General features: G+C 50.9%; 48 protein-coding genes (2 of these 48 only partly in view). 20 read left to right on the forward strand and 28 right to left on the reverse strand.

From position 1 onward, the window contains the following. The 6 genes from J2Y43_RS18685 to J2Y43_RS18710 form a co-directional block, all read right to left on the reverse strand. On the reverse strand, positions 1-202 hold the 5' portion of the coding sequence (locus J2Y43_RS18685; RefSeq protein WP_309985473.1) for a hypothetical protein. 110 nt of this gene lie to the left of the window's left edge; 202 of the gene's 312 nt are visible here — the first part of the coding sequence; the start codon lies at positions 200-202; the stop codon falls past the left edge of the window. A 93-nt stretch (positions 203-295) separates the two neighbouring features. Further along, on the reverse strand, positions 296-1324 hold the full coding sequence (locus J2Y43_RS18690; RefSeq protein ID WP_309985475.1) for a serine hydrolase domain-containing protein: 1029 nt from the start codon (positions 1322-1324) through the stop codon (positions 296-298). 142 nt (positions 1325-1466) lie between these two features. Beyond that, entirely contained in the window at positions 1467-1868 is a 402-nt protein-coding gene (locus J2Y43_RS18695; RefSeq protein WP_309985477.1) for an antibiotic biosynthesis monooxygenase, read from the reverse strand. Positions 1869-1884: 16 nt separating this feature from the next. After that, positions 1885-2280 (reverse strand): cupin domain-containing protein, encoded by a 396-nt coding sequence (locus J2Y43_RS18700; RefSeq protein ID WP_309985479.1) that lies wholly within the window; start codon positions 2278-2280, stop codon positions 1885-1887. Positions 2281-2448: 168 nt separating this feature from the next. Next, complete coding sequence (locus J2Y43_RS18705; protein WP_309985481.1) at positions 2449-2982, reverse strand: hypothetical protein; 534 nt, start codon at positions 2980-2982, stop codon at positions 2449-2451. 110 nt (positions 2983-3092) lie between these two features. Further along, the gene (locus J2Y43_RS18710; RefSeq protein ID WP_309985483.1) at positions 3093-3575 is read right to left on the reverse strand and encodes a CinA family protein; all 483 of its coding nucleotides are present in this window, start codon (positions 3573-3575) and stop codon (positions 3093-3095) included. Between the two features lie 106 nt (positions 3576-3681). Here J2Y43_RS18710 and J2Y43_RS18715 point away from each other — a divergent pair, with 106 nt between their 5' ends. After that, on the forward strand, positions 3682-4452 hold the full coding sequence (locus J2Y43_RS18715; RefSeq protein ID WP_309985485.1) for an SDR family oxidoreductase: 771 nt from the start codon (positions 3682-3684) through the stop codon (positions 4450-4452). Between the two features lie 8 nt (positions 4453-4460). Here J2Y43_RS18715 and J2Y43_RS18720 read toward each other — a convergent pair whose 3' ends face one another. The 3 genes from J2Y43_RS18720 to J2Y43_RS18730 form a co-directional block, all read right to left on the reverse strand. Beyond that, positions 4461-6560: an HRDC domain-containing protein gene (locus tag J2Y43_RS18720; protein ID WP_309985487.1), complete on the reverse strand. Its 2100-nt coding sequence runs from the start codon at positions 6558-6560 to the stop codon at positions 4461-4463. 88 nt (positions 6561-6648) lie between these two features. Continuing rightward, positions 6649-7218, reverse strand: a complete 570-nt coding sequence (locus J2Y43_RS18725) for a dihydrofolate reductase family protein (RefSeq protein ID WP_309985489.1) — start codon at positions 7216-7218, stop codon at positions 6649-6651. A gap of 113 nt (positions 7219-7331) precedes the next feature. Further along, the gene (locus J2Y43_RS18730) at positions 7332-7796 is read right to left on the reverse strand and encodes a hypothetical protein (protein ID WP_309985491.1); all 465 of its coding nucleotides are present in this window, start codon (positions 7794-7796) and stop codon (positions 7332-7334) included. A 439-nt stretch (positions 7797-8235) separates the two neighbouring features. Between J2Y43_RS18730 and J2Y43_RS18735 the strand changes: the two genes are divergently transcribed. Beyond that, complete coding sequence (locus J2Y43_RS18735) at positions 8236-8601, forward strand: hypothetical protein (RefSeq protein WP_309985492.1); 366 nt, start codon at positions 8236-8238, stop codon at positions 8599-8601. Positions 8602-8686: 85 nt separating this feature from the next. On the opposite strand, the gene J2Y43_RS18740 is transcribed toward J2Y43_RS18735, so the two are convergent. The 3 genes from J2Y43_RS18740 to J2Y43_RS18750 form a co-directional block, all read right to left on the reverse strand. Beyond that, positions 8687-10972 carry a multicopper oxidase domain-containing protein gene (locus tag J2Y43_RS18740; protein ID WP_309985495.1) on the reverse strand — a complete coding sequence of 762 codons (2286 nt, stop codon included), beginning with the start codon at positions 10970-10972 and terminating at the stop codon, positions 8687-8689. Between the two features lie 74 nt (positions 10973-11046). After that, positions 11047-11901, reverse strand: a complete 855-nt coding sequence (locus tag J2Y43_RS18745; protein WP_309985497.1) for a DUF3347 domain-containing protein — start codon at positions 11899-11901, stop codon at positions 11047-11049. Positions 11902-11990: 89 nt separating this feature from the next. After that, positions 11991-12353, reverse strand: coding sequence for a hypothetical protein (locus J2Y43_RS18750; RefSeq protein WP_309985499.1), 363 nt, complete (start codon positions 12351-12353; stop codon positions 11991-11993). Positions 12354-12706: 353 nt separating this feature from the next. On the opposite strand from J2Y43_RS18750, the gene J2Y43_RS18755 reads away from it, so the two are divergent. Next, positions 12707-13765, forward strand: coding sequence for a DUF6625 family protein (locus J2Y43_RS18755; protein ID WP_309985501.1), 1059 nt, complete (start codon positions 12707-12709; stop codon positions 13763-13765). A gap of 79 nt (positions 13766-13844) precedes the next feature. On the opposite strand, the gene J2Y43_RS18760 is transcribed toward J2Y43_RS18755, so the two are convergent. Continuing rightward, complete coding sequence (locus tag J2Y43_RS18760) at positions 13845-14636, reverse strand: FkbM family methyltransferase (protein ID WP_309985503.1); 792 nt, start codon at positions 14634-14636, stop codon at positions 13845-13847. Between the two features lie 344 nt (positions 14637-14980). On the opposite strand from J2Y43_RS18760, the gene J2Y43_RS18765 reads away from it, so the two are divergent. Genes J2Y43_RS18765 through J2Y43_RS18775 form a run of 3 tightly spaced genes read left to right on the forward strand, consistent with a single transcriptional unit; the run spans position 14981 to position 18556 of the window. Further along, on the forward strand, positions 14981-15334 hold the full coding sequence (locus J2Y43_RS18765) for an aegerolysin family protein (RefSeq protein WP_309985505.1): 354 nt from the start codon (positions 14981-14983) through the stop codon (positions 15332-15334). A gap of 11 nt (positions 15335-15345) precedes the next feature. Further along, positions 15346-16293, forward strand: coding sequence for a hypothetical protein (locus J2Y43_RS18770; RefSeq protein ID WP_309985507.1), 948 nt, complete (start codon positions 15346-15348; stop codon positions 16291-16293). Between the two features lie 22 nt (positions 16294-16315). Beyond that, complete coding sequence (locus J2Y43_RS18775) at positions 16316-18556, forward strand: hypothetical protein (RefSeq protein ID WP_309985508.1); 2241 nt, start codon at positions 16316-16318, stop codon at positions 18554-18556. Positions 18557-18886: 330 nt separating this feature from the next. On the opposite strand, the gene J2Y43_RS18780 is transcribed toward J2Y43_RS18775, so the two are convergent. Beyond that, positions 18887-22849, reverse strand: coding sequence for a two-component regulator propeller domain-containing protein (locus tag J2Y43_RS18780; protein ID WP_309985510.1), 3963 nt, complete (start codon positions 22847-22849; stop codon positions 18887-18889). A 236-nt stretch (positions 22850-23085) separates the two neighbouring features. Between J2Y43_RS18780 and J2Y43_RS18785 the strand changes: the two genes are divergently transcribed. The 3 genes from J2Y43_RS18785 to J2Y43_RS18795 all read left to right on the forward strand — a co-directional run bounded on the left by J2Y43_RS18785 (position 23086) and on the right by J2Y43_RS18795 (position 30235). After that, positions 23086-26097 (forward strand): SusC/RagA family TonB-linked outer membrane protein, encoded by a 3012-nt coding sequence (locus J2Y43_RS18785; protein WP_309985513.1) that lies wholly within the window; start codon positions 23086-23088, stop codon positions 26095-26097. A gap of 14 nt (positions 26098-26111) precedes the next feature. Beyond that, entirely contained in the window at positions 26112-27839 is a 1728-nt protein-coding gene (locus tag J2Y43_RS18790) for a RagB/SusD family nutrient uptake outer membrane protein (RefSeq protein WP_309985515.1), read from the forward strand. Between the two features lie 542 nt (positions 27840-28381). Continuing rightward, complete coding sequence (locus J2Y43_RS18795; RefSeq protein WP_309985519.1) at positions 28382-30235, forward strand: tetratricopeptide repeat-containing sensor histidine kinase; 1854 nt, start codon at positions 28382-28384, stop codon at positions 30233-30235. A 13-nt stretch (positions 30236-30248) separates the two neighbouring features. On the opposite strand, the gene bla is transcribed toward J2Y43_RS18795, so the two are convergent. Continuing rightward, entirely contained in the window at positions 30249-31133 is an 885-nt protein-coding gene (gene bla / locus J2Y43_RS18800) for a subclass B3 metallo-beta-lactamase (protein WP_309985521.1), read from the reverse strand. A gap of 307 nt (positions 31134-31440) precedes the next feature. On the opposite strand from bla, the gene J2Y43_RS18805 reads away from it, so the two are divergent. From J2Y43_RS18805 to J2Y43_RS18815, 3 genes are all read left to right on the forward strand, one after another. Then, the gene (locus J2Y43_RS18805; protein WP_309985523.1) at positions 31441-32910 is read left to right on the forward strand and encodes a hypothetical protein; all 1470 of its coding nucleotides are present in this window, start codon (positions 31441-31443) and stop codon (positions 32908-32910) included. A 77-nt stretch (positions 32911-32987) separates the two neighbouring features. Continuing rightward, positions 32988-34817: a cytochrome c peroxidase gene (locus tag J2Y43_RS18810; protein WP_309985526.1), complete on the forward strand. Its 1830-nt coding sequence runs from the start codon at positions 32988-32990 to the stop codon at positions 34815-34817. A gap of 335 nt (positions 34818-35152) precedes the next feature. Next, positions 35153-35962 (forward strand): alpha/beta hydrolase, encoded by an 810-nt coding sequence (locus J2Y43_RS18815; RefSeq protein ID WP_309985528.1) that lies wholly within the window; start codon positions 35153-35155, stop codon positions 35960-35962. Here the strand turns inward: J2Y43_RS18815 and J2Y43_RS18820 are convergent. The 11 genes from J2Y43_RS18820 to J2Y43_RS18870 form a co-directional block, all read right to left on the reverse strand. Further along, positions 35952-37190, reverse strand: coding sequence for a DUF6596 domain-containing protein (locus tag J2Y43_RS18820; RefSeq protein ID WP_309985530.1), 1239 nt, complete (start codon positions 37188-37190; stop codon positions 35952-35954). The two genes, J2Y43_RS18815 and J2Y43_RS18820, sit on opposite strands and share 11 nt — an antisense overlap. Positions 37191-37199: 9 nt before the next feature. Beyond that, positions 37200-37535, reverse strand: a complete 336-nt coding sequence (locus J2Y43_RS18825) for a YciI family protein (protein WP_309985532.1) — start codon at positions 37533-37535, stop codon at positions 37200-37202. After that, entirely contained in the window at positions 37474-38292 is an 819-nt protein-coding gene (locus J2Y43_RS18830; protein WP_309985534.1) for a hypothetical protein, read from the reverse strand. Before J2Y43_RS18830 ends, J2Y43_RS18825 begins: the two co-directional genes overlap by 62 nt. A 20-nt stretch (positions 38293-38312) precedes the next feature. Then, on the reverse strand, positions 38313-39566 hold the full coding sequence (locus tag J2Y43_RS18835; protein WP_309985537.1) for a caspase family protein: 1254 nt from the start codon (positions 39564-39566) through the stop codon (positions 38313-38315). Positions 39567-39598: 32 nt separating this feature from the next. Beyond that, positions 39599-40393 (reverse strand): hypothetical protein, encoded by a 795-nt coding sequence (locus tag J2Y43_RS18840; protein WP_309985539.1) that lies wholly within the window; start codon positions 40391-40393, stop codon positions 39599-39601. 51 nt (positions 40394-40444) lie between these two features. Beyond that, positions 40445-41920: a DUF4384 domain-containing protein gene (locus J2Y43_RS18845; RefSeq protein ID WP_309985541.1), complete on the reverse strand. Its 1476-nt coding sequence runs from the start codon at positions 41918-41920 to the stop codon at positions 40445-40447. Between the two features lie 40 nt (positions 41921-41960). Further along, positions 41961-42551, reverse strand: a complete 591-nt coding sequence (locus tag J2Y43_RS18850) for a hypothetical protein (protein ID WP_309985543.1) — start codon at positions 42549-42551, stop codon at positions 41961-41963. An 83-nt stretch (positions 42552-42634) separates the two neighbouring features. Further along, entirely contained in the window at positions 42635-43471 is an 837-nt protein-coding gene (locus J2Y43_RS18855; protein WP_309985547.1) for a hypothetical protein, read from the reverse strand. Then, positions 43471-44076, reverse strand: a complete 606-nt coding sequence (locus tag J2Y43_RS18860) for a hypothetical protein (protein WP_309985551.1) — start codon at positions 44074-44076, stop codon at positions 43471-43473. Before J2Y43_RS18860 ends, J2Y43_RS18855 begins: the two co-directional genes overlap by 1 nt. Positions 44077-44097: 21 nt before the next feature. Next, entirely contained in the window at positions 44098-45222 is a 1125-nt protein-coding gene (locus J2Y43_RS18865) for a caspase family protein (protein ID WP_309985553.1), read from the reverse strand. Positions 45223-45441: 219 nt separating this feature from the next. After that, a complete protein-coding gene (locus J2Y43_RS18870; RefSeq protein WP_309985556.1) occupies positions 45442-46335 on the reverse strand; it encodes a GNAT family N-acetyltransferase in 894 nt (297 codons plus the stop codon). 220 nt (positions 46336-46555) lie between these two features. Here J2Y43_RS18870 and J2Y43_RS18875 point away from each other — a divergent pair, with 220 nt between their 5' ends. From J2Y43_RS18875 to J2Y43_RS18895, 5 genes are all read left to right on the forward strand, one after another. Beyond that, positions 46556-47251, forward strand: a complete 696-nt coding sequence (locus tag J2Y43_RS18875; RefSeq protein ID WP_409014448.1) for a response regulator transcription factor — start codon at positions 46556-46558, stop codon at positions 47249-47251. Positions 47252-47403: 152 nt separating this feature from the next. Next, complete coding sequence (locus tag J2Y43_RS18880; protein WP_309985560.1) at positions 47404-48654, forward strand: TolC family protein; 1251 nt, start codon at positions 47404-47406, stop codon at positions 48652-48654. A 15-nt stretch (positions 48655-48669) separates the two neighbouring features. Further along, complete coding sequence (locus J2Y43_RS18885) at positions 48670-49758, forward strand: efflux RND transporter periplasmic adaptor subunit (RefSeq protein ID WP_309985563.1); 1089 nt, start codon at positions 48670-48672, stop codon at positions 49756-49758. A gap of 141 nt (positions 49759-49899) precedes the next feature. Then, positions 49900-53019, forward strand: a complete 3120-nt coding sequence (locus tag J2Y43_RS18890; RefSeq protein WP_309985566.1) for a CusA/CzcA family heavy metal efflux RND transporter — start codon at positions 49900-49902, stop codon at positions 53017-53019. Between the two features lie 158 nt (positions 53020-53177). Beyond that, positions 53178-53885, forward strand: coding sequence for a hypothetical protein (locus J2Y43_RS18895; protein ID WP_309985569.1), 708 nt, complete (start codon positions 53178-53180; stop codon positions 53883-53885). Between the two features lie 72 nt (positions 53886-53957). On the opposite strand, the gene J2Y43_RS18900 is transcribed toward J2Y43_RS18895, so the two are convergent. After that, positions 53958-54374 carry an FKBP-type peptidyl-prolyl cis-trans isomerase gene (locus J2Y43_RS18900; RefSeq protein ID WP_309985572.1) on the reverse strand — a complete coding sequence of 139 codons (417 nt, stop codon included), beginning with the start codon at positions 54372-54374 and terminating at the stop codon, positions 53958-53960. 140 nt (positions 54375-54514) lie between these two features. Here J2Y43_RS18900 and J2Y43_RS18905 point away from each other — a divergent pair, with 140 nt between their 5' ends. Further along, entirely contained in the window at positions 54515-55429 is a 915-nt protein-coding gene (locus tag J2Y43_RS18905) for a hypothetical protein (protein WP_309985576.1), read from the forward strand. 69 nt (positions 55430-55498) lie between these two features. Here the strand turns inward: J2Y43_RS18905 and J2Y43_RS18910 are convergent, their stop codons facing one another. Then, positions 55499-56431, reverse strand: coding sequence for an alpha/beta hydrolase (locus J2Y43_RS18910; protein ID WP_309985579.1), 933 nt, complete (start codon positions 56429-56431; stop codon positions 55499-55501). Positions 56432-56642: 211 nt separating this feature from the next. On the opposite strand from J2Y43_RS18910, the gene J2Y43_RS18915 reads away from it, so the two are divergent. Together J2Y43_RS18915 and J2Y43_RS18920 are read left to right on the forward strand one after the other, a co-directional pair. Continuing rightward, on the forward strand, positions 56643-57026 hold the full coding sequence (locus tag J2Y43_RS18915) for an S-adenosylmethionine decarboxylase (RefSeq protein ID WP_309985582.1): 384 nt from the start codon (positions 56643-56645) through the stop codon (positions 57024-57026). Positions 57027-57028: 2 nt separating this feature from the next. Further along, positions 57029-57671: the 5' portion of a DUF4178 domain-containing protein gene (locus J2Y43_RS18920; RefSeq protein ID WP_309985585.1), read on the forward strand. Its footprint extends 1235 nt past the window's final position; the window shows 643 of its 1878 coding nt (coding positions 1-643); it begins with the start codon at positions 57029-57031; the stop codon falls past the right edge of the window.

Here is a 57671-nt window from a genome sequence, read left to right on the forward strand (position 1 = left end):
CTTTTGCGGTTCTTTTACGATCCCCCTTATATTGCTTGTCGACAGTTTGAAGGAAAGCGCTGTCGGCCTGGATCTGCTCAGGACACTTCACCGCGTTTCCAAACATGGGTAACAGGTTGATCTTTTCAGGACAATCCGCCGTCTGGCCAGAAGCAGTCAGGGTGATGAAGAGAATTGACAAAACGGATATTTTTACGGACATAAAGTTGATTGGCATTGGCAAAAGTCAACAAATTGAAATATCGTGGTCCCAAATTTTTTACATTAGATGGTCAACATTCTCCACTCGTGACGGTTATTTCGCACGCTCAATTATTTCGTCACCCAGATCAAGTGATCGGCTCAGAATGTTTCTAATCAAAGACATGCCGGCATCGCCGTTGGTGAATATTACGATCCCTCGCTGCGACTTTGGTAATAGGATGATGATAGTCCGCACACCGGGATCGGCCCCGGAATGCATTATCACAAATTCATCGTTACTCAGACCTTTAAAAAGCTGCCATCCTAATCCGTATGTATGCTCTTTGTCCTGAAATGTGATCATTTCGCTGTATACCTGATCGCTTAATTCTTTTTTATTCAATACGTTGGATCCAAATAGGGTATAGTCGGCAATGGTGGTCATCAGCAAATCTGCGGCAGACGGTTGTGTGTACTTTTTAACCGGAAGCGGTTCTCCATTACGGTCGTGTGCTAACGCAAACCGGCCTTCATCCATACCTTTATCCCAGTAGAATCGGGTATCGATCATTTTGTCGGGTTTGAGAAGATATTTTCCGACGATTTCTTCAAACGGTAATTTGAACTTCTTTACAAGAGCCTGTTTCAAATATTCAAGTCCTTCCCCGGAATAGTGCGTTTGCGTTCCGGGTTCAAAATCAAAAGTCAGCTTGCCGCTTTTATGTAACCATCTCCAATTCACAAATCCCGTTTGATGTGAAATAACATGCCTGGTTGTTAATCGCCGGTGGCGTGCGTCATCAGCTACCTGAGGATCTGTCCAATAATGGAAGAGCGGTTCATCCAGATCCCATAGCCCCTTGCTGACCAGCCGTAAAGTCGTCATTTCGGTAATAGGCTTGGTCAGTGAAGCCACCTGAAAAATGGCATTGGGGGGCGCTGGTACTCCCTTTTTCAGTTCACCTAACACTTTTGTTTGGGAAACCTGGCCATTCTCAATCACTCCGATCGCCAATGCCGGGACCTTGTACTCATGCATAAGCCTTTTCAGTGTAGAGTCTGCCGGAATGTCGATTTTCTGATGTTGTGAAAAAGCCTTTTGTGAGAATAGAAATACAAGAATAAAAGCAATCTTTTTCATGGCTGGCCGGAATAAAAGGTTAAGTTGAGCGCTTAGCGGTGCTGCTCCTGGAACTCTTTCGGGAAGCTGTTAGTGAGTTTTTTGAATACCCGGTAATAGCTTACTTCGGAATTAAAGCAGCTGGCCGGGAACTCTATTTGAGCTAGTCTCTTTTTTTATCCAGAATTTCCGGTTTTGCGCCAAATGCAATCGGATCGACATCAATAAGTTGCAGTGACTTTACCATTTTGAGCGTCCCTGTCTTGTATTTTTGAAAATGAGCTGTTTTTAAATGGGCCTCATAAGCCTGTTTGCTGGCATAAACTTCAAAAACGGTTACGTGAGTGGGGTGCACTTTGTCGTGCATGGCGTATAAAGCGAGCACACCGGGCTCAGAAGCAACAGCAGCCCGGGTATGTTCGCGGATTGCTGCCTTATAAGGTTCGAGATATGCACTATCAATCTCGATTTTGGCGATCCGTACCATCCAGTCCTTGTTTTGAGCTAACGCAGGTTGCAGCGCTGCACCGAATACGGCCAACGCTATTGTTGTGATGAGTTTCATGCGGATACTTGCCGGGTTAGATGCCATACTGTTCCTCTGTAACTTTCTCCATCCATTCAACCACCTTACCATTCAAATTCTCCTGAATGGCGATGTGGCTCATGCCTGTTGTTGCAGTTGCTCCGTGCCAGTGCTTTTCATTGGCTTCAAACCAAATTACGTCGCCCGGGAAAATTTGCTCTACCGGTCCGCCCTCGCGCTGAACCCAGCCGCTGCCTGCCGTGACGATCAGCGTTTGGCCCAGCGGGTGGGTGTGCCAGGCCGTTCTTGCACCGGGCTCAAAAGTAACCAGGGCTGATGCGGCACGCCGCGCGTCGTTGGGTTCAAAAAGCGGATCGATCCTGACTGCGCCTGTGAACCAGTCTTCCGGGCCCTTGCCGGATGGTCTGCTGCCTATTCTTGTAATCTCCATAATTTCTTTTTCGGTTGTTGAATATATTACCAATGTACGAAGCAGTAAATTGCTCATTTCATCCTATCGAGCCGTTTATGAACTATTGCACCCGGTTCTTGAATTTATCCTGATCGGTAACAAAGTAGATTTCATCTCCTTCCAATGCCGACATTGATTCAGCAGTCCTTAGGGGATCGGTTCCCAGTCGCCTTTCTCAAAAAATACGTTGCCGAATTCCGATGAATGGAAGACCAGGTAAAAACTCCATATTCCGCGATATGTGGTCGGATTTTCCATCACAATATGATGGGTAGGCATTTGCATGGTAATGTTCAGTCGTTTGGAGCGATACGTACTGGGCATTTCGACTACGCCACGATATGTCTTTGTGATTTTCGCTCCATCGGTGATGTGGAAGTAAATAGAATCGTTGCTTTTTAGTTCAAATCGGAAGCTATTGTATTGCCAATCAGTTTGCTTCCCGGGGAAATAGTCGCGTTTGATGACATAATTGCCGTAATAGTCATCTTTGGTTAATATCACCTTTGAAGTAAGTGCCCGGGCAAGGGTGGAAAGTAGCACCAGGCCCAACAAGCCGGCCCAGGCTATCGCAACTGACTTAATAAAAGGTTTTTTGTTTGTTGACAACCAGATGATTAAGCATACGACAGTCAATGGCAGAAAAACAAACACAACAAGCAGATTAAAGCCAAATCCCATTACGAGTGAAATGTTTCCGATTCGGCAATATCTGACATTTAGCTTGAATTTCAGCAAACGTTGCTTTGCGTGCGGCCTGAATGCATTACGATCTGAACCACCTCCAATCTTTACATCGTCTCTAACTCACCCATAATCGTCTTCGCGGCTAAATCAGCGGCCGATAACACGATTTGCTCCGGGGATCCTTCGAATACTTTTCGTATGGCGACCGACCGATCTTTGATGAGAATATGGATGAAGATGGTTCCCACGGGCTTTTGGGGTGTTTCGCTTCCGCCCGGGGTGGTAAGGCCCGTTACGGCCACCTGGATATCGGAGCTGATCAGGTCGCGCAGGCGGAAAGCCAGTTCTCTGGTCACCTCCTCGGACTCAGGGGTAAACTGCTGAATCAGGCCGGGATCTACCCCTAAAACGCATTCTTTTACCTGGGCGTCGTAGCAAACAAGCCCGCCTTTCAGCATGCCGCCCGAGTCGGGGCACAACGAAAACTCGGAGGCGAGACGTCCGGCAGTAGCACTTTCGGCGAAAGCAATGGTTAGCCCACGTTTTTTTAAGGTTTTACTGCAATCCAGTATCAGCTTTGAGGGCATAATCGGGGATGGTTAAGTTGGTTCAAATGTCTGGCGTGGTTTTAGTGCGGGCAATCCGCGAGTTGTCAAACCATAAAAAATGTGCCATCATCCGTAAAAGAACAACATGAGTAAAAAGCTTTCTGAAAACCTCAGTTTAAAAGGGAAAACCGCGCTGATTACAGGTTCCAGTCAGGGAATAGGCGAGGGGATAGCGCTTGCTTTCGCGGAGTACGGTGCGGATGTAATTCTGCATTACCGCGAAGATCGGGATCAGGTAGAGGACGTGCTGGCAGAGATTGGGCGCTTCGGCGTAAAAAGTTCGGTAGTCCGCGCTGATTTTTCCAAAACTGGCAGTGTCGCATCGGTCGAAAGGCAGCTGGGCAAAAATGTAAAACCCGATATCCTGGTTATCAACGCGTCCTTGCAAATCGCAAAGCCATGGGAGCAGATCACGCAGCGCGATTTTGATATTCAGATGAATGTAAATGTGAAGTCTACGATGCTCCTGATACAACGGTTCTCACCTTCGATGATCGAAAGGGGCTGGGGCCGCATCATTACGATCGGCAGCGTTCAGCAAATCAAACCGCATCCTGCTATGCTGGTGTATGCGGCCAGCAAAGCCGCTGTGCTCAATATGGTTCAGAACCTGGCCTTGCAACTGGCCGACAAAGGGGTGACGGTCAACAATCTCGCGCCCGGTGTGATAGACACGCCCCGCATCAAGGAGCCGGTGCCCGAGGTGGAAGAACGCATCACGAAAAGGCAGGAGACGCCGCTGGGAACGGTAGGCGAACCCATCGACTGTGCCGCGATGGCCGTGCTTTTGGCCTCGGACGCCGGGAAGTTTATCACCGGCCAGAATATTTTCGTAGACGGCGGAATGAGCCTGTGAACCAGCCGCTAGAAGAGCTGGGTAGCCCCACTATTGGCCAGAATAATCCGAATAATATCCTGTCCGAAATCGGAGGCTTTGGCTTGTCCGAAGTTTTTGATTTGCGATAACTGGGATAATGTGTGGGGCATTTTGTCGGCTACCTGTATCAGCACGGTATCCGACACGATGGAATATGGTTGTGTATTTCGCTCAGCGGCAATATCGGCCCGCCATTCAACGAGTTTATCGAAAAGTGCTACATTGGCCGGCTGCTTCCTGCGGCTTGTTTCTGATTTCGTTTCCCCTTTGTCGGATTGATAATGGCCTAGCGCTTTTTCGGCTGTTATAACAAGTTCATCCAGGCTTTTGGCTTCCGATAACTTTAAAAAAACGGCCGTTTTCAGTGCAAGGCAATATCTCAGCCGCGCTGCGGGTAAATGGAAGTCAGGATGCGGAGCACGCTGATCCCATTGAGAGAGCAGATGGCCCACTTCGGCCACGGCTTCCGTGAGTTTGGAGAAGAAATAGGTGGTAGCCTTGGTCAATCTTTCGGGCAGGGTGCCGGCATGTTGCTCGTCCGAGGAACCCAGGAGCGTCAGCAGTTCTTGCCTGCGAAAATTGATGGCAACCTTGATCAGGTCGGCATTGATGAGCCTGGAAATTGCATTGCTCCTGTGTTCGGCAGTCCCATAGGCGGGATCATTTTCCCTGATAAATCCTAATACCTGCTCCCAACATTCTGCCAGAATTGTGAAGTCGAACAGGTCCAGCACCGCTTCGCGCAGGCTGTCGCGCCGCAAGGCATCCAGGCCGGAATTGTCGCAGGCATTAATCGAGGCATTTTGCATGAAGGCTTTCACGGCAGGCGCCACCATCACGCTCGCCGCGTTGACGGGTTGGAGCAGTACCAGGCCTTCCAGCGAGCGGCACCGGCTCAGGGCTACATACACCTGCCCGGGCGCAAATGCAGTGCGTACGTCGACAACCAGTCTATCAAAAGTCAGGCCCTGACTTTTATGGATAGTTACCGCCCATGACAACCTCAAAGGCAACTGTGTGAATGTACCCGCCGTCGATTCACTGATTTTCCCTTCGGTTTCAGACAATGCATATTTCACATTTTGCCAGATTTCAGGAATCACGATAAAGTCGGAGCCGTCATCAAAGAAGGTCACGTGCACACGCCCGTTCTCGATCCGCGCGACCCGCGCCGCACGCCCGTTGTAATATTGTTTCTTTCCCGAACTGTCATTTTTGATAAACATCACATAGGCCCCTTCTTTGAGTACAAGCTCCTTTTCGGCCGGATATGCTTCGGAGGGAAAGTCCGCGGAGATCGTCGCGCTGAAAACGTGTTCCGGAGTTTGCAATGCGTCGAGGCGCTGCTGGTTGATCTCCCTGACTTTGTTGTTGTGGGTCGAAAGGGTTACGTAATCGGACAGATCAAAATCCGGTTGGGTAATATACCGTCCGTTCAGCGCGGTGAGCGTATTTTCGGTAACCTTGCCATCTCTGACGCTATTGAGGATTTCGATAAAGATGGGGTCGCTCTGGCGGTAAACGCGTGATAGTTCAAACGTGAGAAAGCCCGAAGTACTCCAAACCAGGCTATCGAAGAAATAGGGACTTTTATAAAAAGAACTTAACATCTCCCAGTCGTTGTTCGCGACGGGCGGTAGCTGGTAGGGATCGCCGATCATCAGCAGCTGTACCCCGCCGAACGGCCGTGCCGATGCCCTCACAAGCCGGAGCAGCGCGTCGAGGTAGTCGAGCGTGTCTGCACGTACCATACTGATCTCATCGATAATCAGCAGCTGCATCCGCCGGAGCATTTTTTCTTTCTCCGGGTTTACCGACCTGATAGCCGGCTGGGGATTGCGCTTTCCGCGAATACCCGGCATTAAAGGACCCAATGGAACCTGGAAAAAAGAATGTATCGTGACCCCGCCTGCATTGATGGCTGCTACGGCCGTCGGGGCGACGACGACCATTTCTTTGGCCAGGTTGAGGCGGATATGTTGCAGAAAGGTAGTTTTACCTGTGCCCGCTCTCCCGGTCAGGAAAATGGGTTTGTCGGTCTGCGTGAGGTAATTCAGGATAATTTGATGATGAAGATCGAGTTGCATGCTGGTTTTTTACCGCAAATTAAACCGGAATCCAAAATGCATTTGAATCGGCATCCGATTTTTATTAGCTGTCCTTACCGCAAGCAGCCTATCCATAGCTTTGCACCACAATTCCGCCTGGAAATGACTTTACGTCGATCAGTTTCAGGTAAAGCGGCATACCGAGGCCAGTAAAGATCGGGAATCCCGAGCCCAATGCGACCGGGTGCACGGCCAGGTGATATTCGTCAATAAGGCCGGTAGCGATAAGGTTCTGCATAAACTCCGCGCCGCCAATTGCGACGATCGGTTTTCCGGGTTCCGCTTTAAGCTGCATGATCCCTTCGGCAAGATCCCCGTCGAAAACCCGTGCCTGAGACCAGGAATCCGCATTGGACGCCTGCCCGGTGCCGATTCTTTTGAATCCGTTTCTGGTAAAAACGGCTTTGGGGATTTCGTTCATGGGCGCCGCAAACGGCCCGGTCGCGGTGGGCCAGTAGGGAGCCATGGTTTCGAACGACTTCCTGCCCATGATAATTAGCCCGGCTTCCTGGATTTTTCCGACACTCCACGCCAGGGATTCGGCGTCCCCCGTTTTGAAAAGCCAATCTTTACCACCATTGGCATCACTTACAAAACCGTCGATCGAAACCGACATCTTCATGATCAATTTTCGCATAGCTCAATGTTTTTTGAACAAATGTAGCCAGCTCACAAGCAAGCCGCGGTGGGTTAAAACGACAATCCTCAGGGGCGATTGCGACATAACAGGGTCGGGGGCTTTGGGCGGTCTCAAAACGAAGCATAGCCATGCTCCCTCGCTTCCGGATGCATTTTTTCGGCATGCATCAGCAGTTCATCGGTCATTTTGACCATTTGCTTCCGATGCTGATGTATGATGTTGGTGTTGATATTGGAATCTTCGACCAGGTCCAGCAGCACCCTGTATTCGTCGATGATCTGCCGGTGGGCAACCGCAATGCTTTCGAGGGTTGCGTGAATATCCCTTTCGGTAGCAGTGGTGATGCTCCCGGCACTGTCGGGCCGAAACATATCACCCATGCAACATCGCAGGCCGTCGTAGAAGTTGGCCATTTCCTTTTTCAGTAGTGAACAAATCATGTAATCCCGGCTTAACAACGTTCTGAGTTGAAACGGAATCTCCTCGCGCATTGCAGCTGTCAGTACCAGCTGCTGGGTTTTGTAAAGACGCCAGATCTTTACAACCTGTTTCACAATCGCTTTCACGTTTTCCATGATCAGTTGATGTTTACATGAATAAGTAATATCTGTCTGACTCACCACTGAGGGGGGCGGAATAGAATGGTTGATTGAATGTATCTACAATCCACGGGGATTCCAAGATACATTGCCCGATAATTACGCCATTATTAGAATTATGCAATTTGTAACCAAAATCCCTCGTACTCAATGAATTCCGGTAGCTACTCCATGAATCGCCTATTCTGCTCTATGAATGGCTATTTTTATGGTTAAGTGTCTTATTTTCTGCTGTTTAAAGTGCAATTGAACTGATCTGTCGTTGTTCTGTGTCTATCCGTCGAATCCATTTTGGGGGGCGAAACCGGGTGCTTAACATTGTATCGGAAGTCGGGCGTAACGATGCTCCCGACAGGTGATAAACTATCATATTTAAACATAAGCAACCACGAAAACGCTCATCGCATCCCTCTTTTTGACAGCTTCTCTTGCCTTCTCTTCCGCAGGCTACGCACAATCGGAAACAACGGCTTCCAGCCTCGCCGGCGAAGGAACTGAAACCCGGTTTTGGGTCGTAACCACAGCCAATGGAAAAATCGAAGTGAATGTTATTAAGGCAGAAAAAGAAGTGTCCGTAAACGTCGTCGACCAATTCGGACATACATTGGCGTCCAAGGTCATTGACAAAGAAGACGCTGCCACCCGTACCAAATTTGACCTGAGCCAGCTGCCGGACGGCTCTTACAAAGTTGTCCTGATTGACGGAAAACACAAAGCGGTGAAAAACATCGAGTTGAATACCCGCTCGGTGGAGGCTCAGCGTGTTGTTTCCGTGGGATAACGCGCCAGGTAAAAAGCCTCACATCCCGCCCTCCGGCAATACTCGCATTGTGGAGGGCGGGATGTGAGGCTTTTTGGCGGAAAGATCAATAATTTAGGGTAAGCCCAAGCCCGAATCCCATATCGCTGTCGTAATGCGCGGTGGCGCCGATGTTCCGGGTAAAAATGTAGCGGAGCGCCGCCATATATTCTTTGTCGGTATTGACCATGAGGTTCATCCGAAGCCGGCGCGAGACGGGTATATCCATTCTTTCCAGCTGAAAACGGACGTTGCCGTCCGTGAAAATCTCTGCCTGGGCCGTTACCAGCATCGGCAGCACATAGTTCACCCCGGCGCTGAACAACGCTCTGCGGTCTTTGGTATTCCGCTGTCCGAACAGGTTGCTCTCCGCCTCGTCCATCCCCATTCTCCGGTACCGCCAATCGAAGCCGATGAAGGGCATTAGCCACTGCATTCTGCCGATATACCGGCCCAGGTGTGTTTCCACCTCGTAGCCGTGGTGGTCGTTATAGCCCAGCCGCCATTCGGAACCAATGCTCCATCGGGTATTTTGCACCATCGCCTGGCCATCGTTTCCGTTGGTAGCGACGTCGTTTTCTGCCATGAAGTGGAACATCCGGTCGTCGGCGAACAGCTTGCGTTGCGCGAGTCGCGGGTTTGGTATTTCGGGGTTGGCAGGCGAGTTTTCGTAGGAAAAGATCCCGCCCATTCCGCTCATCATATGATAGAGAATGTGGCAGTGGAAAAACCAGTCCCCGCTTTCAGTGGCAGCGAATTCCAGGGTATCCGTTTCCATAGGCATAATGTCGATCACATTTTTCAATGGTGCATTGGCTCCCTGGCCGTTCAGCACCCTGAAATCGTGCCCGTGAAGGTGCATCGGATGCCGCATCATCGAATTGTTATAGATGATCATCCGCACATTCTCGCCTTTTTTGATCAGGATCTTGTCCCTTTCCGAAACCACCTTGTTGTCCATGCTCCACACGTAGCGGTTCATGTTCCCCGTAAGCGTAAAGCGCAGCTCTTTCACAGGCGCTTCTCTGGGGAGTGAGGTGTTTTCCGGCGATTTGAGCAAGGCATAGTTCAGCGTGGTGATCGACGACAATGCATTACTGTTGTACATATTGGCATGATCGTGCCCCGCGCCGCCGTTCATGCCCGGCTTGTCCATCTGCATATTGCCGGTCTCTTTTTTCCCGCTTTTCTGAGGACCTGTGATTTCCGGGTACATTACCACGTTCATATCCATCTGGTTCAGGCTCATTTTCATGCCCATGTCGTCCAGGTTACCGTCCATTTTCATCATCCCGTTCATCATTTTCATCCCTTCGAAGTATTTCAGCCGGGGCAATGGCGATGCGAGTTGTTTTACACCTTCTCCAAGGTAAAGCGAAGCCGATTTAGTACGGTCTTCGGAAGTAGCCAGAAATTCGTAGGCAACCGGCGCGGCACCCGGTTTAACCTGTGGAATGGTCACGATTACGTCGTAAGTTTCCGAAACGGCGATAATCAGCCTGTCTACTTCCACGGGCTCGACGTCGTTGCCGTCCGTAGCCACGACCGTCATTTTACCACCCGCGTAGGTGAGCCAGAAATAGGTAGATGCCCCTCCGTTGGAAATCCTCAGCCTTACCTTATCGCCCGGCTTGAACTGGGAGAGCTGGCTTTCGTTCTTTCCATTGATCAGAAAACGGTCGTAGTATACATCGCTGACGTCCATAGCCGTCATGCGTTTCCATTCGTTTCCTATTTTAGTTTTGAAATATCCCTGCGCGATCGCTTCCGAATAGCTTTGCGTCGCACCCTTTTTAATCGCGAACCAGTCGCTTGCGTTATGCAGCATCCGGTGTACATTATTCGGGTTCATGTCGGTCCATTCGCTGAGTATAATGGGTACTGTCGGGATGGCGGGTTCTTTCTTCTTGTTAAGGATCATGGAGCCGTACATGCCGATCTGCTCCTGCAACTCGGTATGGCTGTGGTACCAATGCGTTCCGTTCTGAATGATCGCGAACCGGTACAAATGCGTCGTATGCGGCTTGATGGGCATTTGCGTGAGGTTAGGCACGCCGTCGTATTGGTTGGGAAGAAATAATCCGTGCCAGTGGAGCGAGGTTTCTTCGTCGAGCTCGTTATGCACGTAGATTTCAGCGGTATCGCCTTCCGTGAATGTCAGGGTAGGCATGGGTATCTGGCCATTTACCGCAATGGCCCGTTTGGGCTTACCCGTAAAATTGACGGTGGTATCTTTTACGTACAAGTCGTATCGTACGACCTTTTGGGCAAACAATGTATTGGAAAAAACAGATAGCAAAACCGCCCATAGCATCACAGGCGCTATCTGCGGGATTTTTTGAAAATCCTTCATAGCAGGTGCGTTGATTTTAAGAAGAGAAGCTGTCCCGCAAGTGTTGAACCACACTTGCCGGGACAGCCGTTTGACTATTTGAGCGTTTCGGTGGTTTTGCCGCAGTTCAGCATCTGAGCACCATAGTATGGGTTTTTAATGGCAGGTACCTGGCTGAGCCAATTCGCCCCTTTCCCTTCTTTGGCCATCGGGCAATGCTGGTAGTACACCGGCTGTGCTGGTTTCGCCGCTTTGATGACCTTGTACATGTTCTCCGAAAGCGAAGAGAAATGGTCTCTCTGGTGGCCTACATCTTTGGTTTCGGCAATGTGGTCCGCATCGAAATCCAGGTCTTTCATCACTTTCATCCACACATTGTGCTGCTCCTGGCCGAGCTCATTCATTTTTACATCTTTAATCGCCTTCACCAGACTGGCCGCCTTGGACGAAGCAGCGTTGCCGTCGGAAGCCACCAATGCATCTTTGATTCCATAGTAAGCCTCCAACACCGGTTTCAGCGGATCGGCCTCTGCCGGTTGGCTTGCTACGTTGTCCATCGCATGGGCGTGGTGCTCGTGCGCAGCAGGTTTGGCCTCCGCGGGCGTACTCTTGCCCGTACGCTCGTAGCGGCAGCACGCTTCAAGCTCCGCGTAAGCCTTATCAGGCGCGAGGTAGCTCTGATTATCGAAGCCGGCTAATGCGATCTTTTTCAGGATGGCATCGAGCGAGGTCTTTTTGCTATCGTAGGTTACCGAGGCAACTTTTGTTTCCTTGTTCCAGCTCGCTTCGGAAATGTTTTTTTCAAATGCGGCCGATTCAATACGCGTTTCGCACAGCGCGCAGGAGCCGTTCACTTTTACATTTTCAGTCACTGGGTTTTTGATCGCGGCGTGTGACAATAGGGCCGATAGCAATAGCGCCATCGCCATCAATATTTTCATTGATTTCATCGGAATGAGTTTAAGCTGCTATAAAGTTTTTAATGACCTTGGGGAAAGAAAGGCATTCCCGAACAGGCGCATTTGTGGCTGTGAGGCGCCTAGCAGCTTATATTGGGAGGCATCCAAAGGGCCAGGTAAACAGGCTTTGGAATCGCTTGCCGGAAAAACCAGGAAATATGATTGCCCACTCCGTGGAAAGGCTTTTCGGAGAGATCGACGGGCTGCGTCTTCACTGCAAAAGCGGTGGCAGGGTGCGCACAATCGCAGCCGGATTCGCCGCAGTGGTGCATGCATTGCTGGCACTGGCCCGATGCGTGGTGGGTATGGCAGGAGTTCCGCAGGGGCTGCACGTGCCTTGTCTCTTTCTTAACGAATGCGTGTTTACTACCGCATGCATAACCCTGCCGGCCCGAAACGAGCAGGCAAAAGATCGTAAGCAACAGTAATACGCAACCTTTCATGGGCAGGACAGACAGCTTTTAACGCTGCAAAGATCACTGTTTGCCCGCCACTTTCGCTACATAATTTTGAGCCCGTGTTACATAATTATGGGATGGGTACGAGCGGGCTGTCGAGAGTTTTAGAGCGCATTATTAATAGCTCCTATTCTTTTGTGAAAACCGTTTAATAAGTTATTTGATTATTCGTTAATAAATTGTAAAACTTTTAAATAAAGAGCAGTATTTGATTTAGAAAAAAAATAGCTATTTTTCACGCATCAATTCTTTTTGAAATATAATTATGGTTATTGAACGATTAACCTGCTGTATTTTGAAAGAATCACTACTCATCCCTCATTCCAACCTCTGTCGCTGTGAAAATAGTCTTTATAATACCTTACTTCGGTAAGCTGCCCTCAAACTTTGACTTGTGGCTGAAAACCTGCAAAGCCAATCCTGAATTCAACTGGCTGATCATCGGTGATAATGACCTTCCTTCGAACCTTGCCGACAATGTAAGCTGTTTTTATTTTGAAGACATCGCAGCATTGGCAAAGTTTATTCAGGCAAAGCTGAATATGAAGATAAAAATCAATAACGCTTACAAATTCTGCGATTACCGGCCGTTGTATGGTGCCATTTTTGAAGACTATCTGGATGGATATGACTTTTGGGGTTTTTGCGATATGGATGTTTTTTTTGGCAAGCTTGCGAATTTTCTCACCCCTGAAATTCTGAACACGCACGATATTATTCAACGTTGGGGACATCTTACTGTCGTCCGGAATAATGAAACATGCAACAGGCTTTATGAAAAATGTTTTGATTATTCGACAGTAGGAGAGGTTCTCAATTGGGATATGAACCAGGGCACCGACGAGCGTATACTGCCATATGTTGGTCAGAATCTTGGTTTGAGATGTTATTTCAATCAAACCTGGATGGCAGATGTAGCTCCTCACACGTTCCAGTACCGCATGGACAAGCTGGGAAACAATAATTATACTTCGCAAATATTTGCCTGGGAAGAAGGGGTCCTTTACCGCTATTTTTTAGATGAAGGGCATATACACCGCGATGAATTTATGTATATCCACCTTCAAAAACGGGATATTGAGATCCTGAACAGAATAACCGGCGATTTTATGATTACTCCCAATGGCATTTATCAAAAAACAAGGGAGGTGAATTTGTCCGATTTTTTCAGTGATTCCAGATTAAAAGAACGGTTTGATCTACGCTATAAGCAAATGTTCAACGGCCTGGTCAGAAAGCGGGTTATGGACACCGTTTTGAATGGAAATATATTTAAGTATCTGATTTACAAGCGTTATTTGTCCAATTTGTGGAAGCACACGCCCGATATTACCGTTAACGCCCGTGAGCACGACGCTGCCGAGCTGGTTACCCACGAAGCCGGTGCGATCGGATAGGTGCCCCGGCGACCCACGTGCTATCGAATTGTAAATGGCAAAACCCGGAGAAACTCCGGGTTTTGCCATTTGTAAATGCTTAAAAAAGATCCAGATTATAAATGATGATATTTTCGCCGGTCTGCGCGAAACGATAGCGGGTAAATGCCTTGTTGATTGCCGTGAAAAATGGTTTTGAACAACCCGGTACCATCCAGTCGTGCAGCTCAATCACAATCACTTTTACTTTGGGGAGCCAGCTTGTGTAATTCTCCGAGAAAAGTTGTTTTTCGGCGGTTTCAATATCCAGTTTGAGCAAATCTATTTGCTTCCAATCAAACTCCTTCATTACGGAATCGATGGTACAGGTATTGGGTTCTCCCGCATCTTCTGCATCAGTATCATCCAATTCTTCGACAACAATTCCCCATTTCCCAACACCGAATTTATCTGAAATTTTCGCAACCGTTTGACGGGGCCATATGGCTGCCTGCTTCACATGAATATTGGGATAATGCTTCGTATTACCGATCACGGCAGCCGCATTTTCGGGATCCGGCTCGATGGCTACGATTTGTGCTTTCGGAAATTTAGCTGTGAAGTAAATACTGGCCAGGCCGATATTGGCGCCGCCGTCAATAATTGTTTCAGGTACAAAACCCAGCGGGACGTTGTATTCATTTTTAATAAAAACCTGCACAAACACCTTCTCGTCCGTTGTCTTCGGTCTTAAATGAATAGGATATTTTACTTTGGGATGGTTTACTTGCCGATTGCTCTGCAAAATGCGGCCAATAAAAAAGGAAGTGCCTTTTATAATACCAAGTTCAGAATGGTATGAGGCCAGTTTTTCGAGATAACGGAACATTTTGTTAGATAGAGGAGTATGCATCGTAAAGCGGGATGATCGGTTTTCCTACTCATCCGTAGCGTCGTTTTGTGCACATTGTGCGAATACTTTTTTATGCGGCAATTGTCGTTATGACAGTTTATGTTAGGATCGTTTTGGGTAAAAGGTGGAAGCAATCAAACCTTATTAAATGGATTTTCTCAGATGAGCGATTCAGACTGCCTTGAAATCCGGCGATCCGCCGACGCTATCAGCCGGTTAATAATAATTCGCTATGATTTATGAAACTAATTTATGATTTGAATGTAATATTACTTCTATTGCAATGCGCGGTTACAAATGACGCTTATCCTATCCATTGTTTCACCTAAACCATTACCTTACCCATGACCAGAAAAGTGAAGATGACAGTCAACAATAATACCAACAAGGTGTTGACCTTCAAAAACAAAGATCGTAAGCACGGCAAATTTACCACCGATCCCCCGACCACGATTCAAGCGTCGGGCAGTTGGACTTGCAGCAACAAATCGGGCGAGCTGGTCGGTCCGGAAGGAACAGTCGTCTATGAAACCGACGGCGGAAAGACTATTGTTGAATTTTATTATAACCATCCTATGGGCAGCGCGACGAGTTCCTACCGCGTGACGCCCAACCCCGCTGATGCAATGGGTTACGACATCAAAGGCAGTTTCAAGGGGCACGACCAGGACATCACTTTTGAGTTGTTTCTGGTATGATGTCGGGGGATATGGCAACGCAATACCCGGAAAGTATCAATAAAGATTTGGGAGGGGTTGCGACGGATACAGCGGCCTGGATGGGCTTGCTGGATGGCAACATGAAACTGAACAGCATCGTTATGCCGGGCAGTCACGACGCAGGCATGTCCCAGACAGACCACCCCGGCGCTGGGGGCGAACTCAACCCCGGGATCTCCAAGACCCAGAAACTGAACATCCTGGGGCAATTGCAAGCGGGTTCTCGGTATTTCGATATCCGCGTGGATTATGATCACGGCGAACTCGTTACCTACCACAGAACGGGCGATTCGGGCTGTAACGGGCAACCGTTATCGGCTGTTCTGGACCAATCGATCGAATTTATCCGGTCGCATCCTTCGGAAACCTTCATCCTCAAATTCTCCCATATCCGCATCAACCGGCACAATGAGAGGGAGATCAAAGACCGGATCGACCAGTTTCTGGCCGACATCCGGTTCAGACCGTATGCGTTCACGCATTCGCGGTACGACGTCAACCTGGCGGAAGTCGCATTAGCCGATTGCCGGGGGAAGTTTATCCTGGTTTTTGACTATCCCGAACACATCAGCGCCCGTTCGGGGCGGTTCCGGTATCACGACGGAGACGCCTATGCCGGGCCGAATATCACGGTGTATGATTCCTATTCCAAAACCACTTCGCTGGAAAAAATGAAACATGACCAGCTGGCGAAACTGGATCAATACGGCGGATTGGGTAAGGATTATTTCTTCCTTCTATCCTGGACGCTTACCCCCGACGCCGAGACTTTCCTGAGAGGTTCCTCCGTGGAAGAACTAGCGGAAAAAGCCAATCCGGAACTGGACAAAGTGCTGGCAGAGCACCGGATTCGGGCAGACAAACCCCAGCCCAACATTGTGTACATAGACTACCTCGATGCCCCCATAGCCCGCAGCATCATTCAGTGTAATTTTTAAGCCATTTATTCGAAAATACATCATGAGTAATTCCGAAAGACTTAATCCCCTGTACGGCGTCAGTATCGGGGCGACGATCTATGCCGCTACCGGAAAATTCAACGCCAGCGTGGTAGCGGCCCCTATCAGTCTGATGATTTCCCAGGAGGAAACCCAAAAATCCATGTCCGGCGAAAGCAGCTATGTCTATTCGGACCAGATGAACCAGGGATCCTTTGGCATGTCCGGCGCTTATGGGGTTTCGGGGGTAAGCTTGCTCAAATCCTCATTGTCGGCTTATGTAGGGGCATCTTCGGCCGTGAGCAGTAAGTCGGTGACGGTCAACTACAACGCCATGGCGGTGGGAGGAGTGGAATATATCAATTTCGAAGAGCTTACCGCGAGTAGTTTTATTGCAGGGCTGAACCTGGCTTGCCGGCAAAGTATACTGGCAGTGTTGGAGGCCTACAATGAAGTAATGAAAGCGGCTTCCCAATCAGGTAAGGACCCGTTGAGCGTTTTCGGGAACGATGATCCCCAAAACAAGGCCTTGAAAGGACTCGTGACTGACTGGATAGCCAAGTCGGAGAAGTTTACACGCGAATTCGGCGATGGTCTGGTTATCGGCGTCACCTGGGGGGCATTTGGATGGGTGAAGATGGTCATGACCGCCGAAAGCGAGGCGAAATCATGGAAATATGGTGGCCAGGCTGATTTCTCGTACGCCAATACCTTTGCCTCCGTGGCGGTGAAGGCTACTTATGATGGCGGGCAATCGAGCGGGGACGCGAAGGTTTCCGTGCATTGTACGCACGATAGCAGTGGTTCGGTTATTGGTCCGCAGATCGACAAGTGGTTTGATCAGGTGGCGAACAAGTCATTCAGTGAACTGGCCGAGGTGAAGGTGATGGACAAAGCGCCGGACATGAAAATTACCCAGGGCGCACCTTCCATTCCAGAGTTTGTAAAACCCAAACCCGGGAATGACATCGCCAGCAAAGTAGGTGAAATCAAAGACCTGGATGGGTTGAATGCATTGGCAAAGGCTTCGGCTTACGATAAAGCCAGAAAAGAGAACCCCGACCTGACGCTGGACGAGTTCCTGCGGCAAGCCGACCAGCCGGCAGACAAGAAAAAACTAGACGAGTTTGCAGAAAAAGTAGAAGAAAGTAATATCGATACCCTTATTCCGCCCAGGAAAAAGAAGCCCAAAGAGCATATGCCCGATGAGGAGTTCGGTAGCCTGGCGACAAACTCCGACACCGGTTTCTTGCCGAACGAAGCATTTGCCTTAAATGAAAATACCAAAGCAGGAAAAGAGGTGAGCACGAAGGGCTACGTGCCGCTGGGCGTGTGGATCAGCAACTGGCCCGACCTATTTCCGTGGATGGCACAGGGTTACTACAATAGCATTGACGATATCGAAGGGGAGGAGGCAGTGCAGTTGCGGGTGATGTTGCAGGACTACCAGGCCCTCAGCAGGCTCTATTACATCGCCAATTCGTCGCGCATCACCGAGTTTAAGAGAAAGGACCCGTCAAAACCGAACGTCACTACGCTGAGTATCGCAGGTGCATTTGCCAACGCAGCAGGAAAAATGCAAGCCGAGGGGGTGAACTTCGCCAAGGCACAGGAGATTTATCAAAGCCTGGGAGAGGCCGACCGCGCTATTTATGCCTTGTGGAATAAAGTATCTTTCCTCAGGAATTGCGAGTTGGGCCTGGGATTGATCAAAGACGGCAAAAGCATCGGCTCGCCCATTGCGGGCTCTGATGCCGACTCACGCCAGGCCTATACCCTCAGCACATGCAACTTTGAGGGGCAAAACTACACCGCATTTAGTCCTTTCTACAAAGTACTGCCGCTGCTCACACCCGACGGCGATATCTGGGCTTTTGGTCCCCAGCAAGGCGGGTTGAGCTCCATTTACGATAAAGAGGCTGTCTTCTCCAAACCCGGACGGGCAAGGTACCTCGAATTTGAATATGACAAAGAAAACAAAATACTCAGCAGTAATGCCCATGGCATCAAACTGTACCCCATTCCATTCTCTGCTGCCGAAAACGTGGCCTGGAAAGGCATGTCATTCAGCACTAACGTCGGGGCCATCAGCAGCTTGAACGAAAGCCTGAAATCACTCAGCGACCAGCTCAGCCGGCTCAACGCATGGTCGTTCAGCAGCGCCAACTGGGACAGGAGTTGGAGCGGCGCGGATGCTTACCGGCGACGGAACATCAAGAAACAATACATCGGGCTTATTGACGAGATCAGGAATATTCTCTGAGATATCAAAGCGGCTTTTCCGGTAAATTATATTGCCCGGCCGCTCTGGTGAGTTGTTCGAGAATCTGCTTTTTAAGAATTCTGGGCCCAAATACCGTGATTTTTGCTCCAAAGCCCAGTAGCTCGCGGACGGCTTATCCATGCCTTGGAAATGGCCTTCTCCAAAGTGCTGAGGCGATTAGCCGCTTTTGGAAGGATACGAGCGTGCTGCTTGCCTGCGATGTTTCCGGATCCATGCTAATCATGATGGAGGTTCGAGTGCCCAAAGCGCACGCCTGGCTTGTTACTCCTTCATTTTCAATCTAAACAAACTCTTTCTCGCATCCGAAACTCACAATGCATTCACATAACCCGACGGGCTTACGCCGAATTGTTTCTGAAAATCGCGGGAGAAGTTGGTCGGCACGCTGTATCCAACCATGTCTGCCACCTCGTTGATCTTGTAATTCTTCTCTGCCAGCAGTTCAGCCGCTTTTTTGAGGCGCGAAAGGTTGATCAGCTCGTTGGGCGTCATATCGGAAATACCCTTGATCTTCCGATAAAGCGTAGGGCGGCTCATATTCATTTTGGAAGAAAGCATATCCACGTCCAGGTCACTGTCGGCGATGTGGGCCGTGATAATGGCGTTGAGCTGTTCGAGGAAATCCTTGTCCGCGCGCGAGAAAGCAATGCCCTTAATGTGCGTAAGCGGCGAGCGGGCAAAGTAGTCCTTGATAATGTCACGGTTTTGCAGCAGGTTGCTGATCTGCGCCGATAAATGATCGAGCGAAAACGGTTTCTCGATATAGGCATCGGCACCCACTTCCAGTCCTTCGATTTTCGAACTGATCGAATTTTTGGCCGTCAGTAAGATGATAGGGATATGACTGAAACGCACATCGTTCTTCATTTCGCGGCACAACGCAATGCCGTCCATTACGGGCATCATAATGTCGCTGATCACGAGATGGATATTCTCTTCCTGCAACAGACCGATGGCCTGCCGGCCGTCACCGGCCCTGAAAATGTTGTATTCCAGCGCCAGCTCGCGGCCCAGATAGCCCAGGATTTCGGTGTTGTCCTCCACCAGCAGCACATTAGGCTTGTTAGGGTTCGCTTGCTCGGCCGTTTGAGGGCTATCGGCGTCTGCCGGTTCGTCGGCGTCCCTGTTCAAATCCAGTTCATAATCCTGGTGAATGGGAATTGAAAGCAGGAAGGTGTTCTGGTCGAGCTCGGAGCGTTTCAGTTCGAGCGTGCCCTTGTGCAGTTCTGCCAGCGAGCGCGCTAGCGGGAGGCCGATGCCGGTTCCCTGTTCCTTACTATTGCCTTCGGCGCGGTAGAACGGCTCAAAAATGCGGTCGCGGTCGTCGTAGCCGATCAGAGGGCCGTCGTTGGTGAACTCGATGTGGAACAGCAAATCGTCGCTGTTGAACGGCGAAAGCTTTACTTTGACGCTGCTTTCGGCATATTTAATCGCGTTGCTCACCAGGTTGCTGGTGATTTTCTTGCAAGCCTCTTCATCCACAAATGCCTGCAAGGTAATGCGAGGCAGTTCTAGTTTGTACTGCAATTGCTTTTGCTCGGCCGCCGGACGGAACGTGGAAAAAACGTCGCCCAGCAGGTCGTTAATGTCGGTTTTGGTAAAATTAAGGCTGTAATTGTTAGCCTCGGCCTTGCGGAAGTCGAGAAGCTGGTTGGTCAGGTCAATCAGTCGGGAGGTGTTTTTATCAATCATATTCAAACTCTCAATCATTTCGGGATCCGACTTCCTGGTCGCCAGCAGCTTGTCGAGCGGCATTTTGATCAGCGTCAGCGGCGTGCGGATCTCGTGCGCCACATTGGTAAAAAAGTCGATCTTGGCATTATAAATCTCCCGCTCTTTCCCCATTTCGATCGTTTCGATCTGCCGCCGGCTTTTTTCATGGAGGGCGAGAAAATAGTAACGGAAAATCACCACAATAATACTCACTGCCAGCACCACATAAAACAGCCATGCCCAGCCCGTGGCCCAAATAGGCGGCAGAATGGTGATGCGCAGCCTCGTTTCACGGTTATTCCAAAGGCCGTCGTTGTTGGCTCCTCGAATCTTTAATGTGTAATCGCCCGGCGGCAATTTGGAAAAATGGATCCGCCGGTTGCCATGGAACGGCACCCATTCTCTGGTAAGGCCTTCGAGCTGGTATTGGTAGGAGTTTTGTTCGGGAATGACATAGCTTAGCACCGCCACATCGAAACTCAGGCTCGAACTCTGGTAGGGCAGGGTAAGCTCACTGGCGTACATGATCGACTGTTTCAGCGGCGCGTCCTCCTGTCGGATATCGACGTCGCGGTTGTTGACCTGCAACCGGGTAATGTAAACCGGTGGTACGAAGGCATTCCGCAGCAACTCCGAGGGCTTGAAGCCCACCATTCCCGCAACGGTGCCGAAATACAGTGTGCCGTCCGCGTCCTTGTACGAGGAGTTGTAGTTGAACTGGTCGGTGGGAAGGCCATTGCCCATCCGGAAGTTGGTGAAACGGTCGGTACGGCCGTCGAGCTTCGCGAGCCCGCGCGAGGTGGTGATCCAGAAATTACCCCCATTGTCTTCGAGGATACGGAAAACCTGGTTATCCGGCAGGCCGTTGGTCTTGCGGTAGTTGCGGAACTGCCCCGTTTGTGGATTGTAGCGCGAAAGACCGTGCTCAGTGCATAGCCAGATGCTCTTGTCGGAGCTTTGGTAAATGCTGTTGACGTAGTTGTCGGGCAGGCCGCCGGGACGATCGGCGCTGTATTGTAAATGTCCCTTTTTCTGTGTTTTAGGGTTAAAATACCGGACACCACCTCCGTAGCTCGCCGCCCAGATCGTCCCCTCGTCATCTTCGTGAATACTCTGGACTTGCGCATTGAAGAAGGGCAGCCGCGTGAAATCGTCGGTCTTGCGGTTGTATTGGCAAAGGCCCCCCCACGTGCCCACAAGAATATCACCGGAGCGGGTTTTATAGATGGTCACGATGAAATTGCTGCTCAGCGACCGGGGGCTGGATGTCAGGTTATAATGCCTTACCACCCGCTCTGTGCGCAGGTCCATCACGTCGAGGCCGTGCTCGTAGGTGCCTATCCAGAGCTCGTTGCCGTCGGCTACCATCCCATGCAGGTTGCGGTAGGCAATGCTTCCCGGCCGGCCGTCGGGCAGGAATGCTTTAAATTGGCCTGTTCGGATGTCGAGGCGGTTGAGGCCCGCGTCCTCGGTACCGATCCACAAATGGCCGTTTTTGTCACCGGTAATCTCATGCACAATGCTGCCGCTGATGCTGTTGCCGGGTTTTGGGAAAAACTTGCGGAAGTTGTTGAACTGGGTCGAGTAATAATTGATGCCGCCAAACTGCGTCGTAATCCATATTCCGCCCTCGCGGTCGCGCAGGATGGAGTTGACGATGTTGTCGGTAATGGAATACCGGTTGAACTGCTCACGCACAATGTGTTGCGATCGTCCTGCGACCAGGTCAAGAATGTAGAGCCCCGATTCGGAGCCGAGCCAGAACTCGCGGTCGTTTTTCTGGAAAATAGTATGCACCTGAACATCCCCGTCCGGCAAACCGGCGGCGGTGAGGTCGCGTACCTGTTTTTTGACAAAGTTCAGCAGCAGGACCTTTTTCATCGTGCCGACCAGCAGCGCCGTGTCGCCTACCGCGTGCACGGTGGTGGAGCCGTAAACATCCCGGATGCCCGACATTTCTTCCATGTTGAACGCCTCGAAACGGCCGGTATCCTGGTGATAATGCCGCACCACGCCATTGCTGCACGCTACCCACACCGCCCCGGCGGGCGATATATGCAGCGATACCGGCTGGTCGTTGCCAAAGCTGATGCGCGCCACACGGCCCGTGCGGACATGGTAGCGGTACAATGTACGATCGGAGATAATCCAGATATTGCCGTTACGGTCGCCGCGGATTTCGAGCACCTCGCCGGCGGGGATCAGTTTGAACGGGTCGAAGCGGTCGGCGACGGGATCGTAGCGGTACACGCCTCGGTGCGTGCCTACCCAGAGTTTCTCGGAGGTATCTTCGTATAATGCAAAAATTGAATTGCTGCCGATACTCAGCGAATCCCCCGCAATGCTCTGGAAAACCCGGAAATTATGGCCGTCGAAGCGGTTGAGGCCATTGCGGCTCGCAAACCACATAAAGCCTTTTTTGTCCTGCACCATTTTACCTACGGCATTCCCCGAAAGGCCATCGGAAACCTGGTAGTTCTTGAAATAGAACGGAATATCCTGCGCAACTGCCTGCGTGGCAGCAAAGAGAAAAAACAGGATGGAAACTAGTATTCTCACCAATTTAAGCTACATATAAACACACGACCCGACACAACCAATATGTAAAGATATCCACTAAAATCTTAGTTAAGTCATAAAAATCAGGGGTGAGACATTTTGATTCAAAATTGAGACAAAACGATCACACCGTTATCCGCTAAACCCTGAACTTCGCGGCAGTCTTAATTAATCCAATATTATAGTTAAAAAGTAACAACGCTGCGGAGCCTTTCACCTAACTATCCTTCATGAAAATGAAATTATACAAATCTACCGGTCTGGGCCGACGCCTGCTGCCGGTCGGACATTCTCTGGCACGGGCAACTGCCTGGCTGGGCTGTCTGGTGCTGATACTTTCGGCCTGGCAAGCCAGCGCACAGAACACGGTGCAAATTTCGGGTAAAATTTTGGATTCCAAGGACGTTTTGCCCGGCGTAGCGATCCTTGAAAAAGGGACCAACAACGGAACAGTCTCCGAAGCTAACGGAACATTTAAGCTGGAAGTCAGCAACGCAAATGCCACACTGGTGATCTCCAATGTCGGATACGTAACCCAGGAAATTGCCCTCGCCGGCAAGACTTACCTCGAAGTAAATCTGGCAGAAGACCAGAAAACCCTGAACGAAGTAGTCGTGATCGGCTACGGTTCGTTGAATAAAAAAGAGGTTTCCAGCGCGATTACACACCTTTCGGGCAAGGATTTGCTCCGCGTAGGCGGCAATAACCCGCTCATGGCCATCCAAGGCAAGGTTGCAGGGCTTTCGGTGGCCAACACGGCTGCGGCCGACCCGAACTCTTCGCCCAGCATCCAGTTGCGCGGGGCATCGTCGCGTAGCGCGGGCCTGGGGCCATTGTTTGTGATCAACGGCGTACCGGGCGGTAATATCGACAACATCAACCAGAACGAGATCGAGTCGATCGACGTTCTGAAAGGCGGTGCGGCATCGGCCATCTACGGTACCCGCGGAAGCAATGGTGTAATCGTGATCACGACCAAAAAAGGTTCGGAAAACTCACGTATATTCTATGACGGTTACACTACTTTCGATTGGGCTACCAACCAGTTGGAGGTGCTTTCGAAAGACGACTTCCTGGCTCACAAGCGTGGTGTCGATTTCGGCGGTAACACCAACTGGATGAACGAAGTGAAGCGTAATCCGTCGTTTTCGCACAAGCATACCCTCCAATTCTCGGGTGGTAATGGCAAAACCAACTATTTTACTTCCCTCGATTACCGCGATGCGAGCGGCCTCGACCTCCGTTCGAGCAAGCGCGAGTATGGCGGAAGGATCAATATCAACCACAAGACGGCCAATAACCTCGTCGAACTGGCATTTACTGCTGCGCCACGCTATACCAAGAACAGCGATGCCGATTACAGCGGTTTTAATTACGCACTGACCCTGAACCCGACGCTCTCTATACGCGACTCAGCCGGCAAATATGCTTATCTGACATCCGGATTTTTTGCCAACAACCCGGTTGAAGTCGCGAAGGGCGTCAAATCGGACCGCGAGTACAAGCTCCTGGATATGAACGGCTCAGCCAAAATCAATATCCTCGAAAACCTGAATACGGTGGTGACGATCGGGGAGGTCAATTCTTCGATGAGACGGTATTTGTTTACGCCTTCGACGCTAACCACCGTTATCAATGGCAGCAAACGCAACACGGGCGAGCAGATTTTGGAAGAAAACGACCAGAAGAGCTTCGAGTGGATCGGTAACTACTATCTTGATCTGAATAAGCATTCCGTGAAGTTGCTCGGCGGGTATTCGTTCCAGTATTTCACGTCGTCGGGTTTCAATGCGAAAAACGAGAACTTTCCTTCCAATGTGCTGACCTACAATAACCTGGGCAGCGGTTTGTGGAACTTGCAGCAGGGGATCAACAATGTGGGGTCTTATAAAAACTCTTCTAAACTGATCGCGTTCTTCGGTCGTTTGAACTACGATTTCGACCAGAAATATTACCTGTCGGCCAGCTTGCGCCGCGAGGGTTCTTCGAAATTCGGGTATTCCAACAAATGGGGTTACTTCCCGGCGGCTTCCGTAGCCTGGCGTGCCACCCAGGAGGGTTTTTTGAAAGACATTCCCTGGCTGAACGAACTGAAAGTACGTGCGGATTACGGCGAGACGGGTAACCAGGATTTCGGCAATTACCTTTCGCTCGATACTTACGGCGGCTATGGTTATTACCTTTATAATGGCAACAACTACCAGGTTTGGGGGCCGAGCCAGAACACGAACTACGATTTGCGCTGGGAAAAGGCGGCGAACTTCAACGCCGGAGTGGATTTCGAACTCTTTGGAAGCAAAGTCTCCGGTAGCTTGAACTACTACATCCGCACCAACCGCGATTTGCTGGGTAATTATAATGTGTCCAACCCGCCGAATATCCAGGGGCAGACATTTGCGAACGTGGGCACCATGCGCAACACCGGTTTCGAATTGCAGTTGAATGCATCGGTACTGCGTAAAGGCGATTTCTCTTATGACCTCGGTTTCACAGGTGCTTATAATAACAACAAATTCGTCTCGTTCTCGAATGCGCTTTTCAAAGGACAGAAGTACGTGGATGTAGTCGGTATGCCGGCACCGGGTAGTCCGGGTACATTGCAGCGCTTGCAGGAGGATACCCGCATCGGTAGCTTCTATGCACTCAAATCGGCTGGTGTAAACGAGCAGGGTGCATTGCTGGTGTACAACAAAAAAGGGGAGGTGATCCCTGGCAACCAGGCTACGAACGACGACAAGCAGTTTGTTGGAAACGGTCTGCCGAAGTTTACAATGGGTCTTTCCAATAATTTCAAATACAAAAAATGGGACCTGAGCGTATTCCTGCGCGGTGCGTTTGGCTATAAGCTGTTCAATACGTACGCATTTTACCTGGGCACACCTGCCACGCAGGAGAATGCCAATGTGCTGAAATCGGCCTACGACGGCAGCAAGTATTCAAAACTGACGAGTCCATCGACGTATTCTACGCTGTCGGATTACTTCCTCGAACCAGGCGGTTTCCTGAAAGTGGATAACGTGACGCTGAGCTATACCCAGCCGGTTCAGACCAAATTCCTACAATCGGTGCGGATTTACGCGACTACCCGTAACCTGGTGACTTTCACGAAGTTCAAAGGCGGCGATCCCGACCTGATCAACGTGAACGGCTTGTACCCTGGTGTAAATAAAAACCCGGACAACAACGGTACGCTCGATTACTACCCGTCGACCACCCAATTGCTGCTGGGCGTTCAGCTTACCTTCTAACATTTTGAAATACAATGAAAAGCATTAATATATTAAAAAGCACATCCAGAATCGGGGCAAGCATGCTGTTGCTCGCCACGGTGGGCTGTACCAACCTCGACGAGGAGCTGTACGACCGGATTACGTCCGGCAACTTCCTCCAAACCCGCGAAGACGTAACTCGCGACTTCCTGCGTGCATTCGAACACAGCTATTGGAGCATCCAGGGCGGTAATACGTTTATGTTGCAGGAAAACAGCTCCGACGAGATCATGACACCGAACCGCCAGGGCGACTGGTTCGACGGCGGGCAATTCCAGCGCGTGCATTACCACACCTGGACGCCCAATGACGGCTTCACCGCCGACCCATGGAATGCATTGTACGGCGGCGTGACACTCGCCACGAACTCGCTGGAAGACTTGCAGGGTATCAAAGACCCCTCGAAATTCGACATGACCCAGGCGGAGCTCGACGGTATGATCGCCGAGTTGCGCACGCTTCGCGCGTGGCTGAACATTCGCCTGCTCGATTTCTACCGCAATATCGTGATCGTGACCAAGGTAAAAGGCGAAACCACCGGCGGGCCGCAGGTTACGCCTCAGGAGGCATTTGCATTCATTGAGCAGGAGTTGAAGGAGTCGCTGCCGAAACTGCCGACGGTACAAAGCCTGGGCGCGAATGCGGTAGGCCGCTGGACGCAGGGTGGGGCGGTATCGCTGCTAGTGCGGTTGTATCTCAATTCGAAAGTGTACACTGGTACCGACCGTTTCGCCGACTGCGCGAAGCTTTGCCAGGAAATGATCGATGGAAAATATGGTACTTATGCCCTCGAATCGCGCTGGGATGCGCCGTTTGATTATAACAATGCCACTTCCAAAGAAACGGTTTTCGGCTTCCCGGGCAGTTTCGGGCTTACGCACTGGCAATATGATGGCGGAATGTACTTCTGGATGCTGCCCAACCTGGCTCCGAGTTATTTCGGATTCACCGATTTTGGAAACGCCAACCCTAAATATGCCATGCAGCCTGGTCTCGATGTCGATGGAAAGGAATATCCCCATGCACTGGGCAAACCATTCGTAAAGTTTCAGAAATACCCGGATGACGTCCGCTTGAAAAAATACAAAAACCTGGGCAACAGCAAGCGCGAAGGTATGTTCCTGCATGGCTACCTGACCTACACCAATTCGGCCGGTAAGCCTGATACCGTTCGTGGTTTCAAAGGTCCATATGCATTGTACTTCCGCGATCAGGTGGGCAAGTTCCTCGATGCGAAGCCAGGCACACCGATCGCCGAGAAGACTTCGAATATGAACAATGCGGATAATAACTCGGGTATTTTCCCGGTGAAATATCCGTTCTATCCGAGCGACGATTTGAACAAGATTGCTTCGGCCTATGCGGAGATCCGTTTCGCGGAAATCTACTATTCACTGGCAGAATGTAAGTACCGTGCAGGCGATAAAGCCGGCGCTGCCGCATTGCTGAATGCAGTCCGCAAACGTAACTACCCGGCCGGCTCACCAAGCCTGTACAAAGCCGACGGCAGCCAGCTAACCGACCAGGAAATGCTCGACGAATGGGGGCGTGAATTTCTAGTGGAAGGCCGCCGGCGCACGGATATGATCCGCTGGGGCGTGTTCAACAAAGGCACCTGGTGGGACAAAACGGCCGACGCCGACAATCACACCGAGATTTTCCCGATCGGACAAACCGTACTGAACTCATCGCCGCAACTCAAACAAAATCCCGGCTATTAATCAATTAATCGATCGATCGATTCCCGTCGACTTAAGTCGACGGCTAGAAATTATACGATTGAATTTTAATCAATTCCCGTCGACTTGAGTCGACGGATAAGAATAGACGAGTAGAAATTTTAATCAATTCCCATCGACTTGAGTCGATGGATAAGAATAGACGATTAGAAATATGAATCAATTCCCGCCGACTTGAATCGACGGATAAGAATAGACGACTAGAACTATGAATCAATTCCCATCGACTTGAGTCGATGGACAAGAATAGACGACTAGAAATATGAATCAATTCCCGCCGATTTGAATCGACGGATAAGATTGATGATCAGATCTTAACTAAAACCGATGACTGAAACACTGTCGGAAGGGGCGGCGGGATGAATCCTGCGCCCCGGCGATGGTGGGTGCGCCTCCCAAGGGCGCATTTTTTATTTTTCTTGGATTTAAATCGAAACTTTGTAATATTTATTCGGAGTGATTCAGGACTTATTATGGCGCTAACTTGTTACATCAGAGGGGTTTTTGTTTGCTTGATGGTGTTCATGGGACCGTTCCACTCGGTTTGGGCGCAGGTTAGCAAAATCCGTGAGCTGCAAATGAGTCTTCCTGCCATCCGCGACAGCTCAAACTATGTGGATGTTGTAAACCGGATCTCCCTGCTTTTCTATGAACAAAATGCGGATAGTACGCTTTACTATGCCTTGAAAGCAAGGCAGATAGCCTACCGGAACGATTACGAAAGAGGCCGGGCCGACGCGACCAATAACCTCGGCGTAGTTTTCGACATCAAAGGCAATATCCAGCTCGCATTGCGCTATTATAATGATGCGTATAACCAATATGTTACACTACGCGATTCGTCGAACATCGTGCAGACCCTCATGAATATCGGTTCGGTATACAATATCAGCGGGCGACACGACAAAGCACAAGCTAATTACGATCGGGCGATGGCGCTCGGCGACCGCATTGAGCACGATTCGATTACGGCGCTGGTGATTTACAATTACATGCTGCTGTACCCTCAGAAATTCAGCAGTACCAGCCGGAGGGCGCTCATTGACCGTGCATACGGCATTGCCGAAAAGTACCGCGACGTCCGCCTCGAACTGGCGATCGATCAGCTGAGGGCTACGGAACTCATCGACACCGGGCAACGTGAGAAAGGGCTGGCATTTTTGGAAGAGACGCTCAACAAAGCTCTGGAATTGGAGCTTAACTACCTGAGCATGGACCTTTTGCTGGATCTCGGCGACCATTACATGGCAGAAGACCGGAACCGGGCTATTCAGTTTTACATTAAGGCGCTCGAACTGGCGGAGCGGAAAAACTACCGCATGTACGCCCGCGACGTGTGCAAGAAGCTGTACGACTACCACGTGAGCCGGAAGGAGAATGCAGAGGCATTCATTTACAGCCAGAAACTGCTGAAACTGTTCGAAGAGCAGGCCGAGATAGACCGGGTTTCGGGAATCGATTACATTGAATATGCCGTCAAAGATCAGCAGCTCATTTCGGCTGAGATGAAATCCCGATATAATGCCCAGATGCTCACGCTGGCTGTGGCGGTGTGTGTGCTCACGTTGCTGAGCATTGTCGTGCTCTGGCGGAACTGGAAGCTGAGCAAAAAGACCAATCGCGTGCTGACCATGCAGTTCAGGCAACTTGAATCGACCACCGACGCTTTGGAGCAGAGCAATCAGAACTACGCGCGGCTGATCAAGATTCTCGCGCATGACCTCCGTAACCCGATCGGGGGTATTAATGCATTATGTTCGCTGCTGCAAGATGAGGATACGACCGCCGACGAGGCACGCCAGTACGTGGAGCTGATCCGGGAATCGAGCACAACCTGCCTGCATATGATCAGTGATTTGCTCCAAACGGATTTTGATTTCAAAGAAACCGAGCTGCACAAGAAGCCGGTCGATTTACCGGTTTTCCTCGACCACGCAGTGACCTTGCTGACCTTCCGCGCTGCCGAAAAAAACCAGCGGCTCATTCTGGACGACCCTTCGCAGGTGGTCGTGAATGCCGATCCCGACAAGCTGCTGCGGGTTTTGAACAATGTTATCGTGAATGCGATCAAGTTCAGTCCGGAAGGCGAGACGATCCGTGTTAACACCGTGCAATCGGAAAAGGGCGTTACTATATCCGTGGAGGACCACGGGCTGGGTATTCCGAAAGACGCCATTCCCAATCTCTTCGATCCGTTTACAGCGTCCCGGCGCCCCGGTACGGCCGGAGAACAGGCTTTTGGTTTGGGATTGTATATTTCCAAGCAGATCGTGGAAGCGCACGGCGGCAAGCTTTGGTTTAAAACCGAAGAGGGAAGCGGCACGACGTTTTACATTTTTCTGCCCGGAGAGAATGTCGATTCACTCTCTCCGGCTTAGTCAGGCGCACTGGTTATTTCTGTTTCAATTTCTCGTCATAACGTTTTTTCAGGCCAGCGAGGGACTTATCGTAACCTGCTTTGTCAAAAAACGCTTCGGGGCGGTATGGATCCGCCGGTTTATGTTTTTCGTGCAGGGAAAACTGGCTCGCGTGCGACGACAGCCATATATCGAACTGCTCGTTTTTCATGGTAGCCAGTGTTTTTGCATAATCCTTGCCAACCTCGGGATAACCGGGCATGCCGGATAGCTTGGTTTCGTCCAGGATACTCGGCATATTGGCGATCAGTACTTTATAAGCACGTTTCTCATCCCTTACCGTAAACGAAAAGCTGCTTGCGCCGGGCGTATGGCCGGGGTGGTGCAACAGTTTTACCTGCATGGTGCCCAGTTTGATGATCTCCCCGTTTTTCAGCAGCTGGTCGGGTTGAACGGGCTCGAAAGTGGCGCCGTGGCTACCCAATGCGTAATCGGATGCACCGCCGTCGATCATGGTTTTGGCGTCTTTTTCCTGGATCATGAATTTGGCACCGGTAGCCTTTTTGATGGCCGCAATGCCCGCCACATGGTCGTAATGCGCGTGGGTGGCCAGCAAAATTTTGATATCCTCAAATTTGAAGCCCAGCGCCTGCACGTGCTTGCGGATGAGCGGTACCGATTCTTCCAGGCCGGTGTTGATCAGTATGTGCCCTTTGGGCGTGGCGATCAGGTAGCACGCCAGGTCATAAGTCCCTACATAATACAGGTTTCCGGCAATCCGAAACGGCCGGTAGTCCTTCGACCATTCCTCCTGTAAGAACGGTAATTTCCTCGTTTTACTTTGCGCCTGTGTGGCAAAAGGAGTGAGAAGCGCTCCTGCGATAAATGCTGTTACAATCGTTTTTTGAAGTGTCGGCATAGGATTGATGGTAAGCGCGCAAAGATAGCCGCAGCGGTGCGGGTATGCAATGGCGTGTGAGGGTTTTTGACCGCCGACCGCCGACCATGGGCTACGCCCAATATTTTAAGAAAGATTAAAAGGTCTATGGTCCATGGTCGGGCCGTCAGGCCCTATGGTCAAGGCTATCCATCGGCCGTCGGCGGTCGGCCCTCAGCGGTCAGGACCGATGGCCTTCTTAACAAACTGATAATAAATGCATAAACTCCGCGAAAAGTGAATGGCTGTTCTTTGTGCTACTATTTCACTTAATCAGTTTATGTTCACCATGAAGCCTTTATTTACTTATTCCGCATTGGCCGGCCTGCTTGCGCTCGGTGCGTGCACGGACCACCGCGATCCGAACAGCCCGGACATTACTCTGCAAAACCGCTCGGTAACGCCCGTATTGGCCAAATTGCTCCCGGGTGCCACTTCCGGACGTGTTGCGGCCAATAATGTGAACCTGTATTCGCTCCTGAGCAGCGACGACCAGCTCGAACAATCTCCTGCCTATGTTTTTGGCGGATCGGCCGATGGCGCCGGCCTTTTCCAGAATGCCGACGGCAACTACACAATCCTGGTGAACAATGAAGATAACTTCTCCGTGTCACGCATTACGCTCGATAAAGGTTTCAAGCCTGTAAAAGGAGAGTATGTGCTTAATTCCGACGGTGGAACATGGCGTTTGTGCTCCGCTACACTGGTAACACCTGCCGAGCATGGTTTCGGTCCCGTGTTCCTTACTTCCGGTGAAAGCGGCCAGGAGTCGCGTACGCACGCGCTTAATGTAGATGCGAACGTAAGCCAGGCGAATATCTCCCGGGAAGTAGCCGGCCTTGGCCGTTGGAGCGCCGAAAACGCAGTTCCGCTTCCCAAGACTGCCTATCCGGGCAAAACCGTGATCGTGATCGGTGACGACGATTCGGACGTAAACGGCGGCCAGGTGGCAATGTATTTGTCGAACACCGTGGGCGACCTCGACAACGGTTCGCTTTACATGCTGAAACGCGCTGATAACAACCAGAGAGAAATGGATATGAAAGCCGGCTCTACCTATGATGTGGAGTTTGTAAAAATCGACAACCACAAGACTTTGACCGGCGCGCAGATCAACGGAAAGGTGAATGACCTGAAAGCCATCAAATTTGGCCGTGTGGAAGACGTGGATTACCGTAAGGGCGGAGCCGCTCAGGGCCGCGAGGTGATTTTTGCCGTAACAGGCCAGGAAGACAAAGGCGTAAATGCTGAATATTCCCGTTCGAAGTACGGCCGCATTTACCGCGTGACCCTCGATGCGAACGACCCGCTTAAAGGTAAACTGGAAGTATTGCTCGACGGCGACGACCGTAACGGCATCGCCAAAACTTTCCAGAACCCGGATAACGTTTGCGCGACTTTCGACTACGTGTATATCATGGAAGACCCGAATGGTTACGGCGACGAAAAGCACGATGGTTATGTGTATCAATATAATCTCAATACCAAACAATTGACCCCAGTTCTCGAAATCGACCACCGTCGTACCGAGGCCGATGCGGCCAAATACAATGTGGGCGGCACTTCTGCACTCGGTTCATGGGAGAGCAGCGGGATGATCGACGTGTCGGATGTTACCGGCCGTCCCAACACATTCATGCTCGGCATTCAGGCGCACACATGGCGCGGTGATAAATATAAGGGAGTTGACGGCGGCTCGGTCCGCAAGTCGGAGAACCAGGCCAGCCAGTTGATCCTCATTGAAGGTCTGCCTCGTTAATTACATAGTTTTCAGACTCCTGGCCGGAATTTTCGGGCCAGGAGTTTCCTTTTTAAATTAATACCCACTCCTGCAACATGCTGAAATTCGAGCGTAACCCTAATTCATTTATTTACCGCCACAGGAGGCTGTTCTTTTCCATATTCCTGATCATCGTCATTCCGCTGATCGTATGCCTGATCTGGTGGCTGACACGCCCGGCAGCTGTACCGGCGAAGGAAGTGAAAAAGTCATTCATGCAGCAAACCACCATGCTGGACAGCGCAGTCAGCCGCTTGCAAGCCGATATCCGCGCAAAGCAGCCGGCCGCCATTCAGGAATCCTTCAAACGTGCCCGCATTGCTTACAAGCGGGTTGAATTCATCTCCGCCTATTACAGCCCTGAAACCACCCGCGCCCTCAATGGTCCGAATATTCCCGAAGTGGACGACGACCTGCGCGTGAATGAGCCGCAGGGTTTTCAGGTTTTAGAGGAAATGGTATTTCCCGAAGTCGCTACGGATGCTTACCCCGACATGCTCCATGCCGCCGACGTCATCCGCGCCAATGTGAACCGGCTTCGGAAAGTTTCAGAAACCAATGACCTTACCGACAGCCATATATTCGATGCCATGCGCCTGGAAGTGTTCCGGGTTGTATCGATGGGTATTACCGGGTTCGATTCGCCCGTTGCTTTTCATTCACTGCCCGAAGTAGCCGCGGCGCTGGGAAGCTTGCAGGAACAAACGGCACATTATACTGCTAACAGCAGGAACAATGTATTGAGAGCTCAGCTCGATAGTACCTTTAATGCGGCTATCGGGTACGTCAGCAAGTCTACGGATTTCAATGCGTTCGACAGGCTGGTTTTTATCCGGCAGTACGCCAATCCGCTTAGCAGCCAGTTGCTCGATGCACAAAAGGCGCTGGGAATCCCCGTTTTTACAGACAAAAGATTGCTATCCCCGTCCGCGCGTACACTCACGGATTCGGGGGCGTTCAATGCCAATTATTTCATCAACTTCGAAGAGCAAGCCATGACCGCCCAGCGCGTTGCATTGGGCAAGATGCTGTTTTTCAGTCCGGTATTATCGATTAACTCGGGTCGCACGTGCGCGACCTGTCATCAGCCCGACAAAGCTTTTACCGACGGCGAGCCCAAGAGCTTCGCGGTCGGTTTCAACGGCCTGCGGATCAGCCGCAATGCGCCTACCTTGCTGAATGCTTCTTTCCAGGCCGCCCAGTTCGCTGATTCCCGCGTGACATTCCTCGAAGATCAGGCGAGCGATGTTATCCGCAACCCCGATGAAATGCACGGCTCATTGCCCGACGCCGTGGCGGCTTTGCGCAAGCAGGAAGAGTCGCGCAAGCTATTCGAAGAGGCTTATACCGACGGCGTGACGGAAAGCAACCTCAAAAACGCGATCGCAAGCTACATCCGTTCGCTATCGTCACTCGATTCGCGCCTCGATCGCCATTTCCGCGGTTCCGAAAATGCATTGACCATTGAGGAAAAGGCGGGTTTTAACCTTTTTATGGGGAAGGCCAAATGCGCTACCTGTCATTTTTTTCCGCTTTTCAACGGTACGGTGCCGCCTGCTTACCTCGAAACGGAAAGTGAAGTGCTCGGTACGCCTGCCACCGCCGAAGGCAAAGCCGTCGATCCGGACGTGGGTAAATTTTCCCTTACCAAACGCGAGCCGCATCGTTACGCATTCAAAACGCCCACCGTCCGCCACGTAGCGCTCACCGCGCCTTACATGCACAATGGCGTGTTCAGGACATTGGAAGAAGTGGTGGATTTCTATGATCGCGGCGGCGGGAATGGGTTGGGTTTTAATCTGGCCAACCAGACATTACCTTTTGATAAACTTGACCTAACCGCTCCCGAAAAGAAAGCGCTGGTTGCGTTTATGAAGATTTTGTAATGTTTTGTGATTGTTGTTGCATCCCTACGGGATTTGTTGATGCCATTGTTTTTCTGCAAATATTGCGCGCCTCTGGCGCTTTTGGTGCGAACTGTATGATGCAAGGGGGAGCTTCCTATGCTCGCTCTGTCATTGGACGCCCAATCGCGTCAGCGATGTAACCTTGGTAGCAAGGCATATTTTCCGACTGTTTTGTAAATGCCGTAGGCATGTAACACCAATTCTGACGATCAACCGCAACACTATCAAATTTTCTGAACCATTACTGACAATAGGTTGTCATTCCGGCGCGATTTCTTTGGAGTAAATTAATATTCACTTCAAACAACAACCCTATGAACACGATCATCAGCAATGGGAACCCAATTAGTTACAACCTGTATGGCAGCGGCCCTGCGACGCTGCTTTTCGTCCACGGCTCGTTCATCGACCAGCGCTATTGGAAAGAGCAGGTTTCTTTTTTCAAAGAGAAATACCGGGTGGTGACGATGGACCTGGCCGGTCATGGCGAGTCCGGAACGGACCGCGATGAATGGACGCTTCAAAGCATGGCCGACGACGTCGTCAATCTCATCAAAGCATTGAACCTCGAAGACGTGATCCTGGTCGGGCATTCCCTCGGCGCCAACCTGAGCCTGATGGCTGCGACCGCTTACCCGGGCCCGATTATCGGTTTTATCGCCGTCGATAATTTTAAGAACCTCGCCACGCCGCTTCCCGCTGAATACGACAGCCAGGTGGAGGCGATTATTGAAAGCTCCAAAACTGCCTACGCTGATACCAACGAGCAGTATGCGAGGATGGTGCTTGTCACTCCTGAAACGCCGCTGTGGATCACCGATAAAGTCGTGAGCGCGTTCCGTAATTCCTATGAGCCGATGGGGCAGCAAACTTTGCCGCAATTTTTTGGAATGGACCGGATCGAACGGGCGGTTTTGCCATTGCTGAGACCCAAAATGAACCTGATCAACGTCAATTACATGCCTACGAACGTGGAGGCTTTGGAAAAGAATGCAGTAAATGGCTATACATTGATCGAAATAGCCGGTACCTGCCATTACCCGATGCTCGAATCGCCGAAAGCGTTGAATGAGGCGTTGGACGAGGTGATCGATGGCGTCCTCGAAGCCAAAATCACGGTGTAACGCCCGTCAGCCGCGTGTACTCGCATTCGAGCGTCCGTATTTCGGCGGGTGACTTGGAGAGGTCTATTGCCCGGCGGTAGTGGTCAGCGGCTTGTTTCGTGGAAATGGGGGAGTACAGGTAGCCGAGCAGTGAATGGTAATAGGTGTTATTTTCCAGCCCGAGCTTTTGCGCCTCCGCCAGTCCGGCCTCGTGGCCATGTACTTTGGCCAATGCGAACGTCCGGTTGAGTGCCGTCGTGGCTGAATATTCGATGATGATCAGCTGGTTGTACAAATGCAGGATATGTTCCCATTTCGGTGTGCCAGCTGGGGTGGTATGCCAGTAGGCAATGCCGGCCTCTATGTGGTATTTGGAAACAGCGTTACCCGAACAGGCATTCACCAGGTAGTAATGGCCGCGGTCGATCAGCTCCCGGTCCCACATGCGCTGGTCTTGCGCTTCGAAAAGAACCGTATGGCCATGATCGTTCAGCCGCGCTTCGAACCTGGAACTCTGGTAACACATCAGCGCAAGCAAAGCTTCCACCTGGCGCGAATTGGTAAGCGGGTTTTCGGCCAGCATGTGCGTAAGGCGCATAGCCTCCGCGCACAGGTCCCTGCGTATGAGAACATTGCCCGACTTGGAAAAATAACCTTCATTGAACAGCAGGTAAAGCGTGCGCAGCACCACATCGAGTCGGGCCTGCACTTCGGTGGGCAGGAGCGGGCCTATCTGGAACTGATCGTTCCGCAGGTTGGTGCGTGCGCGCAGGAGCCGTTTCTTGATGGCCTCGGGTTTAGAAAGAAATGCGTCGGCGATTTCGGCAATGCTGAAACCGCAGAGGATTTGCAATGCCAGGCTAATCTGGCTTTCAGGGGAATTGGCCGGGTTGCAAACCGCGAATATCATGGCAAGCTGACTGTCCGCGATCGTTTCGGGCGCAAAATCGAATGCAGGTTCCGACTGGCCGGGGCCGCGCAGCAGGGCAGGGGATACCTGCGTTTCGAAAATCCGGGTGTGTTTGAGATAATCCTTGGTTTTGTTTTTGGCAACCGTATACAGCCAGGCAGTGGGGTTTTCCGGGGTGCCTTGTAGCGGCCAGGTTTCGCTGGCTTTCAGGAAAGTTTCGCTTACAATATCTTCTGCGATTTCAATGTGTTTCAACCCAAAATGACGGCATAGCACCGCCGTCATTTTGGTATATTCTCTTCTGAAAAGGCCGGGCAATATTTCGGGGTTTTCAGCCATGAGCGAAAGCTATTTGCGCTGTACGATTTCCCTTACCTCGATGTTTCCACCGATTTTGAAGATCGGATTGGCCTTCGCCAGCTCCACGGCCTCGTCGATCGTCTCGGTTCTGACGATCACATAGCCGCTCACAAACTCCTTAATTTCGGTGAAAGGGCCGTCGGTAACCACATTATCGGCATATACCGTTTTAGCGCTTTCATTCGACAGGGTGTTGCCCTTGTCGGCGAGTTTGTTCTGCGCGGCAATGCTGGCGAGCCAGTTCATACGCTCCTGTATTTGCTCAGGTGTGGGGCGGAAGTCGGTCTGATTGTCGAGCCGGAAGATTAATGCAAATTCTTTCATGATAAATATCGGTTTGATTTCCCTTATGACGACCGTATCGTCGAGACGGGGAAACACCCAGCCCCTGGTAAGTAATCTCCTCAATAATGAGCCTGGTCACGCCGCTTTTGGGAATGGCGCGTGCCACCTGGCCCGACAGCTTATCGATCACTTCCGGCAGTGTGATGAATTCCAGCGGGTTAGGCTGGTCGGTGAGCGAAATGGTACCCTTGCCTTTATCCTTCCAATCGGTGTCCATGAAACCGATCCGGGCCTCGGCGACCTGATTTTCAACGACTTTGATAAACACCCCGGCGCGACAGGGTACATTTTCAACTTGCAGCCGCTTTACGCCCTGGTAGTTGCCAAAAAGGGATTTGGAACCGTAAAACAACACCAGGTAGCCTTCCGGAATGGCTTTGAATTCAGCCTCTTCCCAATCGGCATGGTAGGTGAGCCCGCTCTTTTTGTAGCTGATGAATGCGATCCGCTGGTACTCGTTGAAATCGACGATTTTAGTGCCTTTATGATCGGGCACAAGATCGTTTTCGAAACGGGCGTCGTCGCGCAGGCTTGCGCGCATGCGATAGGTAGCTTCGTCACGCTCCTCGGAATCAACAATATAAGGGTTTGTCAGCAACCCGAATGCCGATTCGAAGTCTTTCAGCACCTGCTTCACCCGGTCGGCCGCCTTGATCTTGTAATACGGGCTCAGCTCTTGCCCAAACGAGCAATGCAGCGGTAAAACAAGGAAAAGGACGGTCAGGAACCGTTTCATAGCGTGCTGAACGGATAAGGTTACCTGGTCCGGTTGAGGATCAGTTCACGGGTGAGTAGGCTGTTTTCCATCGGGATTTGCTGCCGGTTGGTCAGCTCCATTACCCGCACCCGTACAGTACGGAAAATGTCTTCCAGGCGCAGATCGGGTACATCGAGCGCTTTCAGCAGTTCCGATGTGTAGGGGCTGTTTTTCCCGTCGCCGTCCAATGCAGTGGACCCGGGCTTGGTCGAAAACGTAATGAGTGTGCCCGGAGGCGCGCTCATGCTCGCGAGCCCTTTCGTACCCGAGCTGCGCGTCCACGTGCGGCTCAGCGGGTTGTCACGGCAGGCGTCCAGGATCATAATGTTCGTTCTTTGCGAGTTATCGTCCGTGGCCGACATTTGGTCGAGGATCTCGTCGGCCGAAACGGCCAGTACTTTCAGCTCCATTTCGGATTGCGGGCTGATATCGACGGGCATCAGGTAGTTTTTACCTGCTACCTGAATACCGTGGCCGGCATAGTAGAAGAGCGCCACTTCGAAATCCTGGCTCTGCACGCTGCTGCCGAACTGCGCCACTGCTGCCCGAAGGTCGCCCTGGTTGGCATCGATCCGCTCTATCACAGTGAAACCGAGCCCGGTAAGCTTCTGGGAGATCGCTTTCGCATCGTTTTCCGGGTTTTGCAACTTGCTGCCCGACTGGTATTTCGAATTGCCGACCACCAGCGCAATACGCTTTTTGGCTTTTTCATAAACGATGGAAAGGCTTTCCGAATGAGCGGCGCCCGATCCGTTGGTAGCGATCAGTCTGACGCTGTTTTTCCCTTCTTTCAATGCGATTGGCTGCGAAATCTGCACGCCGCCGGAGCAGCCTTCTTCCTTTACCGTTTTGAACGAGCGCGTCGTTACCGGGGCAAGCGCACCATTTACTTCGATCTGTATTTTTTCGGGCTCATTGACCACACAAGCGCTCAGTCTAACCTCGGGCTTGTCGCTGTAAGAAATATTGCTCAGCCATTTGATCTCCGGCTTTCCAGCGGCGTGGAAGGCGTTGAAAACATCCTTGATGCCATTGTTGTACACAATTTCGGCAATATCCCTGACGGGTACGGTTACGAGGCCTTTTCCATTCGCAGATTTGTATTTTACCTGGTCGGGGTAAACCTCCTTGATTTCCACCACTTTCTTTTCGCGGGTGCGTAAGTAAAGTGTGTCGGCGTCGCCCGCACGAGCCGGTTCCCAATGGCATAGCGCCGAACAGGTGAGGGCAAAAAGGGTAAAAAATTGTTTCATGGAACGTTGGAAAAGGTAATACAGGGCAGGACTTAAAACGAAAGCGCGATTTTCAGACCGGTCGTCTGGTATGATGCATCGTAGAATGGCTGCAATGAAAGTTCTTGCTGTTTGTTGGCGAGTTCTGTCCGGGCTTTCCGGGCCAGTTGCATATTTCTAAGCCCGATCAGGTCCAGGGCAAGACCGCTGATTAATGCCGCGGCGCCGCCATAAATGCCAGGAGAGGCAAATGCCGAAAAACTCTCCTGCTTTTGAAGATCGCCGGCGGGAGGGGCGGTTTTGTAATTGGTCTGGTACCAGCTTGTGTACGAATCGTTGGTTCCCTGAACGGCCGTTTTGTATTTATTGTAGTCGCCCGTCAATTTTAGTATGGTAATGGCCCCGGCCACAATGGCCACGCTGCCTGCGGTGAGGAACGTCATGCTTCTCTTCTGGTATTTTGCAATTTTGCGTTCCAGCGTCTCGGTATTGACGGGCGTTTTACGCGCAGGTTCCTGCGTTACCTTTTCAGGTTCTGTTTGGGTCTCTGTTTTACCATTCTCGTATTCGATTTTCAATACGTCCGATCGAAATAGGAAATAGTCCGGACCTGTGGGATTATCAAACCTTTTGTACCGGATGTATTGCGAATCGGTACCCAAAACTTTTGCTTTGATTTCCTTTCCGTTTTTTTGAATGATTTTGTCCTGTGCCTGCGCGGCGGGGGAAAAGAAAATGCAAAAAAGTACCATCAAAGCCGGCATGGCGATTGCTTTCAGGAAGAAAGTATTCCCGCTACGGCCTTTCTTTTTGCTTTTACTTTGACTGGTAGAGAATGACTTGTCCAAAACGAAGTGAATTGATAGTGAGAATTTGATTTAAAAATAATCAATCATTTATTATTGGTGCACTATTTTAACAAGAATAGGTACCACACTTCCTTTGGGATCTCCTTTTACTTCGTAGGCAATTTTACCAGAATCGTAAGTCATTTCTTTGGGGGAAATAAACTCCTCGCCCAATGCCGCATAGGCTTTTTGCACGATAGTGCCCTCCGCTTTTTTGACCTTATCAGCCAGCTCGTCCAGGTTCAACTCGTTTTGAGAAATGAATACGATGAAATAGTCTTCCCCTTTCACCTCGTCGAGCGTGAAGGACGTGTTGGCGGATGGCATCAGTACCGTGCTGTTCGCGGGTACCATGGCGCTGGTCATCACCTCTTCGGAGTTGTAGGGGAACAGGGCCGACACGCGGTTTTCCTGGTCGGAGGCGAGAATATACACGTAGGATTGCTTCGTGTTGCTGATCACCATTTTGAAACGCGTCCCTGATGCGTAAGGCTGGCTCATATTGTAGGTGATCATTTCAGTTTTGCTGTCAGGCTGGTCCGGCGTTACCTGAATCCCCTTGTAAACCGTTGAATGAACGGCCATGCCGCCGCTTCCGATCGAGAAATCGACATTACCTTTGAGCGTGATGGCTTGCGGCTGCGGCTTAGCTGCCGGTTCGGGGAATATCTGGTAGGCATTTCTGGTGAAACGGACGAGGTCGGCGTATTTGGCCCAGGTATAGCCGTTACTGCCCCAGGTTTTTCCCCAGCTGTTGGCGATCAGGAACGAGCCGCCCTGGATGCTGTCGTCATAGCCCACCACTGCCATTGCATGGCCGCCGGCGGTATTGTCGACGCTCTCTCCGGGGGCCGCCTGCCAATGTTCGGTGGCTTCCTCGATGAACGAAGGCGGTACCATCATCCCGATCAGTACGGCGTTTTTGCCTTCCACCAGTGCGGACTTGATGGCATTGATACGCTGCTCGGGCGTTGCATCCTTATCTTTCGGATTGAAGAGTGTGGCATAGTCGGCGATTTTGTAGCCGGCCGCTTTTTCATCGCATTGGTCATATTTGGCATCGCAGTCTGCGGGCGCACAACTCAGGAATGCGGCTCCTTTCGTTTTCATCACTTCCAGGGCATCTTCGAGGAAAACACCTTCCGCACAGCCGTTGTCCAGTCCCGATTTGACTTGTCCGTAAAGCCAGCTCGGCGAGAATGCCGTTGCCGCGATCTTCGCCGGTTGGTTGCCTATTCCCTGCTTGCCGGCTTCCATCGCCGTGCGCATATAGTACGCGGCCGACCATCCCACACAAGTTCCGTCCTGTCCCTGGTCGGCGATTTCGGGTAGGAACTCGCGGAGGCTGTACGAGGCGGGCATGGCGCCTTTCAGTCTCACATTCGACGATTTGCGCGGGAGACGCAGGTATTTGGCGTCGTCCATTTTCAATCCCATCCGGCGGGTTTGGGCCAGGGACTCGGATACTGGGAAGACAGCGGCCCATGCGAACATGGATAATGCGGCAATTTTGATGGAGGATCTCATTTCGGATAGTTGGATTAGCGTAAATATGGATTTAGTCAGGTTACTTTTCGGTTAATGTCAGCTCGATGATTTGCCAGTAGCTTTCGGCGCCGGATGCTGCCCGTTCCCGTATCGGTTTACGTTTCACCGATGTGACTTTTTCGGGGATCGGGTAGTCGCCATCGAACCGGCTTACCTCATGGAAAGTGGTGCTGCGGCAATACCAGCGGTCGTTCGGGCCTTTACGGAACAGGTCGTTCAATACCAATGTGGCCTTTTTGAGCTTATAGGTGGCCTGGCGGTAGCGGGCGCGGGTGAGGAATTCGCCGCGGGTGAGGCGGAGGTGCTGGCCGTCGGTGCTTTCGAGATTAATGTATCCGCTTGTTGTGAAAAGGGAATCGCTCTGGTCGCGAAGCCGTATAAACTCGCCGTCTGATACGCGGTGTTGCAGCTTGCCGATGAATGCCAGCGCCGTGTCGACTTTCGCTTTGGCCGAAAGGTCGATCAGCGAACCCAGGCGTTCCGGAGCCTCTGCGGCTGTCGAATCGATCGCGGGAATGCCGCCGGTTACGGGCAGTATCCCTACAAGCCAGGCCAGTAGCGCCGCGAACAAGGTTCTGCACATCACGTTTGAAATCGGACTATTTTTCATCAGCGTTTATTTTTAAAGGTTTCGTTATCCCCGAGGATGGGTATTTAGTACTTGATCCTCCGTGCGGGCCAAACCTTATCACTTTACGGCTTTGTTTTTTCGACGAGATCGCTGATCAGCCAGCCTGAGTTCTCTTTTTCCCTTATGAACTCGCCTAGTTCCATCTCCCAATCTCCGGCGGCCAGGTAAATTTTGTTGGATATCACTGCCTCGGTGGTCATGTGGCCGCTTTGCAATGCGCTTTCGACTTTCTGCCACGCCGCATCGCGGCATTCCATGCAGTGCGTAAAGGGCGCCAGGCTCTGGTAATCGTCCAGCCCGCGCAGCAGCGGCAGGAAACTCACCTCGTTGGCATTCGGAGGAAGTTCGGCGCGTGTGCCGGAGGTTTGCATTTTGCGTGCATTTCCTTTTTCCTCTAAAAGCCGGGAAGGGGCTATTACCCGTACAATGTGCCAGTATGCCGCGCTATCGGCTGTGTAATCCTTGCGTAAATGCAGTTTTAGCGTGTCCGGCGTGCCGTCACACCGCACTTTAATACCGATCACCGCCCTCATTGTGCCGCGTTTGGGAATGATGAACTTCGCGGTCTGCACCGATTGGACGAATGCGTCCACCTGGCTTGCATAGGGATGATGCTGACGACCGGTGCCCGGTAATCGGGGATCGTCTTCATTAAAAAGTGCCCTTAATGCATTCTCGCCTCCATTTTCAGTTTTTGCCGCATTGTTAAAGCGGTCGATAAAGTCGCTCACGTACTTGATTTGCCCGTTCATAAAGCTTTCGGCCGCTCGTTTTTTCAGATCGGTGCTTCCGGCGGCTTGCCGGGTTGTGTCGGCCTGCGGGGGCGCCACCTGCGCTCGCAACCCCGAAAAAGGAATGAGCAACGCGAACGCCCAAAGCGTGATGATATTGGTTGCCATCAGAAACCCGGAATCGGGACAGTATCCCTTACTGTAATGTCGCCGAAGAATATCTTCAAATCCTCCTTGCCCGCCTGTGCGTACACGGCGGCACTTTGCGCGGTCACGCGGATGTCCTTGCGGTCGCGGCTGCCGTACAGCAGGTTTCCCTTCTTGTCCATTCCTTTAAACTGCTGGTAATAGGTTGCCGTTGCGTGGTAATTACCGTCGGTGCCTTTCTCGAACTCCGACACGACCGCGGCGTCATAATAGGTGATTTCCACCTTGTCGAACTTCACATTCATCAGGTTTTTGAAGTAAATCCGCACCGGTACGGATGAGATCGTGCCATTCCGGCGGGATACCTGCACGTAGGGCGTACGTCTCTTTCCGTTCACCATATAATCTTTTTCAAAAAGGCTTACGGCGAGCTCCACAGCCTGTTCGCGCTGCTCTATGGAGAGACTTTTGTCGGCAATGAGGGAAATGTAAAGTTGCAGGTCGTTGACCCGCTGCTGGGTGAGTTTCTGAAACTCTGCGAGTCTTTTCTGATCCATTTCGGGTTGCGCATGCAGCCGCCCGATGCCAAAAAAGAGAAGCAGGAAAATGTAAATGTATTTCATCATGATGGGGCGGGGTAAAATGGGTTAATTCGCTTTACGGATCTCCTGCAATGTCACCAGGTCATAAGTACATCCACTTCCCAGGGTCGAAAGCCGCTCTACGAAGTTGAACTCGTCGATCAGCGGGGCGGTGTTCACGATCCTTTTCAGAAAGAGGTCGATAGGCTGGGTTTCCACCGGTTTTTCGGGATCGCTCATATAAATGCTTACCTGTGCCGAGGGACCGAAAAAGCCTTTTTGTCCCAAAGTCCGCAGCTTATTCCGTTCATTGAAGCTCAGTTTTTCGTCGGCAAGGACGTTCAGGAACCGGTTGATTTCCGTAAAGCTGGTTTCCGGACATGGCAGCACAGTTTCGGGAAAGCTGCGCACCCATTGAGAATGGTGTTTGAGAGAATCCGGCAAACTTTTCAGGTTTTCCTGCAAACGGTTTTCGGCGTCGGCGAGGAGCGTTTCCCACGAGACATGCGTGTTGTGGTTTTCGGCATATGCGATTGCCTGCATCCAGGTGTTGCTGTAAAAACTGCCTTCATTGGGATGAGCGGTGGCTCTTTCGCCCTTTTTTGCACTGCTGATGAGCAAATCGCCGTTGGCTTCCACGAAGAGCTTGCGGAGGATTTTGGTATCCTGCGTCACGCCGATCCCTTTCAGCACGGGCGTAGCCGACCGAATACCGCGCCGGCCAGGGAAGAGGTTATTGCAGCAATCGCCTAATGTCAGGCAAAAGCGTGGTTTCTTTTCTTTCAGCAACCGGTGAACCGTTTCCAATTCCATATTTTCGTCTTTCAGATAAAGAATAGGGAAGTTGCTTTTTTCGGTACCGGAATTGATTCCGTGGCCGGTATAATAGAAGAAAATGATGTCCTCCGGTTTGCATTGTATTTTGGAAATAGCTTCCTGAATGCCGCCTTTTCCAAATTTGTCCTGATGACAAATCAGCTCCTGGTAATTGTATTCGATTTTTTTAGAAATATTCCGTAGGGTACCCGACATTTCTTCCAGGTCTTTTTCGCAACTCGCACCTAATGAGGGATCTTTCGTATCTGCAACCAGCACGGCGTAAAATGATTGCGCCTGGCATAATGGGCTGGTAAATAGCATACTAGCCAGTAGCAGGCAGCAACGAATGCGGGATTTTGAAAAAGAAATCATTGCGCCGGATTTTGGGACAGGACTTTCACGGAGGATTTAAACTTCATCATAAATGCTGCATCAAACTAATTTGAAGTCAGCAAATAAACATGGATTTGCTTAAAGTAAGTGAAACCCGGCGACTATTTTTTGCCAATTGTCCGAATATAAACAGAATATTATCGAACGGTTTGGATCGATTAGCAGCAATGATTACTGCCAGTTTGAAATGCCTCTTTTCTAACCTTTTTCAGGGCCTGAACTGGCCCAGATCAGTTCGGGCTTATCGTTTATTTTTTTACCCCTGTACATTCTGATAAACCGCCGCTGTTCTTCCAAACCGTTGGATTTCGCCCAACGCAGCGCGGCCTTATTGGGAACCGGAATGTCGATAAAAACAGGCATGCCATTGAAATGATGCAGCATTGCATCACAAATCTGCCGGCCGGCTTCGGGCGTCGATGCGACGGCCGGACCGAGCTGGACGGCGTTGCGCCCCTTGCGCGAGCCCGCGTAGGCGAGGTCGTCTTCGAACATCGAATAGTAAAATGTGTTCGAGCGGAGCAGCGAATGCAAGAATGCCTGTCGGTGTGTGCCTGTTATGCGGAAATCGAGGTCGAGAATGGGAGGGAGGGACGTTTCGGACGGCCAGGGCATGGCCTCGTCGTCCAGGCGTTCGTGCATTTTGGAAATTCCTTTCATGCGTACCACTTCATATTCTTCCTGGAAACCCAGTTTTTCATACAATCCCTTACCGAAAACCGTGGCATCCAGTCGCTGCGTTTCAATACCCAGGCTATCCAGATGCGCGACGGCGTGTTCCATCATTTTCTGACCAATGCCCTGGTTCCGCATCGAAGTATCTACCAGTACCATGGCAATCCAGGCAATGGTACCGGCGTGCCGCTCACGAGAATGCCGGTCGTCAGACTGCCGACCATCCAAAATGCAGGTGGTGACAGTTCCGGCCGGTATCCCGCTCGCTTGCTCGGCTAGGAAACAGCCTTCGGGGTGGAGCGTGAGCGCGCGATGCCAGTCGGCTTCGAGCTGATTCCAGCCAGCCTGCTGCACCAGCTGCATGCCGAACGGGATGTCGGTAAGGAGCATTTGTCGGATGGTAATCGGATTTTCCAAGGGTTTATGGTTTACGTATATAGCAATGCGGTGGTTTTGCGGCTTTGTGCAGATGGAATGGTTGTATTTTCTGTTATGCCTTGATTTTCAATGTAGTACCTTCCTTTCGGGTGATATTTAATTAAAATCTAATCACTTTCAGCGGGTGTTCCAAATCCCGACCATCATCTTTGCATCACTCCTGACTCTTCTTTTTGACGAAAACCTGATCGGAATATGTATGAAGATGAAGAAAACGATACTCATTATCGAGGACGACCTGCGGATAGCGCAGAACATTTACAGGGTTTTACAATCGGAGGATTTCGACGCCGAAATCGCCCGCGACGGGCTTTCGGGCAAAAAAATGGCGCTGGAAGGGCGCTATGACCTTGTGCTGCTGGATATTAACCTGCCGGGGATGAATGGTTTCGATGTATGCAGGCAGATCAGGCAGTTCAAGCCCGTGATGCCTGTCATTATGCTTACCGCCTACGGCGAGGTAGAAGACAAAGTCGAAGGCCTTGGGCGCGGCGCGACGGATTATATTGTTAAGCCATTTGATTTCAGGGAGTTGATCGCCCGGGTGAATGCCGCATTGCGGCTTTCGGCCGTCGGGAAATCGGGCGAGGGCAAGCGGATACTAACCATCGCGGATTTACAGCTGAATGTGGATACCAAGGTCGTAACGCGCGCAGGGAAGTTTATCGGGTTGACAGCCAAGGAGTTTGCTTTGCTGGAATACTTCCTGCTTCATCCGGGGACGATCATCTCCAAGATGGACCTGGCGAAGAATATCTGGCATTTGAATTTCGACCCTGGGACCAATTTTGTAGAGGTGTACATCAATTACCTGCGCAAAAAGATCGATAAGGAATATGACGTGAAGCTGATCCAGACCCGGCCGGGGCTGGGGTATATTATGATGGCGGAGTAAATGGCGGTGATTGTATGTCTAAAATGTGCCCTGGGATTGCGTGATGGCCGTTTTTAATTTTCTTCTAATTTACTTTTAAGGATTTTCTAAATGCAAAAATGGTGACCGGAATGTATCGTTTCCCAATCTTTGCATTGTCAAAAACAAGAGTTATGCGATTTTACCTGATCGGGTTACTGGCTTGTGTGAGCTTTGTTGCACAGGCCCAGGATACCCTCAAAGTGACCGTCCGGCAGGCGGACAGTCTCTTTTTGAAAAACAACCTGACCCTGCTCGCCGAGCGCTACCAGATCGACATCGCGAAGGCGGCCGAAATACAGGACAAGCTTTGGGATAATCCCAACCTGAATGTGGAACTGAGCGCCTATAACCCGTCGCGAGGGTGGCTGGATGTGGGCAAGGGAGGCCAGAAATTTATCAGCCTGCAACAGGTTATTACCCGCGCAGGCAAGCGTACAAAGCAAGTGGCGCTCGATGTGGAAACGACCCGGAAAACCGAACTGGAATTTTTTGATCTGGCGCGGACGCTGAAATTCGATCTCCGGCAGCTCTTTTTCGAAACCCATTTCCTGCGCCAGACATTGCAATTGCTCGATAACCAGATCGGTACGCTGGCAACGACCGTGGAGGCGTTCGATAAGGAATATGGCCGTAACAACGTGTCGCTCAAAGAAGTGGTACGCCTGAAAGCATTGCTTTTCCAATTGCGAAACAACAGGACGGACATTCTTTTTGAATTAACCGAAAATCAGCGCGATATGCGGATTTACTGCAATACCGAAGCCTACGTAGTGCCGGTGGTAGACAGCCTGGAAATGGCGCGGTACCACATCCGGTCGCAGACACCCGAACAGCTGCGGGAGCTTGCATTGATGCGCCGGACCGACCTGAAAGTGGCCGAATCTTCGGTAAAACAGGCAGAGCTGAACTATAACCTGCAAAAGGCTTTGGCGAAACCGAATGTTCAGGTAGGTGCGGTGTACGATCAGGCGAGTAATTATCAAAACCACTATTTCGGGCTTTCGGCTTCGATGGACTTGCCGTTTTTCAACCGAAACCAGGGTAATATACGGGCCGCGAAAAGTGGGATCAGCTATTTCAAAACCCAGGAAACTGCCAAAAGGAACAGTGTTGCCAACGAAGTGAATGCAGCCTGGAACAAGGTGATCGTGGCGGAAAATACTTACCGGAGCGTGGAAGACCGCTTTACCGACCAGTTTTCACAACTCAACCGCGGCATTTACGACAATTTTCAGAAAAGAAATATAACCCTCCTCGAATTCATTGATTTCATTGAAACCTACAACGAGAGCGTCCGGGAGTTTAACCGGCTGCAATCCGACCGCATTAAAGTGTATGAAGAGCTGAACTTTGTCGTAGGAGAGGAATTATTCGCCTTTTAAACCATCAAAAACATCATGCAAAAAATAGCTATTGCCATTCTGGGCGGAATGGTGGCCATATCGGCTGTGTCCTGTCGGAAGCAAACCAGCCCTCAGGAAGAGTCCAGGGCATTCATGCTGTCGGACTCGATGATGCGGCAGATCGTGCTCGATACCGTAAGAACAGAAACCGTGCGCAATGAGCTGACGCTCGTAGGGAAAGTCGTGCCGGACGAAAACCGGGTGATCCGGGTGTTTCCGTTGGTAGGAGGGAATGTGGAAGATGTGAAAGTGGAGCTCGGCGATCATGTGCGTAAAGGGCAGGAACTGGCCACGATCCGTTCGGGCGAAGTAGCCGATCTGGAACGGCAAATGATTGAAGCACAGTCGGATTTGCTGGTTGCCAGGAAAAACTTGTCGTCCACCGAAGACCTTTTCGAAAGCAAGCTCGTACCTGAGCGCGAGGTGATCACGGCCCGGCAGATGGTCGATAAATCGCAGGCTGAGCTGGACCGGGTGAGGGCCGTGTTTGCGATATATGGCATTTCAAAATCAGCCAGTTATGTAGTGCGCTCGCCGATCGACGGTTTTATCGTGGACAAAAACGTGAACCGGGGCACGCAACTCCGCTCCGACAATTCGGAGAGCCTCTTTACCGTAGGCCAGATCTCCGACGTGTGGGTGATGGCCAACGTGAGCGAGAGCGACATTCCCAAAATCCGGCTCGGTATGCCGGCCGACATCAAGACGATCAGCTTTCCCGACGAAGTATTCAAAGGCAAGGTGGACAAAATCTACAATGTCCTTGACCCGGAGACGCGGGCGATGAAGATCCGCATTCAGCTTTCGAATGCGGGCTACCGGCTGAAACCCGAAATGCACGCCACAGTGGGCCTCAATTTCGAGGAAAACACCCGGATGCAGTCGATACCATCCAAGGCGGTGATTTTTGACAGAAGTAAAAACTGGGTACTGGTTTTCACCAGCAAAAGTAAAATCGAAGCACGGCCGGTCGAGGTCTTTCGTAGCCTTTCCAAACGTGCGTACATCAGCAGCGGGCTGGCAGAGGGCGAGTCTGTTGTGTCTAAGAATCAGTTGCTTATCTATAATGCGTTAAATCAATGAGTGAATGGTCACGCATTGTCAAATGTAGTCAGAGTGGTCAGGTATTGTTTTAAATATGTTTTCAAACAACTCCTGACCACAAATGACCTCCTGACTAATTCCAGTCAATCATTCACACATTCAATCATTCAAAACTGACTCATGAACAAATTCATCAGGGGGATCGTGGGCTTTTCGCTCAGGAACCGCTTTTTCATATTTTTCCTGACGGGACTGCTCGTTGTGGCGGGCGTTGCGAGCTATCGCGCGACCCCGCTCGAAGCTTTCCCGGACATTACCAATACGCAGATCATTATCGTCTCGCAATGGAACGGCCGCAGCGCCGAGGAGATTGAACGGTTCGTGACGCAGCCGATCGAGATCGCGATGAACTCCGTGCAGAAGAAAGCCAATGTGCGGAGCGTGACGATGTTCGGGCTGTCGGTGATCAAAATCATATTCGACGACGGGGTTGAGGATTTCTTTGCCAGGCAACAGGTGAATAACCAGCTCCGGACGGTGTCGCTGCCCGACGGCGTAGATCCCGAAGTACAGCCGCCTTACGGGCCCACGGGGGAGATATTCCGCTACACCCTCGAAAGCAAGGACCGTGACAGCCGCGAGTTGCTTACATTACAGAACTGGGTGATCGACCGTCAGCTGCGCAGCGTGCCCGGTGTGGCCGATGTGGTGGCATTTGGCGGGAGAGAGAAAATTTACGAGGTGCAGGTGAACCCCACCGCGTTGGCAAAATACAATATCACGCCGGCGGATGTGTACGAGGCCGTTACGAAAAGCAATATCAATGTGGGCGGTGATGTGATCGAGAAAAACGGCCAGGCGTACGTTGTGCGCGGGATCGGACTGCTGGAATCGACGCAGGATATTGAGAACATTATTGTGGAATATGTGAAGGATTACCCCGTGCTGGTGAAGCATGTGGCGGACGTGAAGGAGTCGGATTTGCCGCGGGTAGGGCAGGTTGGACTGGACGGTAAGGACGACGTCGTGGAAGGTATCGTGGTGCAGCGGAAAGGCGAGAACCCGAGCGAGGTGCTGGCGCGTATCAAGGAGAAAATCACGGAGCTGAACACCAAGATACTACCGCCGGATGTGAAGATGGTTACCTTTTACGATCGTGACAACCTGATCGAATTCTGCGCCGATACGGTAAAGCATAATCTCGTGGAAGGCATTGTGTTTGTGACGGTTATCGTGTTCCTGTTCATGGCCGACTGGCGTACGACCATCATCGTGTCGATCATCATCCCGCTCGCATTGCTTTTTGCATTCATGTGTTTGTATTTGAAAGGCATGTCGGCCAACCTGCTATCGATGGGGGCGATAGACTTCGGTATCATCATCGACGGTGCCGTGGTAATGGTCGAGGGCGTGTTCGTTGCGCTCGATCACATGGCGCACAAGCGGGGTATGGAGCGGTTCAACCGGCTTTCCAAGTTGGGTTTGATCAAAAAGACGGGCGGTGAACTGGGTAAGGCCATTTTCTTCTCTAAACTCATCATTATCACCGCATTGATCCCCATTTTCAGTTTTCAGAAAGTGGAGGGTAAAATGTTCAGCCCGCTGGCTTACACGCTGGGTTTTGCCTTGCTGGGCGCATTGTTTTATACGCTCACGCTGGTGCCGGTGCTCTGTTCGTTTTTGCTGAACAAGAACGTGCGGGAAAAGAACAACCCGGTGGTCAATTTCTTTGATAAGACCGTCTCGAGGGGTTTTGAATGGTGTTACGGGCATAAAAAGATCAGTATGATCGCCGCTACGGCATTCCTGGGTGTATCGCTTTTCTCCGCCACCATGCTGGGTACCGAGTTTTTGCCTCAGTTGAATGAGGGCGCACTATGGGTGACGGCCGAGCTTCCTATGAGCATGTCGCTGCCCGAGAGCGTGAAAATGTCGCAAAAAATCCGCCATGACCTGAAAACTTTCCCGGAAGTAAAGCAGGTACTATCCCAGGTGGGCCGCTCCAACGACGGTACCGATCCTAATGGCTTCTATTTCTGCCAGTTTCAGGTAGATCTGGTGCCGCAGAAAGAATGGAAGCGCAAAATCAACGTCGAGCAGCTCACCGATGAAATGAACAAACTGCTGAGTAACTATCCCGGCGTTTTATACAACTACTCGCAGCCCATCGTAGACAATGTGGCAGAAGCAGTGGCAGGCTACAAGGCCAGCAACGGTATCAAGATATTCGGTTCCGATTTGCAGGAGCTGGAAAAATACGCAAACATCGCCATGGACGCCGTGCGGAATGTGGATGGTATCAAAGACCTTGGGCTGATCCGTAATATCGGGCAGCCGGAGATCAGCGTGATTCTGCACGACCACAAAATGGCGCAATATGGCGTGAGCACTGCCGATGCCCAGGCCGTGATCGAAATGGCGATCGGCGGGAAGACGGCCTCTATTTTGTACGAAGGCGAGCGCAAATTCGATATCAGGCTGCGCTACAAAGAGGAATACCGGGCCGATGAGCAGAGTATTCAGCAGCTGATGGTACCGACGCTCACGGGCAGCAAAATCCCATTGAAGGAAATCGCAACGATTCGCAAAATCACTGGCCCAGCCTTCGTTTACAGGGATAACAACAAGCGATTTATCGGTGTTAAATTTTCTGTCCGCGGCAGAGACCTGGGCGGTACCATCGCGGAGGCCCAGCAGCGCGTGAAGGAGAAACTCACCGATTTGCCGAAAGGATATTCCGTGGAATGGGTGGGAGAGTTTGAAAACCAGGTACGCGCCACCGACCGCCTTGCGCAGGTAGTACCCGTGAGCCTGATAGGGATTTTTATTTTGCTGTTTATCATGTTCAGCAATGCCAAAGACGCCGGGCTGGTGCTCGCCAACGTGCCTTTCGCATTGGTAGGCGGGATCCTCGCGCTGCACGTTACGCATATGAACTTCGGTATTTCGGCCGGGGTAGGGTTCATCGCATTGTTTGGATTATGTGTGCAAAATGGGGTGATATTGATTTCGGTATTCAATAAAAACCTGGCGGCGCGGATGCCGCTGGAAGAAGCGGTGCGGCAGGGCGTGAAATCGAGGATCAGGCCGGTGGTGATGACGGCCCTGATGGCGGCGATAGGCTTGCTGCCGGCGGCGATGTCGACCGGTATCGGCTCCGAAACGCAGAAGCCCCTGGCCATTGTGGTAATCGGCGGGCTCATCACAGCGACCATTCTCACGCTGCTCGTTTTCCCGATTATTTACACTTTTTTCAACCGCAAAAAACAGGGCACGACATCCCGGTACGCGGCTTCGTAACCAGGTGTCCGGATAGGGTTACTCAAAAATTTAACATGAATTAGATCGTTCATTTTCAGGAAGACATGGCCGGGCGGGAATAACTTTTGTGAGATTGTTCCAACCAAACCGACGCGGTTTTGCATCACTTAGCTGATTTAAAAACCAAATAACAGCTCATGAAAAAGTTAGTTTTAATGCTCGGCCTGCCATTCCTGTTCCTCGCTTGTAACGACGACGACAGCGCTCCGGGACTGCCTTCTGAAATGGAGATTAACGACCAGTTCAATGGCGACAAGGAAGGATGGACAGCCGGTTTTGCCGATTATCCTGTGAAGATGGAGACAGACTGGAAACTCGAAGAGGGAATCGCCAACCTGCCTGCGCCGCTCGACACCCAGAAAAAGGGTTTCCGCATTTCGGGCAACAACCATAGCGACGACCTGTTTATGTATTTCAAAAAGAAAGTTACGGGACTTAAACCGAACCAGGAATACAATGCGGCTTTCACGCTGGAATTTGCGTCTGATGCGCCCTCGGAGGGCTGGGCAGGTGTGGGCGGCGCCCCTAATGCCGTGAGCGTAGGCATCGGCGCAGTGCCAGTCGAACCGAAAACGACTGTCGACAAGCTGGATCATTACCGGATGAACATCGATAAAATCCAACAGAAAAACGACGGTAAGGACATGAAAATCATCGGTGACGTCGGAAACGGAACCGATAAGGTAGGCTACAAGCTGCTCACGAAAACCGGTGAATTCAAAGGTAAAACCGACGCCGGCGGCAACCTGTGGCTCATTTTCGGAACCGATTCCGGCTTCGAGGCAACCACTACCTTATATTACACCTCCGTGAAAGTGAAACTGACGGAAGTGACGACGAAATAGCATTCGGTTTATCGAAAGTTCAGCAAGGAGGCAAATACGCAGGTAGTTGCCTCCTTTTGCTTTGAGCGGTTACTACAAGATTTTGTGCAGGATCATTTTAATAACCAGCGCTGAGTCGGGGTGGACATTGGAGGGATATTCCTTTCGTTTCACCAGATAGGGCGGCGCGACAATCTGCTTAATTTCTCCTTCCTGCATGCCCAGAAGCGCCTCATCGACAGCCTTTGTCGCCTGGTCGCCGCCAATGAGAACCTTCACAGGTGTAGTGGTATTTTCATTGGAATACAATACCTGCCCCGTCCGGTAGCTCGTCGTTTCAAAAAGCAGGATTTCTTGCCCGGTTTTCGCCTTAGGACCATTGCCTTTCTTTAAAATGGTATATTGAAGGCCGGACGGAGATTGTTTCATTTTCCCGGTGGAACACGAGAGGAGCAGGAGCGCTATTGCGGAGAATTTTACGATGTGTGAGCATAAGTAGTTTTTGTGCATGTCAGAATTGGTTTGTGGCATCCAAACTAAAACACGGGATCAGCACGCCACCGGCTTTTTGGTAAAAGAATGTAAACGACTTGTAAAACTTTAAATAGTGAAAATAAGGTCAGGGGTTTTTAGAGGGGTTCATATTGTGTTTGAGTATCTGGACCGTTTCGACCGGTTGCCGGGATGCCGATTATAGTCTCGACAAGGCGATTCCGCGGCTGCAAACACCAGCAGCGGAAATAGCTTGGTTTCGTACTAAATGGCGAGATGGTGAGCATATTGAAACAGTTTATTTTGATCGGCAGAACCGCATGGTCGAGTCCTTCAACTTTGGGTTGTCAAACCGGAAGAAATTGTTCTTTTACAAGGACAGTGTTTTGGCGAAAACGATCGAGTATTCGCATGGCGATAGCGACGAGCTGAATACAGCAAATGTTGATACGGCCTGGTATGAATATGATCGCAATGCAAGACTCATCGCAGAAAAACATCGTCCCGCCAGAATTCCCGGAACTGATGCCGGCAAAGGGTACAAGGTGTTTTGGGCGTATACTGCCGCAGGAGACACGGTTAAGAAGTGGGAAGGACCGGACTACGGAGACCCCTTTAAGGCCACAGATGTGAACCGCTGGGAACGGGACGATAAGCGGCGTATCAAAAGCCATTATAAATTGTTTATCAGACGCGAGCCGGGGATCGATACGAGCGATTATTTCATACGCAGATATGCCTACGATGGCGGAAAACTAAAAATGGTTTGGTTCGAGCATATGTATTTGGGAAGGTATTATTCAGTACCCGGCCCGGATACCGTTTGGTACACCTACGATGCGCAAAACCGCCTCGTACAGGAACGGCACCGCTACACAACCGACATGCGCAACAAGCAGGAAGGTGATACCGCGAACATCCGGGAACCTGAAATGGATTATATCAGAAGGCGCAGAAAGGCCTTTTTTGAAGGTGAAACCTATTCTCCCCGCAACGACAAGGTTGTTATCGTAGAATACCGTTATGAGCAGTTTAATCCTAAGAAACACGCGGAGCTTGTGATACCGAATTAGGGTTTGGCTACGTAATAAAGCATATCAAATGTGAGAGTATATGCGGGTCTGTGGTGCGAAAGTCGAAATTTATTGAAGCCAGGACTTCAATGCTCCGATAAACCTTGCTTGTTGATCAATAAAGCAGGTGTGCGAGCAGTTGTCTAGGTAAACCAATCTTGACTTACCTATTATGTGAGCCAGATCGTCGATCTGCTTATTTGAATAAAGTCCGTCCTGTTTTCCGTAAATGGCGTATACCGGGATCTTCCCGTTTCTGAGTGTTTTCAAGACCGGCGTGACATCGATGTTCCTATGCGTATCATTTTTCCAGAGCGTTTCTACCGCCCGGTCGTTTTTCACGTAGCGGGCGATCAATGTGTCGGTCGGATAGGTCGAATAGATTTGCCTGGCTTCCAAATCGGGTTTGCTCAGGCTGAAAAAGCCATTTTTGGAGGCGTGCGCGAAAACAGCGGTTCGGTAGGGAAGCGAATTGCTGTCCATTTTCCTGATGGTATTGATCTGCGCAATGTTTGTTGTGTCGTTTTGATCCCTGTAAATGCGTTCAACGGATTGGAGCATGGTGTTGTAGGACGCCTGCTGGGAAACTAATGCGCTTGCGAGAATAATGGACTTGACTTTTTCAGGATGTTTTTCCGCATAAAGCGTAGTGACAAGTCCGCCGAAACTGAAACCGATTAAATGTGCGCGACTGAGGTGGTACTTTTGATAAATGGTGTTCAAATCTTCGAAAAACTCTTCATAATTCATGCGGGCCGTGCTGTCTTTGGACCTGCCTTCGCCTCGTCGGTCGTAAATAATTACATAAAACCCGGCATCCGCGAGTTTTTGGGCAGTCGTCGCTTCAAAGTAGACGGCACTGCTTCCCGGGCCGCCGTGCAAAAATATGATCGGCTCGTCACTGGCTTTTCCGAAAGCCCTGGAATACAGGGATTGACCCGTGACTGGAATACCGAGAAAAATTGTAAGCGTGGCGATAACAAATTTTAGGAATGCATGCATATGTTTTAGAAACTGTAAAGATATACGTCCGGCCTGATAGGCGCTTGGGCTTCGGGTCAAGATCAAGTCCTCTTCGCCAAGCATTTGTAGGGTTGCTTCGAATGCCTGGTAAGACCGTCGGATAATCCTGTCACACTATGTATCCAATGGTTTCACGCAAGTAACCATTTAAATAAATTACGCCTTGCGCATTGCCGGGTTTTTTATAAAATTGCTTGTTATCAAAGACCTGACGCTATTGGAAACTTATACCCCCGGACTGCACCTTATTGCTACCCTCCATTCCGATAATACGGCGCTGCTGGCCGGTTATGCCGGTTTTAAGAGCCTGGCCGACGATCTCACCGGCGCATTCGACCTGCAAAAGCTGGGCGAAGTCTACCACGATTTCGAACCGGGCGGTTTCACGGGCATTATTTGTCTCAGCGAAAGCCACCTGTCGGTGCATACCTGGCCGGAGTTCGGCAAAGTTAACCTGGATATTTACCTCAGCAATTTCCAACGGGTCAATAACGGCACGGTGCGGGCTATTTTCGACCGGATCGCCGCCTATTTTGAAGCGAAAGTTATTTCTGAAAATCAAATCGTCCGATAGCCATGGGAACCAGCAAACTTGCAATTTGCCCGTCCTGCGGCAAACCGGTGTATTTTCAGGGTGGTAACAACCTGGCGGCGTGCGCTTGCGGGAACGTGTGGCACCGCACGGGCGAGGTGTTGGCGGGAGTAAACATGGAGCTTGTTCAGGGCTCGACTGACTTGATTCAGCCCGGTACCACCGGGAACTGGAAGGATGTTGCGTTTACGATTACCGGCAGGCTGCGGGTGCTTTTCGAAGATCAGGCTTACAATTACTGGACCCTCGATTGTAACGACGGTATGACACGCCATTTGGCGGAAGGCTACGGCTTGTACACGGTCTGTGAGGCATTGCCGTTCAACGACGCGACGATCGCCCGGAAATTCAGGTCGGACGCGCAAATGCTGACCCTGCCCGACGACCGCGAGTTTTGGATAACTGCCCGGAACGATAGTAGCCGGATTGAGGTGGAGGGAACCGTATTTGTGCCTGGTTTGCCCGATCGGCATAACAGCATTGAAGCCGCTTCCGACACTGAACGCGTGGAGCTGGTGGCATATAGTGGAGACGTAGCGGTGGCTTTCGCTTGTCATGATGTAGAACCGGAATTACTTTTCCTGACCAATACCCGGGAGACCGAGCCGGAAGGGAAGGTATTTACCT

Source organism: Dyadobacter sp. BE31 (assembly GCF_031457695.1).
GTDB lineage: Bacteria > Bacteroidota > Bacteroidia > Cytophagales > Spirosomataceae > Dyadobacter.

Excerpts from the sequence above, each read along its gene's own strand:
- J2Y43_RS18740 (WP_309985495.1), bottom strand. The coding sequence starts at position 10,972 with ATGAAGGATTTTCAAAAAATCCCGCAGATAGCGCCTGTGATGCTATGG.
- J2Y43_RS18730 (WP_309985491.1), bottom strand. The coding sequence starts at position 7,796 with ATGGAAAACGTGAAAGCGATTGTGAAACAGGTTGTAAAGATCTGGCGT.
- J2Y43_RS18695 (WP_309985477.1), bottom strand. The coding sequence starts at position 1,868 with ATGAAACTCATCACAACAATAGCGTTGGCCGTATTCGGTGCAGCGCTG.
- J2Y43_RS18860 (WP_309985551.1), bottom strand. The coding sequence starts at position 44,076 with ATGATGAAATACATTTACATTTTCCTGCTTCTCTTTTTTGGCATCGGG.
- J2Y43_RS18820 (WP_309985530.1), bottom strand. The coding sequence starts at position 37,190 with ATGGCTGAAAACCCCGAAATATTGCCCGGCCTTTTCAGAAGAGAATAT.
- J2Y43_RS18900 (WP_309985572.1), bottom strand. The coding sequence starts at position 54,374 with ATGCACAAAAACTACTTATGCTCACACATCGTAAAATTCTCCGCAATA.
- J2Y43_RS18785 (WP_309985513.1), top strand. The coding sequence starts at position 23,086 with ATGAAATTATACAAATCTACCGGTCTGGGCCGACGCCTGCTGCCGGTC.
- J2Y43_RS18855 (WP_309985547.1), bottom strand. The coding sequence starts at position 43,471 with ATGGCAACCAATATCATCACGCTTTGGGCGTTCGCGTTGCTCATTCCT.
- J2Y43_RS18790 (WP_309985515.1), top strand. The coding sequence starts at position 26,112 with ATGAAAAGCATTAATATATTAAAAAGCACATCCAGAATCGGGGCAAGC.
- J2Y43_RS18845 (WP_309985541.1), bottom strand. The coding sequence starts at position 41,920 with ATGAGATCCTCCATCAAAATTGCCGCATTATCCATGTTCGCATGGGCC.
- J2Y43_RS18805 (WP_309985523.1), top strand. The coding sequence starts at position 31,441 with ATGAAGCCTTTATTTACTTATTCCGCATTGGCCGGCCTGCTTGCGCTC.
- J2Y43_RS18880 (WP_309985560.1), top strand. The coding sequence starts at position 47,404 with ATGCGATTTTACCTGATCGGGTTACTGGCTTGTGTGAGCTTTGTTGCA.
- J2Y43_RS18885 (WP_309985563.1), top strand. The coding sequence starts at position 48,670 with ATGCAAAAAATAGCTATTGCCATTCTGGGCGGAATGGTGGCCATATCG.
- J2Y43_RS18810 (WP_309985526.1), top strand. The coding sequence starts at position 32,988 with ATGCTGAAATTCGAGCGTAACCCTAATTCATTTATTTACCGCCACAGG.
- J2Y43_RS18835 (WP_309985537.1), bottom strand. The coding sequence starts at position 39,566 with ATGAAACAATTTTTTACCCTTTTTGCCCTCACCTGTTCGGCGCTATGC.
- J2Y43_RS18895 (WP_309985569.1), top strand. The coding sequence starts at position 53,178 with ATGAAAAAGTTAGTTTTAATGCTCGGCCTGCCATTCCTGTTCCTCGCT.
- J2Y43_RS18850 (WP_309985543.1), bottom strand. The coding sequence starts at position 42,551 with ATGAAAAATAGTCCGATTTCAAACGTGATGTGCAGAACCTTGTTCGCG.
- J2Y43_RS18825 (WP_309985532.1), bottom strand. The coding sequence starts at position 37,535 with ATGAAAGAATTTGCATTAATCTTCCGGCTCGACAATCAGACCGACTTC.
- J2Y43_RS18830 (WP_309985534.1), bottom strand. The coding sequence starts at position 38,292 with ATGAAACGGTTCCTGACCGTCCTTTTCCTTGTTTTACCGCTGCATTGC.
- J2Y43_RS18725 (WP_309985489.1), bottom strand. The coding sequence starts at position 7,218 with ATGCGAAAATTGATCATGAAGATGTCGGTTTCGATCGACGGTTTTGTA.
- J2Y43_RS18875 (WP_409014448.1), top strand. The coding sequence starts at position 46,556 with ATGAAGATGAAGAAAACGATACTCATTATCGAGGACGACCTGCGGATA.
- J2Y43_RS18865 (WP_309985553.1), bottom strand. The coding sequence starts at position 45,222 with ATGATTTCTTTTTCAAAATCCCGCATTCGTTGCTGCCTGCTACTGGCT.
- J2Y43_RS18705 (WP_309985481.1), bottom strand. The coding sequence starts at position 2,982 with ATGGGATTTGGCTTTAATCTGCTTGTTGTGTTTGTTTTTCTGCCATTG.
- bla (WP_309985521.1), bottom strand. The coding sequence starts at position 31,133 with ATGCCGACACTTCAAAAAACGATTGTAACAGCATTTATCGCAGGAGCG.
- J2Y43_RS18795 (WP_309985519.1), top strand. The coding sequence starts at position 28,382 with ATGGGACCGTTCCACTCGGTTTGGGCGCAGGTTAGCAAAATCCGTGAG.
- J2Y43_RS18745 (WP_309985497.1), bottom strand. The coding sequence starts at position 11,901 with ATGAAATCAATGAAAATATTGATGGCGATGGCGCTATTGCTATCGGCC.
- J2Y43_RS18690 (WP_309985475.1), bottom strand. The coding sequence starts at position 1,324 with ATGAAAAAGATTGCTTTTATTCTTGTATTTCTATTCTCACAAAAGGCT.
- J2Y43_RS18720 (WP_309985487.1), bottom strand. The coding sequence starts at position 6,560 with ATGCAACTCGATCTTCATCATCAAATTATCCTGAATTACCTCACGCAG.
- J2Y43_RS18715 (WP_309985485.1), top strand. The coding sequence starts at position 3,682 with ATGAGTAAAAAGCTTTCTGAAAACCTCAGTTTAAAAGGGAAAACCGCG.
- J2Y43_RS18910 (WP_309985579.1), bottom strand. The coding sequence starts at position 56,431 with ATGCATGCATTCCTAAAATTTGTTATCGCCACGCTTACAATTTTTCTC.
- J2Y43_RS18750 (WP_309985499.1), bottom strand. The coding sequence starts at position 12,353 with ATGAAAGGTTGCGTATTACTGTTGCTTACGATCTTTTGCCTGCTCGTT.
- J2Y43_RS18760 (WP_309985503.1), bottom strand. The coding sequence starts at position 14,636 with ATGCATACTCCTCTATCTAACAAAATGTTCCGTTATCTCGAAAAACTG.
- J2Y43_RS18710 (WP_309985483.1), bottom strand. The coding sequence starts at position 3,575 with ATGCCCTCAAAGCTGATACTGGATTGCAGTAAAACCTTAAAAAAACGT.
- J2Y43_RS18815 (WP_309985528.1), top strand. The coding sequence starts at position 35,153 with ATGAACACGATCATCAGCAATGGGAACCCAATTAGTTACAACCTGTAT.
- J2Y43_RS18890 (WP_309985566.1), top strand. The coding sequence starts at position 49,900 with ATGAACAAATTCATCAGGGGGATCGTGGGCTTTTCGCTCAGGAACCGC.
- J2Y43_RS18770 (WP_309985507.1), top strand. The coding sequence starts at position 15,346 with ATGGCAACGCAATACCCGGAAAGTATCAATAAAGATTTGGGAGGGGTT.
- J2Y43_RS18765 (WP_309985505.1), top strand. The coding sequence starts at position 14,981 with ATGACCAGAAAAGTGAAGATGACAGTCAACAATAATACCAACAAGGTG.
- J2Y43_RS18700 (WP_309985479.1), bottom strand. The coding sequence starts at position 2,280 with ATGGAGATTACAAGAATAGGCAGCAGACCATCCGGCAAGGGCCCGGAA.
- J2Y43_RS18775 (WP_309985508.1), top strand. The coding sequence starts at position 16,316 with ATGAGTAATTCCGAAAGACTTAATCCCCTGTACGGCGTCAGTATCGGG.